Origin of the sequence: uncultured Thiodictyon sp. (assembly GCF_903828115.1) — a bacterium.
GTDB lineage: Bacteria > Pseudomonadota > Gammaproteobacteria > Chromatiales > Chromatiaceae > Thiodictyon.
In genome coordinates, this window is record NZ_CAIKKU010000386.1 from 1 (window position 1) to 47,543 (window position 47,543).

The 47,543-nt window shown below is 65.8% G+C and carries 35 protein-coding genes and 1 pseudogene; 14 read left to right on the forward strand and 22 right to left on the reverse strand.

Translation table 11 applies throughout. From position 1 onward, the window contains the following. Window positions 1-79 precede the first annotated feature (79 nt). Genes QZY48_RS14090 through QZY48_RS14115 form a run of 6 tightly spaced genes read right to left on the reverse strand, consistent with a single transcriptional unit; the run spans window position 80 to window position 7,579 of the window. Entirely contained in the window at window positions 80-1,048 is a 969-nt protein-coding gene (locus QZY48_RS14090) for a GDP-L-fucose synthase (RefSeq protein ID WP_295431711.1), read from the reverse strand. Between the two features lie 4 nt (window positions 1,049-1,052). After that, the gene (gene gmd / locus QZY48_RS14095) at window positions 1,053-2,135 is read right to left on the reverse strand and encodes a GDP-mannose 4,6-dehydratase (protein ID WP_295431714.1); all 1,083 of its coding nucleotides are present in this window, start codon (window positions 2,133-2,135) and stop codon (window positions 1,053-1,055) included. Next, a complete protein-coding gene (locus tag QZY48_RS14100) occupies window positions 2,132-3,280 on the reverse strand; it encodes a glycosyltransferase family 4 protein (RefSeq protein ID WP_295431717.1) in 1,149 nt (382 codons plus the stop codon). The genes gmd and QZY48_RS14100 overlap by 4 nt, the downstream gene beginning before the upstream one ends. Continuing rightward, a complete protein-coding gene (gene asnB / locus QZY48_RS14105; protein ID WP_295431720.1) occupies window positions 3,277-5,247 on the reverse strand; it encodes an asparagine synthase (glutamine-hydrolyzing) in 1,971 nt (656 codons plus the stop codon). The genes QZY48_RS14100 and asnB overlap by 4 nt, the downstream gene beginning before the upstream one ends. Further along, window positions 5,247-6,398: a glycosyltransferase gene (locus QZY48_RS14110; protein ID WP_295431722.1), complete on the reverse strand. Its 1,152-nt coding sequence runs from the start codon at window positions 6,396-6,398 to the stop codon at window positions 5,247-5,249. The genes asnB and QZY48_RS14110 overlap by 1 nt, the downstream gene beginning before the upstream one ends. Continuing rightward, complete coding sequence (locus tag QZY48_RS14115) at window positions 6,395-7,579, reverse strand: glycosyltransferase (RefSeq protein WP_295431725.1); 1,185 nt, start codon at window positions 7,577-7,579, stop codon at window positions 6,395-6,397. Before QZY48_RS14115 ends, QZY48_RS14110 begins: the two co-directional genes overlap by 4 nt. A gap of 241 nt (window positions 7,580-7,820) precedes the next feature. Between QZY48_RS14115 and QZY48_RS14120 the strand changes: the two genes are divergently transcribed. The 6 genes from QZY48_RS14120 (at window position 7,821) to QZY48_RS14145 (ending at window position 16,122) form a co-directional block, all read left to right on the forward strand. Continuing rightward, window positions 7,821-8,762 carry a glycosyltransferase family A protein gene (locus QZY48_RS14120; RefSeq protein WP_295431727.1) on the forward strand — a complete coding sequence of 314 codons (942 nt, stop codon included), beginning with the start codon at window positions 7,821-7,823 and terminating at the stop codon, window positions 8,760-8,762. Between the two features lie 303 nt (window positions 8,763-9,065). After that, on the forward strand, window positions 9,066-9,761 hold the full coding sequence (locus tag QZY48_RS14125) for a glycosyltransferase (RefSeq protein WP_295431729.1): 696 nt from the start codon (window positions 9,066-9,068) through the stop codon (window positions 9,759-9,761). Between the two features lie 126 nt (window positions 9,762-9,887). Then, complete coding sequence (locus QZY48_RS14130) at window positions 9,888-11,177, forward strand: class I SAM-dependent methyltransferase (RefSeq protein ID WP_295431732.1); 1,290 nt, start codon at window positions 9,888-9,890, stop codon at window positions 11,175-11,177. Between the two features lie 182 nt (window positions 11,178-11,359). Next, complete coding sequence (wecB, locus tag QZY48_RS14135; RefSeq protein WP_295431734.1) at window positions 11,360-12,433, forward strand: non-hydrolyzing UDP-N-acetylglucosamine 2-epimerase; 1,074 nt, start codon at window positions 11,360-11,362, stop codon at window positions 12,431-12,433. A gap of 12 nt (window positions 12,434-12,445) precedes the next feature. Beyond that, a complete protein-coding gene (locus QZY48_RS14140; RefSeq protein WP_295431736.1) occupies window positions 12,446-13,480 on the forward strand; it encodes a lysylphosphatidylglycerol synthase transmembrane domain-containing protein in 1,035 nt (344 codons plus the stop codon). Further along, window positions 13,477-16,122: a hypothetical protein gene (locus QZY48_RS14145; protein WP_295431738.1), complete on the forward strand. Its 2,646-nt coding sequence runs from the start codon at window positions 13,477-13,479 to the stop codon at window positions 16,120-16,122. Before QZY48_RS14140 ends, QZY48_RS14145 begins: the two co-directional genes overlap by 4 nt. 26 nt (window positions 16,123-16,148) lie before the next feature. On the opposite strand, the gene QZY48_RS14150 is transcribed toward QZY48_RS14145, so the two are convergent. From QZY48_RS14150 to QZY48_RS14160, 3 genes are read right to left on the reverse strand one after another with little or no spacing between them, the layout of a single operon-like run. Beyond that, the gene (locus QZY48_RS14150; protein WP_295431740.1) at window positions 16,149-17,141 is read right to left on the reverse strand and encodes a glycosyltransferase; all 993 of its coding nucleotides are present in this window, start codon (window positions 17,139-17,141) and stop codon (window positions 16,149-16,151) included. Between the two features lie 30 nt (window positions 17,142-17,171). Then, complete coding sequence (locus QZY48_RS14155; RefSeq protein ID WP_295431742.1) at window positions 17,172-18,242, reverse strand: polysaccharide biosynthesis protein; 1,071 nt, start codon at window positions 18,240-18,242, stop codon at window positions 17,172-17,174. Between the two features lie 26 nt (window positions 18,243-18,268). Further along, entirely contained in the window at window positions 18,269-19,129 is an 861-nt protein-coding gene (locus tag QZY48_RS14160; protein WP_295431744.1) for an SDR family oxidoreductase, read from the reverse strand. Between the two features lie 438 nt (window positions 19,130-19,567). On the opposite strand from QZY48_RS14160, the gene QZY48_RS14165 reads away from it, so the two are divergent. The 3 genes from QZY48_RS14165 to QZY48_RS14175 all read left to right on the forward strand — a co-directional run bounded on the left by QZY48_RS14165 (window position 19,568) and on the right by QZY48_RS14175 (window position 22,834). Further along, window positions 19,568-20,284 (forward strand): class I SAM-dependent methyltransferase, encoded by a 717-nt coding sequence (locus tag QZY48_RS14165; RefSeq protein WP_295431746.1) that lies wholly within the window; start codon window positions 19,568-19,570, stop codon window positions 20,282-20,284. Window positions 20,285-20,360: 76 nt separating this feature from the next. Then, a complete protein-coding gene (locus tag QZY48_RS14170; RefSeq protein ID WP_295431748.1) occupies window positions 20,361-21,575 on the forward strand; it encodes a glycosyltransferase in 1,215 nt (404 codons plus the stop codon). Continuing rightward, a complete protein-coding gene (locus tag QZY48_RS14175) occupies window positions 21,572-22,834 on the forward strand; it encodes a glycosyltransferase family 4 protein (RefSeq protein WP_295431749.1) in 1,263 nt (420 codons plus the stop codon). The genes QZY48_RS14170 and QZY48_RS14175 overlap by 4 nt, the downstream gene beginning before the upstream one ends. 49 nt (window positions 22,835-22,883) lie before the next feature. Here QZY48_RS14175 and QZY48_RS14180 read toward each other — a convergent pair whose 3' ends face one another. The 6 genes from QZY48_RS14180 to QZY48_RS14205 all read right to left on the reverse strand — a co-directional run bounded on the left by QZY48_RS14180 (window position 22,884) and on the right by QZY48_RS14205 (window position 29,984). Further along, window positions 22,884-24,140, reverse strand: a complete 1,257-nt coding sequence (locus tag QZY48_RS14180; RefSeq protein WP_295431752.1) for a DUF4915 domain-containing protein — start codon at window positions 24,138-24,140, stop codon at window positions 22,884-22,886. A 15-nt stretch (window positions 24,141-24,155) separates the two neighbouring features. Further along, the gene (locus QZY48_RS14185; RefSeq protein WP_295431755.1) at window positions 24,156-25,517 is read right to left on the reverse strand and encodes an ABC transporter ATP-binding protein; all 1,362 of its coding nucleotides are present in this window, start codon (window positions 25,515-25,517) and stop codon (window positions 24,156-24,158) included. Continuing rightward, window positions 25,507-26,400 (reverse strand): ABC transporter permease, encoded by an 894-nt coding sequence (locus tag QZY48_RS14190; RefSeq protein WP_295431757.1) that lies wholly within the window; start codon window positions 26,398-26,400, stop codon window positions 25,507-25,509. Before QZY48_RS14190 ends, QZY48_RS14185 begins: the two co-directional genes overlap by 11 nt. A 7-nt stretch (window positions 26,401-26,407) precedes the next feature. Beyond that, complete coding sequence (locus QZY48_RS14195; protein ID WP_295431759.1) at window positions 26,408-27,406, reverse strand: peptidylprolyl isomerase; 999 nt, start codon at window positions 27,404-27,406, stop codon at window positions 26,408-26,410. Between the two features lie 228 nt (window positions 27,407-27,634). Beyond that, on the reverse strand, window positions 27,635-29,353 hold the full coding sequence (locus tag QZY48_RS14200) for a hypothetical protein (protein WP_295431761.1): 1,719 nt from the start codon (window positions 29,351-29,353) through the stop codon (window positions 27,635-27,637). A 217-nt stretch (window positions 29,354-29,570) separates the two neighbouring features. Then, window positions 29,571-29,984 carry a hypothetical protein gene (locus tag QZY48_RS14205; RefSeq protein WP_295431764.1) on the reverse strand — a complete coding sequence of 138 codons (414 nt, stop codon included), beginning with the start codon at window positions 29,982-29,984 and terminating at the stop codon, window positions 29,571-29,573. A gap of 668 nt (window positions 29,985-30,652) precedes the next feature. Here QZY48_RS14205 and QZY48_RS14210 point away from each other — a divergent pair. The 3 genes and pseudogenes from QZY48_RS14210 (at window position 30,653) to QZY48_RS14220 (ending at window position 33,796) form a co-directional block, all read left to right on the forward strand. Next, window positions 30,653-31,600 (forward strand): NAD-dependent epimerase/dehydratase family protein, encoded by a 948-nt coding sequence (locus QZY48_RS14210; protein ID WP_295431767.1) that lies wholly within the window; start codon window positions 30,653-30,655, stop codon window positions 31,598-31,600. Between the two features lie 198 nt (window positions 31,601-31,798). Beyond that, window positions 31,799-31,981, forward strand: a pseudogene (locus QZY48_RS34820) (tetratricopeptide repeat protein); the annotation flags it as partial. Between the two features lie 27 nt (window positions 31,982-32,008). After that, window positions 32,009-33,796, forward strand: a complete 1,788-nt coding sequence (locus tag QZY48_RS14220; RefSeq protein WP_295431773.1) for a tetratricopeptide repeat protein — start codon at window positions 32,009-32,011, stop codon at window positions 33,794-33,796. 16 nt (window positions 33,797-33,812) lie between these two features. Here QZY48_RS14220 and wecB (QZY48_RS14225) read toward each other — a convergent pair whose 3' ends face one another. Together wecB (QZY48_RS14225) and QZY48_RS14230 are read right to left on the reverse strand one after the other, a co-directional pair. After that, window positions 33,813-34,931: a UDP-N-acetylglucosamine 2-epimerase (non-hydrolyzing) gene (gene wecB / locus QZY48_RS14225; protein ID WP_366929693.1), complete on the reverse strand. Its 1,119-nt coding sequence runs from the start codon at window positions 34,929-34,931 to the stop codon at window positions 33,813-33,815. 401 nt (window positions 34,932-35,332) lie between these two features. Beyond that, entirely contained in the window at window positions 35,333-37,684 is a 2,352-nt protein-coding gene (locus tag QZY48_RS14230) for a DUF1631 domain-containing protein (RefSeq protein WP_295431776.1), read from the reverse strand. A 725-nt stretch (window positions 37,685-38,409) separates the two neighbouring features. Between QZY48_RS14230 and QZY48_RS14235 the strand changes: the two genes are divergently transcribed. Both QZY48_RS14235 and QZY48_RS14240 read left to right on the forward strand, forming a co-directional pair. Then, entirely contained in the window at window positions 38,410-39,102 is a 693-nt protein-coding gene (locus tag QZY48_RS14235; RefSeq protein ID WP_295431778.1) for a class I SAM-dependent methyltransferase, read from the forward strand. An 8-nt stretch (window positions 39,103-39,110) separates the two neighbouring features. Continuing rightward, complete coding sequence (locus QZY48_RS14240) at window positions 39,111-40,970, forward strand: hypothetical protein (RefSeq protein WP_295431781.1); 1,860 nt, start codon at window positions 39,111-39,113, stop codon at window positions 40,968-40,970. 25 nt (window positions 40,971-40,995) lie between these two features. On the opposite strand, the gene QZY48_RS14245 is transcribed toward QZY48_RS14240, so the two are convergent. The 5 genes from QZY48_RS14245 to glmU form a co-directional block, all read right to left on the reverse strand. Further along, on the reverse strand, window positions 40,996-41,643 hold the full coding sequence (locus QZY48_RS14245; RefSeq protein WP_295431784.1) for a methyltransferase: 648 nt from the start codon (window positions 41,641-41,643) through the stop codon (window positions 40,996-40,998). 3 nt (window positions 41,644-41,646) lie between these two features. Beyond that, window positions 41,647-42,771, reverse strand: a complete 1,125-nt coding sequence (locus QZY48_RS14250; RefSeq protein WP_295431787.1) for a glycosyltransferase family 2 protein — start codon at window positions 42,769-42,771, stop codon at window positions 41,647-41,649. 102 nt (window positions 42,772-42,873) lie between these two features. Continuing rightward, window positions 42,874-43,761 carry a class I SAM-dependent methyltransferase gene (locus QZY48_RS14255; protein ID WP_295431789.1) on the reverse strand — a complete coding sequence of 296 codons (888 nt, stop codon included), beginning with the start codon at window positions 43,759-43,761 and terminating at the stop codon, window positions 42,874-42,876. A gap of 269 nt (window positions 43,762-44,030) precedes the next feature. Further along, window positions 44,031-45,863 carry a glutamine--fructose-6-phosphate transaminase (isomerizing) gene (gene glmS, locus QZY48_RS14260; protein ID WP_295431792.1) on the reverse strand — a complete coding sequence of 611 codons (1,833 nt, stop codon included), beginning with the start codon at window positions 45,861-45,863 and terminating at the stop codon, window positions 44,031-44,033. A 5-nt stretch (window positions 45,864-45,868) separates the two neighbouring features. After that, window positions 45,869-47,245 (reverse strand): bifunctional UDP-N-acetylglucosamine diphosphorylase/glucosamine-1-phosphate N-acetyltransferase GlmU, encoded by a 1,377-nt coding sequence (gene glmU, locus QZY48_RS14265; RefSeq protein WP_295431795.1) that lies wholly within the window; start codon window positions 47,243-47,245, stop codon window positions 45,869-45,871. Window positions 47,246-47,543 lie beyond the last annotated feature (298 nt).

Here is a 47,543-nt window from a genome sequence, read left to right on the forward strand (position 1 = left end):
ATTCTCTCGCAAGCCGATTTGCAGCACTTCGCCGACAACGACAACGACAACGACAACGACAACGATTGTGTTTGACTTGTTACCGATTATTCGCCGGCGGCTGCTGGTTTGCCAGGAAATCGCGATAGGCCAACGCCAGCCCCTCGCGCAGGGCCACCCGCGGCTGCCAACCCAGGGCGCGCAGGCGCTCGCTGTTGAGGAGTTTGCGCGGGGTACCGTCGGGCTTGCCGCTGTCATAGACGATGCGCCCGGTGTAGCCGACGGTCTCGCAGACCAGGGCCGCGAGGTCGGCGATGCTGAGATCCTCGCCGCAGCCGACGTTGAGGTGTGATGACCTGGGGCTGGTGTGGGCGTCATAGGCCGCCCGGTCCAGGCCCATGACATGCACACAGGCGGCGGCCAGGTCATCGACATAGAGAAATTCGCGCCGCGGGGTGCCGGTGCCCCAGATGACCAATGCGGGGCTGGCGTTGAGCTTGGCCTCATGGGCGCGGCGCAGCAGGGCGGGCAGCACATGGCTGTTCTCGGGATGGTAATTGTCGCCGGAGCCATAGAGGTTGGTCGGCATGACACTGCGATAATCGGTCGCGTATTGGCGGTTATAGGACTCGCAGAGCTTGATCCCGGCGATCTTGGCGATGGCATAGGGCTCATTGGTGCCTTCCAGGACCCCGCTCAGCAGGGCCTCTTCCGGGATCGGCTGGGGCGCCAGGCGGGGATAGATGCAGCTGGAGCCGAGAAACAGGAGACGCCCCACCCCGGCGCGCCAGGCCTCGTGGATGACGTTGGCCTCGATCATCAGGTTGTGATAGATGAACTCCGCGGGATAGGTGTCATTGGCATGGATGCCGCCGACCTTGGCCGCCGCCAGGTAGACCTGGGACGGGCGTTGCGCCTGGAAGAACTCACGCACCTGGGCTTGGTCGGTCAGGTCCAGTTCGGCGTGGGTCCGGGTGAGGGGCGGCTCATAGCCGCGGCGCCCCAGCTCCCGGCAGATAGCGGCGCCGACCATCCCGCGGTGCCCGGCCACATAGGTTGTTGCCGGCATCATCTCACTCGTTGTGCTCAAAGGTGCTGTAACCGTGCCGCTGCACCAGGTCATCGCGTTGCGCCTGCTTCAGATCCTCGCGCGCCATCTCGGCCACCAACTCGGCGAAACTGGTGGTCGGGACCCAGCCGAGCTTTTCGCGCGCCTTGGTGGCATCCCCGAGCAGGGTCTCGACCTCCGTCGGACGGAAATAGCGGGGGTCGACGGCGACGATGCAGCGCCCGGCGGCGTCGTAGCCCTTTTCATCCAGGCCGGCACCCTCCCAGCGCAGGCTGAGGTCCAACTCCCTGGCCGCCGCAGCCACGAAATCGCGGACGCTGTATTGCACCCCGGTGGCGATGACAAAGTCTTCCGGCTGCGCCTGCTGGAGCATCAGCCACTGCATCTGCACATAGTCCCGCGCGTGGCCCCAATCGCGCCTGGCGCTGAGATTGCCCAGGTAGACACAGTCCTGGATCCCGAGCTTGATCCGCGCCAGGGCGCGGGTGATCTTGCGCGTGACGAAGGTCTCACCGCGCACCGGGCTCTCGTGGTTGAAGAGAATCCCGTTGCAGGCGTAGATGCCGTAGGCCTCACGATAATTGACGGTAATCCAATAGGCATAGAGCTTGGCCACGGCATAGGGGCTGCGCGGGTAGAAGGGCGTGGTCTCGCACTGCGGGGTCTCCTGCACCAGGCCGTACAATTCCGAGGTGCTCGCCTGATAGAAGCGCGCCTGCTTCTCGAGCCCGAGGATGCGGATCGCCTCCAGGATCCGCAGCGCGCCCAGGGCGTCCGAGTTGGCGGTATACTCGGGCTCCTCGAAGGAGACGGCAACGTGACTCTGGGCGCCGAGGTTGTAAACCTCGTCCGGCTGCACCTGACCAATGATGCGGATCAGGCTCGAGGAGTCCGTCAGGTCGCCATGGTGCAGGATGAAGCGGCGGTCTCCGACGTGGGGGTCCTGATAGAGGTGGTCGATACGATCGGTATTGAACAGCGAGGCGCGGCGCTTGATGCCATGCACGCGGTAGCCCTTGGCGAGCAGGAATTCGGCCAGATAGGCCCCATCCTGCCCGGTAATGCCCGTAATCAGCGCCGTCTTCATTGGTGTACCTCACATCGCTTCAGTAGCTCGTCATAAACCGCCAGGGTCGCCCCATGGATGCGCGTCGCATCGAAGCGCTCCTGCGCCAGGACCCGGGAGCGGGCGCCGAAGCGGCGCCGCAGTTGCCCGTCATCCACGAGCCGCTCCAAGGCATCGGCCAGGGCGCCCGCATCCCGGGGCGGCACCAGGAGGCCATTCTTCCCGGGCTCCACCGCCTCCCGGCAACCGGTGGCGTCGGTGGTGACCAGGGGGAGCCCCGCCGCCGCCGCCTCGATCAGGAACTTCGGCAGGCCCTCGCGATAATAGGACGGCAGGCAGGCGATGTGCGCGGCGGCCATGACCGTCGGCATGTCGGCACGATAGCCCCACCACTCGATGCACCCCTCGCGGCCCCAGTCCCGGAGTTGGTCCGCGGCTACCGAGGCGGGGTTGCCGGGGTCCGGCTTGCCCACCAGGACCAGGCGCGCCGGGCTCCCCCGGTCCCGGAGCAGCCGGGCGGCCGCCACGAACTCCCCGATGCCCTTGTCCCACAGCATCCGCGAGGCGAGCACGACCACCGGCGGCCCCGGCGGCTCCGGACGGGGGACGAAGCGGGTCAGGTCCACCCCGGAGCCCGGGATCAGGACCGGCTCCACCCCGGTCAGGCGCCGGAGCTGCCGCTGGTCGTCCGGGTTCTGGACCAGCACCCGCACGTTGGGGGCGGCGAGCAGGGCGCGATAGGCGCGGCCGACCAGGGGGCGGAGCAGGCGCGCGCGGCCTGACCCGGAGGTGAAGAGGTAGCCCATCCCGGCGACGCCGTTGACCACCGCGGGCACGCCCGCCAGGCGCGCCGCCAGGGTGCCGTAGAGGACCGGTTTCTGGGCGATGTTGTGCAGCAGGGCGGGCCGCAAACGCCGCAGGATGCCCCTGAGCGCCAGGATGCTCTGGAGTTCCCGCAGTGGATTCATCCCCTTGCGGGAAACCGCGAGCGGGATCAGGTCGAGCCCGGCGTCGCGGATGAGGTCGCCGTGCTCGCTCACCCCGGTGATGACGGTGACCGCGAAGCCCGCGTCACGCACCGCGCGGGCCAGGGCCAGGTAGTGGTGGCAGAAGTACCAGTCGACCGTGGTACAGAAGGCGATCCGCCTGAGGCCAGGCGTGGTCATGGCCGCGCGCCCAGGGCCCCGCCGGAGCGCGCCAGGTCCAGCCAGGCCTGGAACATCAGCAGGTCCCACAGGTAATAGGACCAGTCGCGACGGCCCGCCAGGTGTTCCGCCCAGCGGGCGCGGATCGGCGCCGGGCGCAGGATGCCGTCGCGCGTCAGCCGCTCGGCGGCCAGCAGGTCCTCCGCCCAGTCGCGCAACGGCCCGCGCAGCCAGTGCGCCAGGGGCACCCCGAAGCCCATCTTGGGCCGCTCGAACAGGGCGGGCGGGACGTGTCGCGCCAGGATGCGGCGCAGCGGCAGCTTGCCGCGGCGCCCGCGGACCTTCCAGGCGAGCGGCAGCGACCAGGCAAACTCGTAGACCCGGTGGTCCAGGAGCGGCACGCGCGACTCCAGGCTGACCCCCATGCTGGCCCGATCGAGCTTCACCAGGATGTCGTCCGGCAGGTAGAGGACCGAATCCATGTACATCATGGACTCGGTGATGGACGGGGTGCGGGCGCGCCGGGCGGGGTCAGTGAGGACGCTCGCCGGCTCAGTGGCACCGATCACCAGAGCGGCCGGGTCCTTCCAGTGGGAGACCATGCGCAGATACAGGGACTCCGGTGAGTCGCCGGTGAGGATGTCGATCGCCTTGTGCACCCGGTCGCCGGGGTTGGCGATGGCGAGCGGGCCAGGCAGGAAGCGGGCGAAGGGGGCGAGCAGCCGATCCCAGGTCCCGGTGCCGATCCTGGTCACGGCGGCGGCGGCGGCCCGGCGCAGGCCCAGCGGCACCCAGCCGATCCGCCGCCAGGTGTCGCGCGTCCACAGGTACCGCGAATAGCCGCCGAAGAGCTCATCCCCGCCATCCCCGGACAGGCACACGGTCACCGCCCGCCGGGCCATCTCACTGACCAGCAGGGTCGGGATCTGCGAGGGGTCGGCGAAGGGTTCGTCCCAGAGACGCGCCAGGCTGGGGATGGTCGCCAGGCCATCCTGGGCCGTGACATAGAGCTCCGTATGGTCGGTGCCCAGGTGCGCGGCGACCCGCCGGGCGTCTTCGGCCTCGTTGAAGCCTGCCTCATGGAAGCCGATGGTGAAGGTACGCACCGGTCGTTGCGACTGGGCCTGCATCAGGGCGACCACAGTGCTGGAGTCGATGCCCCCGGACAGGAAGGCCCCCAGCGGCACATCGGCGCGCATCCGCAGGCCCACCGCGTCCATGAGCAGCCGCTCCAGGGCGCCCACGGCCTCGTCCTCGGGGCCCTCGAAGGGTGCGGCCAGGCCCCGCTCGGCCGCGGCCCGGGCGCTCCAGTAGGTGTGCAGGGTCGGCTCTTCCTGGCCCGGGGTCAGGGTGGCGTAGGTCCCGGGGGCGAGCTTGCGGATGCCCCGGTAGATGCAATGGGGCGCCGGGACATAGCTCAGGCGCAGATAGGCGGCGAGCGCGTCCCGGTCGAGTTCACCCTGCCAGCCGGGGTGGGCGGTGATCGCCTTGAGCTCGGAGCCGAACAGGAAGCGCCCGCGGTTGTAGCCATAATAGAGCGGCTTCTCGCCCAGCCGGTCGCGCGCCAGGGTCAGGCGGCGCGCCTGCCGGTCCCAGAGCGCGAAGGCAAACATGCCGTTGCATTCGGTCAGGGTGGCCGCCGGCCCGCGCCGGGAGAGCCAGGCGAGCAGGACCTCGGTGTCCGAATGCCCACGCCAGGGGTAGTCGTCGCCGATCGCCCGGCGCAGGGCTTGGTAGTTGTAGATCTCGCCGTTGTAGGCGAGGACGTAGCGCCCGTCGGGCGAGACCATGGGCTGGTGTCCCAGGGGCGAGAGGTCGAGGATGGCCAGGCGGCGGTGCCCCAGGCCGACCCCGGCCGCGGCATCCAGCCAGAGCCCGCCGTCGTCCGGCCCGCGGTGGAGCAGGGTCTGGTTCATCCGCTCAAGGGCTTGGCGCAGTGCCGGCTCCGCCGCCGCGCCGGGTTCTATGACCCCGCAAAAACCGCACATCAGTCAGTTCCCCGCCGCAGTGATTGGTAAAGGTCCGCGTAGCGGGCCGCGATGGACGCCAACGTATAGTGTGCCGCGATGCGGGCGCGGGCGGCCGCACCGCGGCGGACCAGGGACTGCGGACCCTCGTCCAGGAGGCGCAGGATGGCCCCGGCCAGAGCCGCCGGGTCACGGGGCGCCACAGTCGCCCCGGTGTCGCCCACGATCAGGCGTGAGTCTCCCACATCCGTGACCGCACAGGGTACGCCGCAGGCCATGGCCTCGCCGAGCACGTTCGGGAAGCCCTCCCCATAGGCCGAGGAGGAGACCAGGAGGTCCAGGGCGGCGAACACCCGCGGCGTGTCCGACCGGGGACCCAGCAGGCTGATCGCCCCGCCGAGCCCGGCCGCGGCGATCCAGCCCCCGAGCGCCTGGTTGCCGTCATCCATGCCCTGACCACACAGCAGGAAACGGGACTCGGGCCGGGCCGAGCGCACCAGGGCGGCCGTTCGCAGAAAGGTCGGCACGTCTTTTTGGGGGTCCAGGCGGGCGACCAGGCCCAGGAGCGGGGCCGCCGCCGGAATGCCCAACGCGCTGCGCAGCCCGGTGCGCGCCGCGGGGTCCGGACGAAAGCGCTCCAGGTCGAACCCGTTGGGGATGACGATGAGGGCGGGCGCGCGGTAACCGAGGGCGCGATGGACCTCCCGGGCGCGCTGCGAACAGCAGATGATGCGCTCCGGGGCCAGGTGGGAGAGCAGGCCATTGAAGCGCGCGACCAGCCGGGTGGCGCGGCGGCTCTGACGCGGGTCCAGGTCGCTCTGGCGGATGTTCCAGACCAGCGCCGGGCGACGGGCGCCGCTCCCGACCAGCGGCCGGACCAGGGCCCCGAGCAGGTCCGCGTGGTACATCCAGGTCTGGATCAGGTCGGGCCTGAACCCACGCAAGAGCCGGACCAGGCGCAGCAGCGCCCCCGGGGAGGGCAGACCGCGCCGCATCCGCAGCGTCTCCACCCGGATGCCCAGCGCGGCGATGCGCGCCCCCATGGGCCCGGGGGCGACCAGCGAGACCACCAGGGGCTCGCAGGCGTTCCGATCCAGGGTCGCCAGCAGCTTGTAAAGCATCATCTCGGCCCCGCCCAACTCCAGCCCGGTGATGACATGCGCCACCCTCATGAGCCGCCCCCGCTGCCGTCGCCAAGACCCAAGACCTCCAGGTAGCGGCGGGTCACCGGCGCGACCCCATAATCGGCCGCCCGCGCCCGCAGCAGGGCGGCGGCGGGGGGCCGGTCCAGGGTCCGCGCGATGGCCGCCGCCAGGGCCGCCGCGTCACCCACCGCGACCAGTGGACCCAGGCGACCCCCGTCCAGCACCTCCCGCGGCCCGCTCGGACAGTCCGTACTGACCACCGGGGTGCCGCAGGCCATGGCCTGGATCAGCACCCCGGGCAGCCCCTCCCAGGCGGAGGAGAGCACGAACAGCCGGGCGCGGGCCATGTAGGCGAAGGGGTTGGCCCGAAACCCGGGCAGGGCCACCCGCTCGCCCAGCCCCAGGTCCCGGATCAGGGACTCCAGGGCCGGGCGCTGCGGCCCCTCGCCCAGGATCAGCAGACGCAGGTCGTGCCGCTCGGCCAGCGCGGCGAAGGCACGGATCAGGGTCGGGAAGTCCTTCTGCGGGGTCAGGCGCCCGGCGGCAAGGATCACCGGCACCCTGACCGGTTCCAGCCCCGCGTCCGGCGCGGGTGGCAGCGCCGGTTGAAACCAGGCGTGGTCCGGCCGCTCGGCCGCTTGGGCGGCCAGCTCGGGGGTGACCACCGGGTTGGGGATGACCAGGACCCGCGCCCGCCCCGCGCCGATCAGGCGGGTCAGGTCATCGGCGACCCCCTGGGAGACGGCGATCACCGCGCACGCCTGGGGATAAAAGACGCGCGCCAGTCGCGGCAGGACGCGGCCGGCGAGGGAAGGTGCGTGCCGCGCCTCCTGGGACAGGGTGCTGCGCACGCTGACCGCGACCCGCGTGGGCACCCGCGCCAGGCTGCGCGCCCAGAGCGCGATCAGGTTGGCGTGGTCCATGGCCGCGAGCAGGACCGCCGGCCGGCGGCGGCGCAGATAGCGGACCAGCCCCGGCAGGGCCGTCAACACCCGCCCGGCCCCCAAGTCGACCAGTTCGCAGCCGGCCGGCACCAGGTCCCGATAGGGTCCCGCCGCGCTCCCGACCACCAGGTCCAGTTCGATCCCGGCCGCGACCAGTCCCTGCGCCAGGTTCAGCATCATGCGCTCGGCGCCGCCGCCGGCCAGGGAGGGGAGGAAAATCGCCAACCTGGGTCCGTGCCGACGCACGCCGGGGGCTTCACTCACCCGGTCCAAATCCGTGTCCTGCGGCCCCTTGTAGAGGCAACCCCGCGAATCGTTTTGGTAAAGTCAAGATCACCCCGGTAGAATCAGGTTCCGAGCGGGAACCAAGTATCTCAGTTCGCCCGGACCGCGCGCCAGTCCCGTTCCCGCCGACCCGCGCCCCGCGGCCCCGATCGCCACAGTTGGAATCATCGCGCCGTCAGCCCCAACCTGACCCCGGCGGCGCGCCCATCGGATGCCCCAGATGCCCAGTGACGCACCGCTGATCACCGTCATTATCCCCGCTTACAACCGGGCTGCAACGATCGGCCGGGCGCTCACGAGCGTTTTTCGGCAGACCTGCACGAACTACGAGATCCTGCTGGTGGACGACGGCTCCAGCGACGACACCGCGGCCCTCGCGCGGGCCTTCGCCCATCCGGCCCTGCGGATTATCCGGCATGAGCACAACCGCGGCGCCGCAGCCGGCCGCAATTCCGGGCTGCGCGCCGCGCGCGGGGCCTACATTGCGTTATTGGACTCCGACGACGAATGGGTACCGAGCAAGCTGGCTACGCAGCTCGCCCACCTGCAGCGGTGCCCACCCGACACGCCGGCGAACTGTACTGCCTATGCGATTTGGGAAGGTCCGATGCGGCGCGATTACTTCCCGCGGCCCGTCACTGCACAGACGCTCCTGATGGGCTGCGATCTGAGCCCCGGCTCCACCCTGATGATGAAGCGCGCGGTGGTGGACGAGGTCGGCTTGTTCGACGAGACCTTGGCCCGCTACGAGGATTGGGACTGGCTGCTTCGCTATACCCGCGTCTATCGCATCGGCGTGCTTGCCGAACCGCTGGCGATCGTCCACTACAGCCCCCACCGCGCGGCCGGCGTCATGGCGACAGCGGCCGCACGGCTATTGGAGAAATATGACGCAGAGTTGCGGGCGGCCGGGGCCGCAGGCCGCAAGGCGCGGGGGTTGCGTTGGATGGAGGTGGCCCGCTCCTACGCCATGGAGCGCGAACCACGGGCCTTTCTGAACTGCACCGCCCGCGCCTTGCGCGCCTATCCACTGCACCGTCCCGGGGCCCTGCTCCTCCTCGTGGACGCCTGGCTGGGGACCCGATTCGCCGCCAGGCTGCAAACCTGGCGGGCACGGCGTCGGCGCGCCCCCCCAAGCGACCCGGGCCACGATGCCCTTTGATGCCTGAGCATCAGCGATCAGAGCCAATATCTATCTGTTTTTATAGACTAATATCTTGGCAACCAGCACCTGCGCAGCCCCCCCGCGCACTGCTTTACCCGGCCTTCGCACCGGGACCCCGGCGGGCGCGGCGCGCCCGCTGACGGCTTGCCAACCGCACCGATAACACCTATACTCACAGTATTTTAGTGATTTGGAACGGCCCACCGGGCGGTCTTTGAATTCGCTCAACCTGACGGCTTTGACTCAATGACATCGCGACCGACCGCCCCCTCGCCACCGCCGCCGCCGCGTTTTTGCGTCGTGCTGCCGATGTACAATGAGGGCGCCAATGCCCGTGCGTGCATCGGCGCGATCGACACCCTGCTGTCTGCGCTGGACCTCGGCGCCGCGATTGTCGCCGTCGATGACGGCAGCTCCGATGACACCTGGTCGGTGCTGCAGGACCTCGCGACCGTCACGCCGTCCTTACGGCTCTGCCGCCACGGCACCAATCAGGGCTACGGCGCGGCAAACCGCACCGGATTTGCGGCGGCGATCGCGGGGGGCTTCGACTACGCGCTGGTGATGGATGCGGACGGCACGCAAGACCCGCAATTCATCCGCGGCTTCCTCCCGCACATGCGTCACGGGGTCGATTTCATCAAGGCGACCCGCTATGCCCGCGGTTCGCGCGTGGAGGGCGTGGATATCCGACGCAAAGCCATCTCCTGGCTCGGCAACCGGGTCGCGAAGGCGGCCCTGCGCATCCCCTTGACCGATTTCACCAACGGCTTCCGGGCAATCCGCGGCGAGCTGTTGAAAAAACTGACGACCCACGACAATGGGTTTTCGGTGCTGATGGAAGAAGTGGTACAGGCGCGGCGGTTGGGGGCATCCTTCGCCGAGGTTCCCTACACCCTCACCGTCCGCCGCGCACCGGGTTCCGCCTCCAAGTTCACCTATTCGTTCGCCGTTTACCGTAACTACCTCAGGTATCTCTTCCGGCCGCGAGGCTGACTGAACCCGAGCAGCAATCAGCATGGGCACAGACCGTGCACTCTCTGCCTATATTGCAAGCGCGGGCGGAGCACGCGGGCCCCTGCTCTCCCTGAACCATCGCCACAACCGATCGCCGATAACGCCATGCCGCAATCATCGCAATCCTGGACGAGCCGCAGTCAATGTGCATTCTGCGCAAGCCCCCACCTGGCGTTGGTTGAAGACTTCGGTCAGGTCGCGTTGGCGGGCGGCTTCCTGAAACCCGAGGAATTCGCCGAAGAAGAGCGCTTCCCGATGCGCTTGTATTTCTGTGAGGACTGCTTCGCCGTGCAACTGGTCGACGTCGTCGATCCGGCGGTGTTGTTCAAGCGCTATTTCTACTTCTCATCCGCGATCCGCACCCTGCGCGAGCATTTCGTCGACTACGCCACCGAGGTGGTCTCGCGTTTCCTGGTGCCCGAGCAGGCGACCGTCGTGGAGATCGGGTGTAACGACGGCATCCTGCTCAAACCCATCGCCGATCAGGGCGTCCGCACCGTCATCGGCGTCGATCCGGCCACCAACGTGGTGGCGCAGATCGATGACCCGCGGATCAGGATCGTCAACGATTTTTTTTCCGCGACCACCAGCCGACAGATCCTCGAAGAATACGGCGCGGCGGATTTGATCGTCGCCAACAATGTCTTCGCGCACATCGCCGACATCGCCGGCGTAGCGGGGGCCGTCAAGGCGCTCCTGAAAGACAACGGCGTTTTCGTGTTCGAGGTCCACTATCTCGGAAAGATCATTCTCGGCATGCAGTACGACATGGTCTACCATGAGCACCTGTATTACTACTCGCTGCTGGCGCTGGAGAATTTTTTCGCCCGCCTGGGGATGGTCATCTTCGATGTGAAATCGATCCAGATCCACGCGGGCTCCATGCGTTATTACGTGTGCAAGGAGGGCAGCGACCATGCCCGCGCGGTATCCTGCCGGGTCGGGAATCTCCGCGAAGAAGAGCGACGCCAAGGTTTCGACCGGCATGAGACATTCGTGCGCTTTGCCTCGGATATCTATTCGCGGAAACTGGCCCTGCTCGCGCTTCTCACCCGCTTGCGCAGTGAAGGCAAACGGGTCGTCGGGTACGGCGCGTCCGGCCGCGCGAATACCATCATCCAATACTGCGGCATCACCCATGAGCACATGGAATACATGGTGGATGATGCCGGCGCCAAACACGGCTTCTTCACGCCGGGTTCGCATTTCGAGATTCGTCCGAGCAGCAGCCTCCAGGACGACCCGCCTGATTACCTCCTGCTGTTCGCCTGGGGCTATTACAGCGAGATCGCCGAGAAACACCGCTCGTTTTTCGGGGCGGGCGGACGTATGATCCTGCCGCTCCCCGACGTGCGTGTCATCTACCAACCGGAGGTTGGCACCCCGGCGGCCTGATTCCGGCCACCCGCTACCGGGCAGACCCGGCATACCCAAGCAGGGCACGCAGTCGCCGGCTGCCGCCAAGCGACAGCGGCCGGCGGTCGCCCGGCGCCGCATTGTCCGGCTTCGGCAATCGTCGGACCTACCGACGCTACACCCATCGATCACAGTCGCCAGAGGGCCCTGTTATGAGAGTTATGAGTATCTTCGGGACCCGCCCCGAAATGATCAAGTTATGGTCGACGCTGAAACGACTCGATGAGCTCAACTTTGAGCACATCATGGTCCACACCGGCCAGAATTTCACCCCGGAGCTGAAGGACTTCTTTTTCCGCGATCTCAACCTGCGCGAGCCCGATCATTATCTGGAAATCGATACGTCCTCATACGGCAAAGAGGTCGCTGACGTTATCGCCAAGAGCGATGAACTGTTTGTTCGGACCAAACCCGACGCACTGCTGATCCTGGGCGACACCTACAGCGGATTAGCGGTGATGCCGGCCGCCCACCGCGGCATCAAGACCTTCCACATGGAGGCCGGATTACGCGCGTGGGACGCCCGCATGCCGGAGCAGCGCAACCGGATGCTCATCGACCACATGAGCGATATCCTGCTGCCGTTCAATCGCTATCATCGTGAGAACCTCATTCGTGAGGGCATTCACCCGTCAAAGGTTTTCGTGTCCGGCAACCCCAGTTTCGAGGTGATTCGGGCCTTCCTGCCGCAGATCAGCGAGAGCAGGATTCTGACCGAACTCGGCATCGGCGCCCAGGGCTACGTCCTGGTCACCGCTCATCGCAGCGAGAATGTCGACCAGCCGGCCTATCTCGCGGCAATTATCGAGGCATTAGGGGAGATTCATCGGAAATTCGGCCGCGACGTCGTCTATCCGATGCATCCCCGGACCCGCAGCAAAATCGGCAGTATCACGATACCCAAGGGCGTCAAGATCATCGCCCCGCTCGGTTTCTACGACTTCAATCATCTGTTGATGCACTCCTGGTGTATTCTGTCCGACTCCGGCACCGCGCCGGAAGAGGCGCTGTTTTACCGAGTGCCCTGCGTCAGTCTGCGCATGACGACCGAGCGCCCCGAGACCGTCGAGGGTGGGGCACACATCGTCGCCGGGCTGCGTCCGCAGGATATCGTGGCCTCGGTGGAGACCGCGGTGATGGCACCCTACGCCGCACGCTACGACCTTGAAGAGGACTTCTCGCCATCGTCCGTGGTCGTCAACTGCATCCGCTCGCGCATCACGAATTTCTTCTGATTCGCGTAAGCCATGGCGATCATCCCTAAGTCCAGGCGGCAGCGCGCGGTGCTGCTGATCGGGGCAAAGCTGGTCCTTGCGGCCCTGTTGCTGGTGTGGCTTGCCCACTCGGGCGCGATCGCGCCCAGTGTGCTATTGAGCAACGGCGCCTCCCTGTCCGCATCGCTGGTCGCAGCGCTGTGCGTGCTCGCCGCACTGGCCTTGGGGGTTTATCGCTGGCGGCTGGTCATGGGTGCGCTTGGCGTGCACCTGACCTACGCGCGATCACTGCAGGTTTATTGGATCGGGGCCTTCGCCAGCACCTTTCTGCCGGGGGCAGCGACCGGGGACGTCTTGCGCGCCTTCTACGTCGCGCGCGAAAGCCCGGATGCGCGCGCGCGTGCCGTGGTCTCGGTCGTTATCGACCGGGTGTTCGGGCTGCTGGGGTTTATGCTGTCCGGCCTGGCCCTGATCCTCATGCGATTCGATGCATTGCGGCAGTCGGCCGAGTTGCGGGGGCTCGCGATGAAATTCCTGCTGATCCTGGTCACGGCGTTACTGTCCCTGCTCGCCGCGGCATGGATCGGCAAGCGGCTCTTCCAGGAGGGCCGCATGGCGCGGGTATGGGGAAAAATGGGCGGCGCCCGCCGTGCGGCAATGAGGCGGGTTGCGGCCTTCAGCTACCCCGACCTGTGGGTGCTGTTCGCGGTGCTGGGCATCTCGCTGATGATCCCCACACTGCTCACGTGCGGCCTCTTGCCGTTTATCGCCGGCGTAACCCTCGACTACACGAATCTCATCGAGATTGGGATCTCATCCAATGCCGCCCAGGTCGCCAACACGATACCCCTGACACCAGGCGGCATCGGCGTCGGGGAGGGTGTTTTCGAGTATGTGCTGTCGCTGCTGCGCCAGCCCGCGCCGGTGGTTGGCTATGCCACCGCGTTCCTGTCGCTGCGCCTGGTAACGGCCGCGGTTAATGGCTTCGGTGGGGTCTTGTTTTTCCTGCCGGGGAATATTCTGGGGGCCCGCGCCCTGGCCGCGGGACCACCGGAGGGCGAGAGATGACAACAGCAGTGATGAGCGGATTTCGGGGCGCGGCGCAAGGCCTTTTTTCCAGTTTTTCTTTGCGGATGCGCGCGGGGCTTTTCGCCGTACTTCTGGTACTCGTGTCCTTTCCGGATGTGATCTTTTCCGGTGCCACGCTGGTCAATTCCGCCGGCTACTTCGCCGGCATTTACGGCACGCCCATGGCCGCCCTCTATCCAGAACGTGAGGGACGCAGCTACCATCACGGCCTCAACGATTCAGGCGGCGCCGTGTGGCAGTCCGATCCCATGCGGCAGTACATGGGGCGGGTGCTGCACGATCGCCAATCGCCCTACTGGAATCCATACTCCGCGACCGGCTCCCTCGGTCCGGAGACACTGGTGGACCAGAAGTTCTCGCCCATCACGCTGGTCGCGGCGGCCTTGGGCGGCAATCAACTGGCCGCAGATGCCGCACTGCTGCTGTTCTACGCCCTCTCCTTGTACTGTCTCTATCTTATCGTCGCGGTCAATCTCGGACTTGCCGAGGGGGCAGCGGTCGCTGCCGGCATCGTATACCTCCTGGGCGGTTTCAATATCGCCAACCTGGGCTCGAATGTGTCGCACGCCTTCGTGCTGTTTCCCGTGCTGCTGGGCGCACTCATGGCTTTCGTACGCACGCCGTCCGCCGCGCGTTTCCTTCTTGCAGTCGCAGCCAACGCCCTGATCCTGGCGACGACCTTTCTGCCGGTCGCCTTCCTGACGTTCGCGTCGGTCTATACGCTGGCAGCGGCCTATGCCCTTGGGGTGGTGGACACGCCAGGTTCAGCCTCGCTCGGGCGCCGGTTGCTGGTGATCGGACTGCTGGTGGTCAGCTTCTGCGCAGCAGCCCTGCTTATGACACCGCTGTATCTGCCGATCGTCGAGAGCCTGTCGCTCGTGGATTCGGTGGAGATGTATGCCAACCGGGTCTTTAGCCCCGTCAGCCTGCGCAACCTCATCGGCCTGATATCGCCCAAGCATTTTTGGGAGTCCTATTCGGCGATCGATGCGCAACTCCTCACCGCCGACCCCCGGGGACCGATCGGGCTCGGTAACGGCGCCTTTCATCTCGGCATCGTCCCGATCGTGATTGCCACCCTGGCGCTGACCAGCAACTGGTCGCGTAAGGGAGTGGTATTCGCCGCCGCCGCCTTATTGTTCGCAACGGCCCTCGGCAGGATGTACGACATCACGCCGATAGCGCAGGTAGCGGACCAAATCTATGGGGTGCGCAGTCTCGGTTGTCAATACTGGTGGGCGATGGTGGCGGTCGCCTTTCCGTTCCTGGTTGCATTCGGTTTCGATGCCCTGCTCGGCGAGGATCGCGGGGTTTTCGCACTGGTCGCGGTTTACGCTTTGATCCTTGGTTCGTTCGTCGTCGCCTACCGGGCATGGGGCTGGCACGAGGGGCGGTACCTATTGCAGATTTGGTATCTCACCTTTGCACTGGTCATCGCAGCGGCGGCCGCATTCTTGATCACGCGTGCCCGTCGCGACACGACCCGCGCATGGGCCTGGCGAGCCGGACTGCTCGTCCTGATGGCCCTGGAATTGAGCTTTTACATGAACCACCTGCGCCCGAAGCGCAATGATGCCGCCCAGGTCCCACCCGCGCTGCTGGAGTTTCTTAGGCAACATATCGGGGATTATCGCCTGGCGAATTTCGGGTTCAGCGGAATTCCGCCCGAATGGGGTTCGGCCCATGAGATCGCTGAGGTCGGCACCATGACCATGAGCATTCTGCCCTGGTATAAGCCGCTATTTGAACAGGCATTCGGGCTTCCCGCGGCACGGCCGTGGGGCAACTTCGCCTCGCTGCATTTTGCCGCTGACCCCGCCAAGATCAACGACCCGATCCTCGACCTGATGGCGGTGAAGTACCTCTTTATTCCCGCGCCCTGGAAACAACATCACGAACTGCTGTTGAGCAGGGGATACCTCGCTGCCTACAGTGATGTCAACGGAACACTTTATCTGAACACGAGCGTCTGTCGTCGGATCAATGTCGCGCGGACTTGGACCCAGCAGCAGGGCCTACCCGATGATATAGCCGGCTCACCCTGTCATCGGACGTTTACTGATGATTCCAAGCTGATTGCGGCGGCACGGCAACTCGGTATTCCGGAGAGCGTGGCGCAGGAGGGCAGGGCCGGCGACGACGACCTGCAGAACCGCGGGGGCGAGGGTCTGGCCGTGTCGCCATGCCGCACCCTGTTTACTGATGAGCCCAAACTGATCGCGGCCGCTCAACTACTTGGAATCGCTGTCGCTCCCATCGGCGGCGACTTGCAGGTCCAGGGGTTAAAGACGCGTAATGACCTGGTGCGCTTCGGCGTATTCCTGGAGGCGCCTGGGGTGGTCGTGGTAGCGGATGCCTGGCACCCCGGTTGGCGCACGACGGTGGATAAGCAGCCGGTCTACACGGGTCTGGTCAACGGCAGCTTCCGCGGTATCGCGCTGGCGGCGGGCGAACACCTGGTAGAGATGAGGTATCGGCCCCGCTCATTGCCCGCCGCGTTCGCTATCGCGGGGCTGACCTTGATGTTCCTCGTCGCCCTGATTCCCTTCGGAGGGCGCGTGAGAAAACGGCTTTTCCCCAGCCGTGCCGAGGAGGCGGTTCCAACTCACCGGGGCACCTGACCGAATCTGCCGTGCGCAACTGCCGATCAAGGCCCCGACCATGCACTGTAATGATCGCCGGGAGTCGGCACCGCGAATCGCTCAGGGCGCAGGCCGCGGTAGAGTGACAGCAGCGGGCGGGTCCATGGCATACCCAGCGCGAATAGCACCAAACGGAGGCTGCGGTGCCGCTGCGCTATCACCGGACCAGGCCACCAAGGCTTGGCCTTCAGCGACTCCCACATGTAGCGGCGGGCGGGGATGCCCGGATTGTGCAGGGCGAGTATAGCGGCGAAGAAATAGGCCGCGCTCATTGCCTCGTCACGCAGTGGGACCAGGGACAAGGGCAGGTCGGGGCGGGCGAACAGGTCGCGGATGATGGCGACCTTATCCGCGGCCAATTCGGCGTTGAGGAGGGCCTGGGAGGTACCGCCCGGATGGAAACGCCAGGTGGCGGAGACGGTTGGAATATGGCGCAAAGGGCGTTGCAGGCCGATGCGCAGCCACTGGTGATAGTCGCCGGAATAACGAAAGCGCGGGTCGCGCGGTGGCTCGTCGCCGAGTGCACTGCGGCGGAACAGGCCGCCGGGACCAATCAGGCACAGGTGGCGGCGCAACATCAGCGAGTAGTCGTAATCCGGCAGTCGCATGACCTCCAACACCCGGCCGGTGGAATCGATCTTGAGCCAGTCCGGATAGACCCCGGCCAGATCCGGATCGCCGCACAGGGTGTCGACCGCGGTCTCGATCAGACCGGACAAGACGGGGTCGTCGGCATTGACGACCCCCAGGATTTCACCGCCGGCACAGGCGTAACCCCGGTTGACCGCGGCCCCCTCGCCCGCATTTTTCTGTACCACGACGCGGATCGCATCGCCGAAGGCGCGCAATTGCGCCAGGGTGTCGTCGCTCGACCCATCATCGACCACGATGTATTCGAGGGGACGGTAGCCCTGACGCAATACGCTTGCGACGGTCTCGGTGATATAGGCACCCGCGTTGTACGCGGGGGTGATGATGGAGACGAGCGGACGGTCCATGAGGCGCCCCGGTGTCGGCCGTATCCGGTCTCAGACCAGGACCTCGTCTTCAAATCGCAGGTCCTGATCGGGCATGAGTCCACGTCGGCGCAGCAGGTCACTCACCTGCTGCGCCGACATCAGGTCATCGGCCGAGGTGTATTCGCGCCGCAGGCAAGCGCCTAGCTCCTGACTGGACTCTTCACGCAGTTCGGGCAGGATCGGGGCCACCACATAGTCCCCATCACGCTCGAAGGTGCGCCAACCTTCTTCCTCGGAGACCAACGACTCGTGGAGTTTCTCGCCCGGGCGCACCCCGGTGACGACCGTCTGAATAGGCCGATCGCCGATCAGGGCGGACGCCACGTCGGTCATACGCGCGGCCGGCACTCGCGGGATGTAGGTCTCGCCCCGTTTGCCGGTGGCGACCGCGCGCAGGATCAGGTCCACCGCCTCCTCCAGACTCAGCAGAAAGCGCGTCATCTCCGGGCTGGTGATAGTAAGAGGCCCGCCATTGCGGATTTGGTCGTGGAACAGCGGGATCACCGACCCACGGGACGCCAGGACGTTCCCGTAACGCGACAAGACGAAGCGGGTATCCGGCGCCTCCAGATTGCCCTGCGCATAGATGCGCTCCTGCAGCGACTTCGTCATGCCCATGACGTTGACCGGCTTCACCGCCTTATCGGTCGAGATGCCCATCACGCACTCCACCGGCAGGCGCAGATCGCGGATCGCCCGGACCAGGTTGGCGGGGCCGATCACATTGGTCTGCACGGCCTCGGTCGGGAAGTATTCGCAGGTCGGAACCTGTTTGAGCGCGGCGGCCGCGAACACGATGTCGATGTCGTGCAGCGCACCGCACAGCGAGCCGTAATCACGCACGTCACCGATCCGAAATTCCAATTTTTCACGGAAATTTCGGTAGATGATCTCGTCCGTGGCGGCGCGCCGGTGCAGATAATAGACACGGATGTCGTGCTGCTTGGCCTCATCACGGGAAAAGATGACGATCCGTGCCGGGTCCCCATGCCGACCGCCCAACAACCGCCGCAACAGCACCTTGCCCAGCGAACCGGTGCCGCCGGTGATCAGTATCCGCTTACCGTCGAGTAACGCCATCTTTCTGTTTCCTCAATACCGTCCGCCTACAGAAGCGGGTCAGCGTGCATGGTTTCGATCATTGACTGCCAGGTCGGGGCCACCCAGCCGGTCGCCTCCCGGAAGCGGCTGCCGTCGAGCCTGCGGTCACACAGGAAAGTCTCGTCCGGCACGATCTGCACCCCGAGCCCATAGACCTGATTGACCAGTTCCAACAGGCTGCACTTATCGATTGGTGCGCTGGCGACATGCCACACCCCGGACAGACCTGGATGGGATTCGAGCAGGAACCGAACGACGTCGGCCATGGCCAGCGTCGTAAGCCCCGTGTAGAGGGCGTGCCGATAACCCCGAACCTGGGCGCCGCGCTGGGAAAAGAACCAGTCGAACAGCCCGGTCCCCCGCCGCAGTTCCCGCCCCACGATGGACGAGCGCAGCGTGAAACACCCGGGCCGATCCACCTCGCCTAAGAGCTTGCTGCGCCCGTAGAGGTCGGTGGGGTCCGTCGGGTCTGACTCCCGGTAAGGACCACCCCGACCGGCGAACACGCAGTCGGTGCTGAAGTGGATCAGACGCGCACCGAGGTCCGCGCAGATCCGGGCCAGTTGGTGGGGCAACAGGGCATTGATGGCAATCGACGCAATGGCGTCGTTTGCCGCATCGATCTGTTTGACGATGCCGATACAGTTGATGACCGCATCGGCCCCCACCGACTCGATGGCGCGACGGATCGACCCAAGGTCCGAGACCGTGACCCCCCCGATCAGCCGGCCCGGTTCGACTCCCGCAATGTTCGGCGCCCCGCTCAGTTCGCCGCGCACCGTGCCCCAAGCCTCGTGCCCCTGGGACAGTTGCTGCAAGAGCTTATGCCCCAGCATTCCGGTGGCACCGAGTACGACTAACTTCATCTAATTGATCCTCGGCCCGAGTCGGCCATCGTGCCTACCGGCGGGGTAATCTCCACCGAACGCGAGGGATTCTGGGGTCATCGATCGACGAAGCCGACCCGGTGGTTTCGCGTTGCGCGCCCGGCATCGCGGTTCTCTGCGCCGCCGCCTCGCCGCTCCAGGTTTGCTCCCAAGGGTCCCGTCGGGCGACCTGAGTGGGCTCCGCGTCTCGTGACAATCCGCGCGCCCCCCGTTGGGGTTGCAGCAGCGCGTCCCGGCGGGCGCCCGGCCGCCGAAGGAAGGCGCCGGGAGCGCGAGCTGGGTCATTTTGCTTGATTTCAGGGAGCGCCGCAAGGTAAAGTTACGCGCTGGTACACTGACTATCGTCGGCGGCGAGTCAAGGGAGGTCACGGTACCGTCCTCAATCTTAAGCTTTCACCGAGGCAGACGACTCTGAACATGCTCGACCAAATGCGCCGGTGGCTTCTCAAAATGGGACTCCCCCAGCCGGCAAAGGCAACGCACGCGGCAACCGATATCAAGGAAATCTTCTCGTCGATCTATCACAATAACTATTGGGGCAATGCCGACTCCCGATCTGGTGCGGGCTCGGATTTGACGCAGACGCAGGCGATCCGGCAGCGGCTCCCCGGTCTGCTGCAGCAGTGGCAGGTCAGATCCATGATCGATGTCCCCTGCGGCGATTTTCACTGGATGGCGCAGGTCGACCTCGAGGTGGACTACGTGGGCGCCGACGTGGTTCCCGATTTGGTCAAGCGCAATACTGAGGTGTTCGGCAGGCCGCGGCGCGATTTCGTCGTCCTCGACGTCGTGGCGGACCAACTTCCTCGCGCGGACCTGATCTTTTCGCGCGACCTCCTGGTGCATTTCTCATTCCAGGACATCGCACGGGCCTTGCGGCGGATGCAGGACAGCGGCGCCACCTACCTGCTGACGACCACCTTCACGAATAGAGAGCAGAATCTCGACATTGCAACGGGTCTCTGGCGTCCGCTCAATCTTGTCAAGGCGCCGTTTCTCTTCCCGGAGCCGCTGGCGCTGCTCAACGAGAATTGCACGGAGGGGGATGGCTCGTGGGGCGATAAATCGCTCGCCTTGTGGCGATTCGCCGACCTTCCGGTGAGCGATTTCGCCGCACGCTGTGACTCGCCATAGCATCCCTCACGAAGACGATAATTACCGGCCGCGGCGCGATCAGTCGCAGCCTCGGCGTGAGAGTATCCCCATTGCCATGAGCGACCTTCTCGTCTTCAGCTACGCCTTCCCACCCATGCGGGTGCAGATGGCACCGGTCGTGGCCAAGCCAATGGCGGGGCTTGCCCGGCGGGGACACCGCATCGACGTGGTGACGGCGCACGCCTTCGGCCCGCATTTGGGAGAAGACGATTCGCTGTCGGATTACACGGCACAGCACTTCCACTCGATCCAGCGGCTGAGTCCGGACGACCGCCTCCTGACCCGCAGGTGGCGCTACTCACCCCGGTGGGCGGCGACCCCGGACCTGATGGGGCTGTTGCATCGCCAGGCCCTCGAGTATCTGTTGTCCCTGGATCTCAGGCACTACGCGGCGGTGATCACCTGGTCGCCATTTCACTCGGTGAATACCGTAATGGCGCGCGTGAAGGCGCAGCGGCCGCGGGTCAAATGGATTGCGCAGTTCAGCGATCCCTGGGCCGGCAATCCCCTGGAGCATTCGTGGGTGACCCGCCTTTGGAATACGCTGCGCCAGCCGCAGACGGTGCGCCGCGCCGACTTCATCGTTCATTCGTCGGCGTACTCGCGCGACCTGATGTTCGCGGGCGCCGGCCGGAACCGCGGCGCGAGATCCGCGGTGATACCGCATGCCTACGACCCGTCGCTCTATCCGTCACCCCCGCGTCAGGGGAATGACAGGATCGTGCTTCGATACGTTGGAGTGCTGTTCGGGCGACGCTCCCCAGAATATCTCTTCCAGGCGCTGCGCGTGCTCTTCTGCGAGCATCCGCTATGGAGAGACAGGGTCCGCTTGGAGATCGTAGGTACGGTGCCTCCCGAGATGCTGCAAACGACGGCCGCGCGGGCACTTGAGCCGGATGTGCTGGTGATCCGTACCAGTGTTTCTTACCTCGAGTCCCTGCGCCTGATGCGCGACGCCGATTTGTTGGTGTTGATCGAGGCGGACACCCGGCTGAATCTCTTCGTACCGAGTAAGCTCTCCGATTATATCGGCGCCCGCCGGCCTATTCTTGGTCTGGCGCCCCCCGGGGGGTCCTACGATTTGCTCTCCCAAGTCGGGGCTGCCATCAGGGCGCCGACGGATGTCAGCGGCATCGCCGCCGCGCTGCACGAGATGCTGTCGGCCATCGCCGGCGGCGCGGACCTGCCTGAAAACCCGGCACGGGAAGATCTGTCGACCGAAGCGGTTGCCATGAAATTCGAAGCCGTTCTCGACGAGGTGGCGAGTTGAAGCGCAAGAAAATTCTCTTCGTTGCGATGCATAACAGCCCGCACACGGCACGCTGGATCAACCTCTTGGCGGGCTTCGACTGGGATTTACACCTGTTCGCCATCAACGAGGCCGCGACTATCCCGCTGCTGTCCGGCGTCACGGTCCATCGCCCGGTCTGGAGGGTGTCGCCGCGCCACCTGTTGGCACGGCTGCGCGGACGCAGGCACGACGTGCCGGGCTGTCCGGAAGTTGGGATTTATCCCCTGCGGATGCCCGCAAAACTCGAATTTCTATTGGCGCGCAAGCAAGTCAGCCTCGGGGCTGACGGGGCAACCCGCCCCTTCCTCTACGGCCCGCGCACGCTGCTGCGACTGATCGAGGACCTGCAACCCGACCTGATTCATTCAATGGAATTTCAGCATTGCGGATATCTGGTGGCACAGGCAAAGGCCGCGGCCGGTACCCGCGGATTCCCGCCGTGGCTCGTGACCAACTGGGGCAGCGACATCTATTACTACCGACAATTCAGCGACCATTTGCAGCGTATTCGCGAGGTCTTGAGCGGGGCCGATTTTTATTCCTGCGAATGCGAACGCGATGTCGGTTTGGCGCGGGGTCTGGGCTTCGACAAGAAGGTGCTGCCGGTGCTGCCGAACACCGGCGGTTTCGATATCACCTTCGTGGATCGATGGCGGGAGGTCCATCCCCCGGCGCAGCGCCGCCTCATCATGGTCAAGGGCTACCAGCATTTTGCCGGACGGGCGCTGACGGCCTTGGATGCGCTGGAGCGCTGCGCGCAAGACCTGAAGGGCTACCGCATCGTCATTTTTTCCCCGTCGGAGCCGATCTACGCGCGGGTCAATGAGCTTCAGCAGTGGCTCGGTCTCGATATCATCGTGCTGCCGCACGCCACTCACGACGCCATGCTCCGGCTGTTCGCCAGGGCGCGCCTTTATATCGGCATCAGCATCTCGGACGCAATCAGCACCTCGATGCTGGAGGCGATGGCACTGGGGTGTTTTCCCATCCAGACCGGCACCGCCTGTGCCGACGAATGGATCGAAGACGGGGTGTCCGGATTCATCGTCGATCCCGATGCGCCCCAGGTCATTGCGCAGGCAATACGCAGGGCCCTGCGCGACGACGCGCTGGTGGAGCAAGCCGCCGTGGTCAATTGCGCAACGGTGCGCTCGCGGCTGGATCAGGACCAACTGCGCAAGCAGGTGCGGCTGTTCTACGACTCGGCACTCGGCGATAGTTCCCCAGCGCCGGATTAGGAACGGTTTACGAAGAAGTTAAACACTTCTCGTTACTTTGGCCCCCGACTCAGCGGGCACGTCGAAACAACCCGCTGACATAACGCAGGGGCGCAGTCACCCGCCAGGAGTGTGATTGGTGCAGGGAGTCGAGCGCCTCGCGGACGCTCAGAAGTTGTGCCTCCAGCGCCGCCCGAGTCAGCCGCAGGTCGGCAATTTCGCTCAATTGGCGCCCGATCTCCGTTACCCGCCGGTCCAGTTCGGCCGTGAGATTAGCGCTTTGCGTCAAGAGGTTATCGATGTCGGTCAGGAGCCGCTGCGTCGTTGCCGCATGGTCGCCACGCAGTCGGGCGGCGACCCGGTGCATGTTCAGAATGCGGCGGCTCAATGCGTCGGCAGGGTCGCCGAGTGGACCGGGCTGCTCCAGAATCAGTAGGTCGTAGACTTCTTCACCGAAGCCGCCCACCTCGGTTCTGCCGGTGACGCTCTGCCTTGCCAGGTCGATACAGATGAGCGCCGCACCTGAGCTTGCCGCGGCGACGCCTTGATTGGGCGTCCCCTTGCTGCGGGAGATCAGACGCGGGGCGCTGACGCCCACCCATAGCCTGTCCTCTGCGACGGCAAGACCACGGGTGTATCCGCCGACGTCGATCCGGCCTTGGGCGCGCCAGACGCCGTCCTCGTCGCGGCGCAGCGAGTGCACCAGATGCGCCTGGGATTCGGCGAAGTATAGCCGGCCGCCGTGACAAAGCGGGGTATGCGGTTGGGCCAGCCCACCCTGAATGACCGCAAAGGGCTCGAGCTGAAAGACGGCCCCCATCCTGCCCCAGGAACCATCCGCTCCGCGCGGGCCGAAACAGGAGGCGATCAGGCCGTCCGCCGATGCGGTCAGACCGTTGAGATGGACCAGGTCCCGATCGTTTGGGACCTCCGGATACCGCCAATGCAGGCGCGGCGCACCGAACCCGGCGGCACCCAGACTCACCTCATAAATCTCATTCGTTCCAGTGCTGACGACATACAGCGAACCCGCGTGGTAGATCAGCGAATGCGGGTCGAGGCAGGGCGACAGTTCCCGGCACGCCTTGATCCGTCGCTCAAGCGGGTCATAGAGGATGATCATGGGCGAGGCCGACTGGGTCGTCAGCACCAGGTCGCGGCCGACCGGGCACACGCCGGTGAGCCCGGCCAGGCCAGCATCCGCTATGCCAGGCTCCGGCGGCAGCAACCAGTCACGGCCGTTACCGCCGATCTGCAGGAGCAGGGCGGCGTATTGCGGGGACGTGAGCTGATTACAGAATGTGACAAGGAGACAGGGTCCGCTCATGTTGGCCCCCAGGCCCTAGGCATCGGTGTGCGACGACCGGATCTCGACCTGGATCTTCAGATCGACGGTGCCCATGGCAGGCCGCACCGGACCCCGCGCGACGCGGAAGGCCAGCACGTCCAGGACGCGATGGAGAAGCTCGCCGCGCGAGGCCACCCCACAATTGAAAAAATAGGTACCCCAGGCAAAGGCGCAGTCGAACTCGAAACAGATATCGATGACCTCGCCGGCGCCCACCATGGGAATCGTCTGCTGACCGGGCGGAAACATGCCGCCGCCGAGGTGTACGCCGTTTATCACCTTGGTCATGCAGTAGAATTTGACTGCACGCACGGCCTGCGTAAAGCTGACACGATAACAGAATTTATAGCGCTCGCCGGGGACGAGGCAATTGACCCGCTCGCCGGTCAGCGTGAGCAGGCGCGCGTCTGAGATCTCGGCGCCAAGCGGGTCAAAGGCCAGGGTGCTGACCGACACCAGGTTGGGGTCCAGGCTCGCGATCTCGGTTTCGTCTGCCTCATCCCGTGCCTCCACGAAGCCCAGGTCCCGGAGCGCGTCCGTGCTGGTCGGGGCCTCCCTGCCGCCACTGGACGCGGCGGCCGTGCGAATCTCGCCCAGGATCTCCGGGATACGCTCGTCCGGGGCCGCCATCAGCTTCTGGTACCAGGCGACGGTGCCTTTGGGCCGTCCGGTATACAGGTGTTCGCCCTGGTGCAGGAGAATCGCGTGGTCGCACAGGTCGACCACGGTGGCGGTGGCGTGCGAGACGAACAGGATGGTCGCCCCGTCACCCTTGATCCGCTCCATCCGCGCGAAGCACTTGCGCTGGAAGGCCTCGTCCCCGACGGCGAGGGCCTCATCGACGATCAGGAGGTCGGGGTCGACGCTGATTGCGACGGCGAAGGCGAGGCGGGCGAACATGCCGCTCGAATAGGTCTTGACGGCCTGGTCGATGAAGGGGCCGATGTCGGCGAAGGCGAGAATGCCGTCCATCCGCTCGTCGACCGCGGCGCGGTCATAACCCGCGATGATGCCGTTGGTGTAGACGTTCTCGCGCCCGGTGAATTCCGGGTTGAAGCCCGCGCCCAGTTCCAGCAGGGCCGCAATGCGCCCGCTGACCGTTACTGTACCCACCGTCGGGTTGAGGTTGCCGCAGATCATCTGGAGCAGGGTCGACTTGCCGGAGCCGTTGCGGCCGATGATCCCCCAGGTCTCACCCTGCCGGATCTCCAGGTCGATTGCCTTGAGCGCCCAGAATTGCTCGTAGTAGGTCCGCCAGCGGCCGAACAGCATCTGCTTGAGCCGGTGCTCCGGCCGCTGGAACATCGCATAGGCTTTGCCGGCGGATTCGGCACGGACGACGACTTCAGACGACATCGGCGAACCCCCGCTTGGTCACCCTGAACCAGACGACTCCGGCCCAGGCGACGGCCATGGAGAGCACCAGGGATAACGCGAGCACCCCAAGGCCCGGCGCCTTGGCGAACAGCAGGACATCGCGCACCTGCTCCATCGCCACCGCCAGGGGATTGATCTGCATGTAGCCCCTGACCCGCTCCGGCAGGGCCGAGACCGGGTAGAACAGGGGGCTCGCGAACATCAACACCGGTACGACGATACCGACGAACTGGCGGATATCGCGGATGAAAAGTCCGGTCGACGACAGGAACCAGACCAGCCCCAGCGTCATGAGGACCAAGGGCATGAGGACCACGGGCAACCAGAGCACGGTCAGCGGCGGCAGGCCGGCGATGAGGACATAGGCGACGAGCAGGATCCCGAAGCTGACGGCGGCGTTGAACAGCGCACTCGCCAGCGAGACCCAGGCCAGGGCCTCGAGCGGGAAGACGATGCGTTTGATGTAGGATGGGTTCTCGGCCATCAGCGTGGGTGCGCGGGAAACGCATTCCGAGAACAAGGCGAACACGATCAAGCCGGCGAACAGCACCAAGGCGAACTCGAAGCGGCTGTTCATCGGCGTCGCCCAGCGGGTTTGGAATACGACACTGAAGACGAAGGTATAGATCGCAAGCATCAGCATCGGCGTGACGAACGACCAGGCGACGCCGAGTACCGAGCCGCGATAGCGCGCGGCGATCTCGCGCCGCGCGAGTTGGACGATCAGGCCCGCGTTGTCCGTCAGGGAGGTAAAGACGTGCTGCGGGCCGTACTCGGCGAGGGAAAGCCGCGGGCGGGCCGCCGTGTGCACTGCAACCGGGCGGCGGACCGCGGCGCCCGTCGACTGATGGTGATCGATCATCGTTCGCCTAGCGGCCCTGGGCGGCCGGTGTCACAGTGGCGCCCGGGGCTGGCGGCCCTGCGGCGATAATCTCGGCCACCAGGGCGTCTAAGGCCGGCTGATCGATCGTCATCTTGCTCGGATCGACGAGCCCCTTCACCCAGGCTTGGCGGGCCTCGGCGACCCAGTCGTTACCCAGTTTGGCGATGATCGACTCCTTGACCTCATCGAAGGTGCGCTGCCGCCCGGGCTGGACCTCTTCGAGCCGGATGAGGTGCAGACCGAACTTGGACCGGACGATCGGGCTCAGGTCCCCGGGTTGCTGGAGGGCAAAGGCGGCGTCCTCGAATGGCTTGACCATGTCACCCCGCTTGAAGGCCGGCAGCGCCCCGCCCTCCTGCGCATTGGCCGTGTCCTGCGAGGACTTGGCGGCGAGCTCGGCGAAGTCCGCACCCGCTTGCAACTGTTTCAACAGGTCCTCGGCCTCGGGGCGGCGGGCCGCGGCGGCATCATCGGTGTCCGCCTTCAGGAGTATGTGCCGGACGCGCACCAGCGTCGGGGTCAGGTAGCGGTCGGGGTGGGCCTGATAGAGCTCCGCGGCCCGGGCGGTCATATTGGGGATCCGTGCACTCAGGTCCTGCTCCTCCTTCTGGGTGAGCGCGGTGGCATAGATCTGTTCGCGCGCCCGCTCCACCCGCGCCTGGACCTCCGGCAACCGCTCGAGGCCCGCGGCCTTGGCGGCCGCGACCATGGCCTTGCGCTGATAAAGGGCGGTGATGGCCCGCATCAGGACGTCGCGGTCCGAGGTCAGTTGGCTGCGCACCGAATCCGGTGCCGTGGTGAGTTCGGTCCGGACGTCCGCCGCGGTAACGGCGACCTCCGGGAGCGGACCCTGGATCAAGGCCGCGTCGGCCCGCGCGGCGGCGGCCAGGGGCAGGAGGGACAGCCCCAGGGCGTAGCGCAGACAGATGGCAAGGGGGGATGGGCGACACCGCGCGGCGCCGGGGGACAGTTGGTCATTTGTCACGTTCTTCACCAGGTGGCCTGAGACAGCCGACGGCCCGGCAGGGTCCCGCGGTGGTGCTTGCGGTGGGTGCCGAGGGCATGGCCCGTGCTGGAGGTCCGGACGCGAGCGGTCCGAAACTCGGGGTATTTAGATGAAAACACCCGGGGACGATGCCCCGGGTGTAGCCCGGCGGTCGCGGGCGGCTAGGCCGCCCGCGAGACGCATTGGTGGGCGAAGGTCAGCTCGCCGTCAAGGCGCGATCGACCGCTGATACGCGTGCGGCGTATTGTAGGATGCGTTGATGGCGCCATTGGCGATGGTCGTGGCCGAGAACCCGATCGTGGGCAGGCCGCTGAACGTGTAGCTTACCGGCGTGGCTATAGTGATGGAAGACACGATGCTGCCGGCGCTGGTAAAGCCCAGTGCTGCCCAACCCGAGCTGAATCCCAACTGTATCGCGAAGGTGTTGGGGTTCTGCGAGCTGAAATAGTTGGTGCCGGTCCGGAAACTGATCGTGGAGACCTCGAGGGGGAGGCAACGGCCACTGGGCGGCGAGGGTTCCACGATGCCGACAACCTCCTTCTCTTCACGATCCCAATAGGTCAGCCCGACCGGTTGGCAACTGCCCTGGTTGGTGCCGACCGCGAAGGGGCCGTAGTAAACATAGGAACGCGGGTACACACCGAAGAAGGGGTCGTCGGTCGTGGCGCTGGGTTGGACTCCATAGTGGTGCTTGGTCGGGAAGTTGACGACCCAGCCCGTCGCAGGCAGGACGCCATTGTTTGCCCACCACTCGTTGTCCACCTCGTACGTCGTGATCAGGCTGCCGACCGCGTCGACTGTCGGGATCGGAGAGGCACTGCTGTAGGTGAATCCCGCGGTGCGAGGCACACCGTTGAAGACTTGGCTGGACAGGGCGGGGTTGGTCGGGTCGCCAACGATGCCACCAGTCAACGGCGAGCGCGTGGCGCCTGCGGGACTGCCGTCCACGAGATTTGGCCGCACCTGCTGCGGTGTCCAACCCATCAGGTCGTTGGCATTCGGAGCCAATTGATTTTCCGAACCAGCAGTGGGACTGAAGAAATTCGCAAAGGTGGTCACCGGCGCATCAAACACGATGCCGGTGTTCGTCCGCACGATATTGCTGGCCACCTTCAACACATTGAGGGGCTCACAAAACTCGGCCTGAAACGCCGTCGTCCCGGAAGCGGCCGCGCCGCGCGAGGGGATAAAAGGCCATTGATACAAACTGGTTGGGCCGGTGTTTGTGTCAGCGTTGCAGGTAGCGGTGATGCCCGGAGGAGCCTGACGGGCCTGTGACCCGGTGACCAAAATCGGACGCAGGGTCGGGGGATAGACACTGGCCAGGTTGGCGCAATTCCGCGACGTGCTCACGGCCCAGCTCGCCAGCAGACTGGCATCCGGGTAGATATCACTCTTCGGCACGGCGACGCCCATCTCGACGATCTCGATGTAGCCCTCCGTGGACAAGGGGTTGCTGCCGGTGACGAAGTCCACCTGCTTGATCTGCGCACCGTTCGCATTGCTCCCGACCACCACGAAGCCGAGCTGCCGGTTAGCCGGTGTATTGGCGGTACCCTTCGGCATGACGGTCGGGGTCGTGCAGGAGAGGTCAGTGGTCTGCACCCAGGGCAGCCCGGTGCCGGCGTTGAGCCCGACCGTTGCGGTCCAGACGTCGTTCGGGGAGAGGAAGACGTTGAAGTCGAGCACGTCCCTGCTGTCCGCGGCCTGGCGGAAGCGGACCTTGACGGCGACCACGTAATCACCGGAGGTATTGACGAGGCTGATGTTGGTCTGCTGGCCGGCTCGCACCGTGTAATAAGACGTCTCGGCGACATCGCCAAGCCCGTTGCCGGCGAGTTCCACGGCGTTGGCGGGGGCCAGGGCCATGCCCGCTAAGAGCGCGGAGACGGCAGCGGCGGTTTTCGTTCGGTTAAAAGTGGTCATGGTATTCCCCTGGGTTGATGTTCGTTCGTGAGGACCAGCAAAGGCTATCACTGCGTGGTGGTCCCGCTCAACAATCGCACGAAAAATTTCCCTATCAGCCTACTCCAATTGCGAAGTCAGTGTCAAGCTGGCTTCACGCTTTGCCCCGATGCCAGGTCGGCGCCGGACCCCTGCCGACGCCCCCGTGCGTCTGCCTGGCCTCCTGAGGAACTCTCTATCAGTCGTCGTCACGCACCACCCACCAGTCCCCCTGGGTGAGGATCCAGCGCTCGCGCAGCGGCTGAATGCGGTCGACGAGCCCAGCCCCGAGCGGCGCCAGCGACTGCATCTGCAGTGTGACATCGACCTCGGCCCGGTCACCGGCCGGGTCGACCCTGACCTGATCGACGGTCGCCCTGACCCAGTTCACGCCGACGCCAAACTGGGCCCCGTACTGTTTGCGGTCGACCGTCGCCCGGTAAGCCGGGGTTTCAAAGGTGTAGGCCCCGGCGAAATCGCGTTCGATCAAACGCGCCCAGCGCGCCTCCACCCGCTGCTTGAGGGCCTCCTGGGGTTGCAGTGCGGCAGCCGCCTTAGGCGCCGAGGTAGCCGACGGCGGGGTTGCCGGGCCGCAGCCCGCCAAGAGCAACATACTTAAGACCCCAAGGCCGACGCTGACACGCGTCGAAGGCCGATGAAACCGCACACCCATAGCTGACTCCTGACACATTACCGGCCTTGACAGTGTTACGACATCACCCGAGCGGCCGCGGACGGGTGATCCGCGGCGGCGGGCAACGCGGCAAGGGCGCGCTGGCGCTGCCTGTGTCATGACGGCGTGACGCTGTTTTGACGTGAAGTCTAGATTAGCAGACACGTGATCATATTACAACTGTATGCATTTCCCAACAACACGCATTTAACACCCTGATTTTCCTTGTAGCACACCCCAGCGGCTGGTTCGCACCGGGCGCGGGTGAAGGGGACATCGTGTGGAGAAACTACATGTGGTCACATGCTGGTACAACCCTTTGGCCTGCCGGATCGGCGGGCCGGACGCCCCACAGTCAGACCCCGGGGCGGGACGATCCGCGGCCGCGGGGCTCGTTGAAGGACACCGGCAAAGACCACGGAGACACCCGGCCGACGACGCGAAGGCGCTCGCCAAGGCCCCCTTGACGAGTCCTTATGATATCTTTCTAGCCTGGGTAACGGCAACTTGGGTGCCTGGTTAGACGATAAAGGTGCAGCAATGTCCGATGGCGGGCGCGGGCCTGCGGCGAGCGCCGCGGCACTGTTGCTTCAGGATGGGGGTGCGACATGAAGGGGATGGTCCTGGTCACCGGCGCCTCCGGATTCATCGGCCCCGGCCTGTGTCGGCGCCTGCAAGCGGACGGTTGGCGGGTGCGGGCGGTTATGCGGCGGCGCACCGCGGGCCCCTGGGACGAGGCGGTCCACCTTGACCTGGGCCGCGAGGCCCTGCCGCCGCACCTGCTGGCCGACATCGACTGCATCTTCCACCTGGCGGGCAAGGCCCATGCCCTCGCGGCGGGGCCGGGGGCGGAGGAAGAGTACCGGCTCGCCAATTGCCGCAGCACCCTGGATCTGCTCGCGGCGGCCCGCAGTGAAGGCGTGCGCGGGTTCGTCTATTTCAGCAGCGTCAAGGCCATGGGGGGGGGCGCCGCGGACGCGCCCGCACCCGAGGGCCCTTACGGACGCTCGAAACTGGCCGCCGAGCGGGCGGTGCTGACCAGCGGGGCCGCCCCGCACCCGGTGGTCCTGCGCCCGTCCCTGGTCTACGGCCCGCACCCCAAGGGCTATCTGGAGCTGCTGATCAGGGCCGTGCGGGCCGGCTGGTTTCCGCCCCTGCCTGAGCTGGGCAACGGCCGCTCCATGATCCATCGCGACGACCTGGCGCAGGCGGCGATACTCTGCGCCGCGCTCCCCCGGGCGCGCGGACGGACCTATGTCGTCACCGACGACACCCCCTACAGCACCCGCCGGATCTACGAGTGCATCCTGGAGGCGCTTGGCCGGCGGACGCCCCGCTGGAACCTGCCGATCGGCCTGCTGCGGCTGGCCGCGCTGGGCGGCGACGGGATCGGGCGGCTGCGGGGCCGACGCCTGCCCTTCGACTCCGAGGTCCTGGAGAAGCTGATCGGCGCCGCCTGCTATGACGGCACCCCGATTCGACAGGAGCTCGGGTTCCAGTCGCGGCGGACCCTGCCGGACAGCATGGCTGAGATGGTGGCGACCACGCGGCGCTGAGGGGGGACCACGGATACAGAATGATTTGCCGTGAAAGTCGCGCCGGGAGCGCCCTCCGGGTGCGATCAGAACTGATGTGGTAACCGAGATCCCGGGTTCGTTGTCGTAATCGAATAATCCGACAACGATTACGACAACGACAACGACGCCCGGTCCGTGAGAACGTCCGGTAGCTTTAGCACCCATGGGAGATAGTCGATGAAAGCAAGACCCTCAGCGACCACACCGCAGGCCCTGCTGAATCAGGCGCTGGCCTTTCATCAGGCGGGACAGCTCGGGCAAGCAACCGCGCTCTATCGCCAACTCTTGCAGGCGCAGCCGCGCAACGCCGATGTACTCTGGTTGCTGGGCAGCCTGGAGTGCCAAACGGGTCACCTGGAGCAGGGTGCCGCGTTGTTGAGCCGCTTGGTGGACATTGCGCCCGACCATGCCTACGCACATTACAATCTGGGGCTGGCCCTGAACAAGCTCGGTCGTTTGGAGGAGGCGATCTCCAGTTACGCCAAGGCACTGGCGATCAAGCCAGACTATGCCGAGGCGCACATCAACCGCGGCACTGCCCTGCGCGACCTCAATCGTTGGGGGGAGGCACTCGCCAATTACGACCAGGCGCTGGCGGTCAGGCCAAACTATGCGGAGGCCTTTTACAACCGTGGGCTGGCCCTGGGTCAACTCGAGCGACCGGGGGAGGCGCTGGCCAGTTACGCGCAGGCCCTGGCGATCAATCCAGGCTATGCCGAGGCGCACGCGCAGCGCGGCGAAATCCTCTTTGCAGCGAGTCGTTTCGAGGAGGCGCTGGCCGGTTTTGAGCAGGCCTTGGCGATCACGCCGACACTTGATTTTCTGCGCGGACAAGCGCTCTACGCCCGCCTGTACCTGTGCGATTGGCGTCTGTTTGATACTGAATGCGAGCGACTCGCAGAGCAGCTGGCGCAGAATGAAACGGTTTCCTCACCCTTTCCCCTCCTGGCGGTGATCGACGCGCCGCAAGTCCATCGCCGGGCCGCGGAGCTTTACGCTGCAGTAAGGTATCCGGCGGGACATGGCGTGCCTGAGATCGCAAAACGCGGCCGCCGGGAGAGAATCCGCATCGGCTATTTTTCTGCTGATTTCCGTCATCATCCGATGATGCATCTGATGGCGGAGATGCTTGAGTTACATGATCGACAGCGGTTCGAGCTGATCGCCTTCTCGTTCGGACCGGACACCGGCGACAGTTGGCGTGAACGGGCCGCCCGGGCCTTCGATCAATTCATCGATATCCGCTCGCTGTCGGATCGGGAGGCCGCCGCGCTGGCCCGCAACCTGGAACTCGACCTCGCGATCGACTTGAATGGCTTTACGCTCGGCTGCAGGCCCGGCATCTTTGCCGACCGGGCGGCCCCCATCCAGGTGAACTACATGGGTTACCCGGGCACCATGGGCGCGCCTTACATCGACTATTTGCTTGCCGACCGGGCCCTGATCCCAGCCGATGCGCGGCAGCACTATTGCGAAAAGATCGTTTATCTTCCGGATACTTATCAGGCGAACTGCCGGGAGCGGGAGATCTCGGACCAGGCGCTCAGTCGGTCGGATCTGGGGCTGCCGGCGTCCGGCTTTGTTTTCTGTTCGTTCAACACCCACTACAAGATCACCCCGGACGTATTTGACTCATGGCTGCGCATCATCACGCGCGTGCCTGACAGCGTCCTGTGGTTGCTGGTCGGCAATCAGACCGCACGACTGAACCTGGGTAAGCGTGCAGCACAGGCCGGGGTCGACCCCCGGCGTCTCATCTTTGCGGCCAGCCTGCCCGTCGCCGAGCATTTGAACCGATTGCGATCGGCACACTTGTTTCTCGATACCTTTCCATACACTGCCCACACGACTGCCAGTGATGCCTTGCGGATGGGGTTGCCGATCGTGACGCGCAGCGGTCAGTCGTTTGCCAGCCGGGTGGCGGCGAGCCTGCTCAAGGTGGTCGGTGTGCCTGACCTGATCACGACGACCCCGCAGGAATATGAGGCACTGGCCGTGACGCTGGCAACCCAGCCGGAGCAGTTGGCAGCCGTCAGGCAGAGACTACTCGCCAACCTGCCGACCTGTGCGCTCTTCGGCGCTGAGCGCTTTACCCGCGCGATCGAGTCCGCCTATATCGCAATGTACGAGCGGTATCAGGACGACTTATCGCCGGATCATATTGTCGTGACTTGAGGGACCCTGACGTTGGCTACCCGGCCACGCGGTGCCCGCGCAACACCGCGACGATGCGCCCTGCCGCGTGCCCGTCGCCGTAGGGCGAGACGCCGCGGGCCATGGAACGGTAATAGCCGGGGTCATCGAGCAGGCGCTGGGCCTGCGCCACAATCTGTTCATACACCGGGCCGACCAGCTTGACCACACCGGCCGCGACCGCCTCGGGGCGCTCCGTCTCCCGGCGCAGCACCAGGACCGGTTTGCCCAGGGCCGGGGCCTCTTCCTGGACGCCGCCGGAGTCGCTCAGGATCAGGTAGGCGCGCTGCATGGCCCCGACGAACGGCAGGTAGTCGAGCGGCGGGCACAGGGTGATGCCCGGACAGTCGCCGAGCAGTTCCTCGGCGACGCCCTTCACATTCGGGTTGGGATGCACCGGATAGAGCACCGTGACCTCCGGGTTGGTCTCGGCCAGGTGACGGATGGCGCGGCAGATCTCGCGCAAGGGTTCGCCGAAGTTCTCGCGCCGATGGGCGGTGACCAGGATCAGCCGTTTGGCCGGGTCGATGGGGACCCCGATCGCCGGTCGGCGCTCCGCCACGCTCAACAGGGCGTCGATGACGGTGTTGCCGGTGACATGGATGGCCGCGGGGGCGACGCCTTCGCGCAACAGGTTGTCCCGGGCGCTGGCCGTCGGGGCAAAGTGCCAACGCGCCAGACGCCCGGCGACGACCCGATTCATCTCCTCCGGGAAGGGATTGTCGAGATCGCCCGTGCGCAGCCCCGCCTCGACGTGACCGAAGGGGATCTTGCGATAGAAGCAGGCCAAGGCCGCCGTCATCACGGTGGTGGCGTCGCCCTGGGCCAGGACCAGGTCCGGGTTCTCCGTACCGAGCGCCTCGTCCAGGGCCAGGAGCAGCCGGGCGGTCAGGGCGGTGAGTGCCTGGTTGGGCCGCATGATGTCGAGGTCCAGATCGGGCCGGATACCGAAGAGCGCGAGGACCTGGTCGAGCAGTTGCCGATGCTGCGCGGTCGCGAGCACGCGGGACTCGAAGGCCGGGTCGCCCGCGAGGGCCTGGATGACCGGTGCCATCTTGATGGCCTCCGGGCGGGTGCCGACGATGGACAGGACGCGCAGCGGGGGAAGGTCGCTCATGGCTGGCCTGAAGTAGGTAAGGTCTAGGTCGGCAGTGTAGGCGATTTGCCCGCACCGCGGCAGGGTGGCTAATGCCGCTCGATGGATAAGGCTCGGACCATTGACCGCACCGCGGCCGTAGGGTGCGCCGTGCGCACCGTGGCGCCAACCGAAACCCTGGCCGCGGCGATCAACCGCAGCCTCTTGAGGTGCGCACGGCGCACCCTACGCCAATGACCAAGGCTAACGGTCATGGCACCCGCGCCACCCCGGAACATGAAAGTCCTCTCGACCGCTAGCTCGATGGCCAGCGTGCGGGGCAGCGTAGTCAGGGCTTCCAGCCCTGACTGTTCCAGCCCCGACACCGTCAGGCCAGGATGGCCTGACTACGCACTTTCACGGTAAAGCCTTGGACTCCCGGACTACAGAGTGGCCGCTGCCGACGCAGTACGGGCCAGCAGGTGCGCGACTGCACGCTCGGTCAGGGGCGCCTGATTCAGCACCCGGGCCGTGCCCTTGCGCAGGTGCTCCGCGAGACTGGCGGGGGCGAGCGTCATGGCGTTCTCACCCTGGCGGTTGGTGAACAGGTAGACCCCGCGCAACTGGCTGATCCAGCTCAGACGCAGGGTTTTGCGAGTGCCCAGGAAACTCTCGAACTCGACCCAGGTGCCGAGCTCCAGGGACCGGGCGAGCCGCAGCTCGCGGTCGGCGAGAGGCTCCGAGTTGGTCGGCGCGCCGCCCTGGGCCGCCGGGTGATACTCGATGCAGTGGGCGGCCTCGACCAGGTCGACGGCCCGCAATCCAGGGCGTTCGGCAGTGGCGGGGGGCGGCGGGGCCGTCACGGGCTCCGGATTCGGGGGCTCCCGATAGGTCGCGTCGGCACTGTCCTTATGCAGGGCCCCCATGTGCAGCCTGATCAGTTGGCCGAAGAAGGGGTCCCACACCTCCTGCAGACCGGCGGCCTCGAGCGGGACGCGCAGTCGGCTCAGCAGATCGGGCAGCGAGGTGAGCAGGCGATTGCGCTCCGCCGCCCCGTGCTTGGGGGCCACGCTCCACAGCAGGTCGTCCATGGCCGCCAGGGCCTGCTGCCAGGGTTGCGCTTCATCGCCATGGCGGACGTAGGTCTGCTCCAGCACCGAGCGCCAGTGACGATCGAGGAATTCCCCGATCAGGGCCGGCATCCCCGGGACCTTGAGGCGCGCCCCGATCTCGGTCGTCACCCGGGCCTGGGCCAGGTCCCGCCGGTCGCGTTGGGCAAGCTTGTCGACCACCACCGTGGTCCGCGTCCGGGCACGCGCCTCCTCGTCCGCCAGGAAGTCCTCCAACTGCTGCGCCTGGGCGGCAAAGATGTCGATGCTGGTCTCGAAGCCCGCCACCACCTCGCTGACGATGGCCTGGATACTGGTCATCAGGCGCGGCGCGTCGGCCTCGTGGCGCCCGAGCCCGGCACTGGCGATCAGGTCAAGCAGACGCCGCGCCGGGTGCCGCTTGTTGGAGAAGAAGGCCTTGTCCAGCAGGGCCGCCTTGAGGACCGGGATCTGGAGCCTGGCGACCTCCGCGCGCAGGGTCGCCGGGAGGTCCGGGTCCGCGAAGATGGCGTCGAAGAGCAGTGCCACGATATCGATGGTCAGGGCATCGACCGGGTGCGAGCCAGCCGCCAGCGCCGTGGCGCGCAACTGCTGCAGCACCGTGCCCGGTCCCGCGGCGAGTGCTGCCGTCCCCAGCCCCGGCAGGTGCTGCGGGTCGCTACGCCCCCGTTGCAGGGCGGTCAGGACCGCCATCAGTTGGGCCAGGCCGAGGGTCGGCGCGGGCTTCGGATCAGACCCCGGCGGCGCCGCCCGGCGCCCGCGCGGGGTCCGCGTCGCCGCCGCGATGGCGCGGGCGAGCTGATCAAAGACCAGGTCCTCGAAGCGGGCCGGCGCGGGCAGGCCCGCGAGACCGGCGGCCGCCGGGTCGAGCGCGGGGGCGTCGGGTCGCTGGTCGGCCAGCCCGCCGGTCCCCGGCTGTCCGAGTACCCCCGCCGCCGGACCGGTCAGGCGGTCGCCCGGCTCGCCGCACGGCACGCGGCGCGACCCGTTGGGCAGCGCGGGCGCACTGCCATCGTCGACCAGGTGCCGGTTGAGTCCCGCGTAGATGGCCGGAAGGGCCGCCTGGGTCTGGCGCTCGAACGCCTCGAGGATCGTCAGGGCCAAGGGCTGGGCCACCCCCAGCGCGTCGAACGCACGCAGCACGGCCGCGAACAGTGCATGGGGGTACAGCGGGTTATCGTCTTCGTCGATGCGCGCCGAGGCCAGCAGGGCGGCAAGACGGCGGTCGAGCGCGGTGAGTTGCTCCGCACAATGGCAGACGGCGCGGGCCGCCAGCTTGCCGAGCACCAGATCGCGCTTGAAGGCATCCGCGGTGACGGGGTGCAGATCGCACGCGTTGCCCGGGGCGTCGGAAGGACGGTCGCGCCGCAGGGCGGCGAGGCCGACGTCGAAGTGCGCGCACAAGCCGTCGCGAAACCGCTCCACAAAATCCTGACCGCGGCTGGTCAGGACCTCCATCGCGGCAAAATAGCGCTGCTGCTGCTCGAGGCTGGTGGCGCGGTCGGCCATGCCGAGCAGGTCGTCTGCGACTGCGCCCAGGTTCTCGGCCAAGGCCTTGGCGACGCCATGGGCGAGTCGGTCGCGGCACCCCGCCAGTAACAGCAGCGCGTCCGCGGGAATGGTCCCGTCGGGGCCCGCATCACGGGCGGCGAAGGGCAGCGTGTTGGGAGAATTTTGATCCGGCATGAGCTGGGTCTCGGTGTACGGAAGCACTCTGCACCCGCCGGCGCAGAGACAACCCAAGCTGGTAGCGGCATCAGATCCGCGGCGGGCTCAGGGCCCAGGTCCGCCGATCCTTGAGAGATTCTCGTTCTAGGAAGCGTCTTACAGGTGAGAGTATAGGGCAAGGGCCGGCGCCGAGTGCCAACCGGATCGCTAATTCTTGATAAGTTGCCGCGGGCCTCAAGGATCAGGGACAGGCCCCGGACACGGGGGGACCAGGCCCTGAGCCGGCCCGTCGTGCCGAACAGCCGCCGATCTCAAGTCCCCGAGAGAACGCCGGCGCGCGACCGCGGCCAGCGTCGGCCGGGACCACAACCACGCCAATCCTTCGATTACGCCCGGATTCCCCGCTGGAAAACCGACCAGCAAACCACCGCGGTCGCACGCTGCGATGGCCCGAGCGGGCCCGTCGGCGGCCCGCTGGCGCAAGCGGGCGGCGCTGCACGCGCATCTCGCCACGAACCGGACCGCCGCTCGGTTGCTTTATGATCGCGCCTGCCAGGTCTTGTCGGCTGTTTGCACGCAGGTCCCGGCCCGCGACCGCCTCCTTGCATTGCAATGATCTGGTTGCTATTATGAATAATTAGGTAGTCATCGCGCGATCCGTTCTGCATTGACCCATCCGCGCGCCGCGCAACCTGGCGCCAGACGCCCCACTTCATTCATTACGCGCCGACCTGCCGACCATTATGACAACGCATAACTATTTCGCCCGCTGGTCCACTGATCTGTATGGCAGCGGAATTGAATTCCAGCGCACGATCCACGTCCTCACCGCAGGGATAGTGCGGGGCGATACCCTGGATTTAGGCTGTGGTTCGCGCGTCCATTATTACACCGCAAATGCGCAGCGGTGGGTGGGAATGGACCTGTCCCAGGCGATGCTCGATGACCTGCGGTTCTTCGGCCAACCGCCGCGCCAGCCCCCTGAAAAGATCGCGGCCAGTTGTTTTGAGCCACCGTTCGAGGACCAGAGCTTCGACACCGTGTGCGCGATGTTTTTGTTGCACCACTTAGGTCAATATTCGGCACGTTGCAGCCGGCGCCGCGTCGTACAGGTGCTCGCAACTGCACATCGCCTGCTGCGGCCCGGCGGACGGTTACTGATCGCCGAGAGCGCCCGCCGCGCTTTGGAACTACCCTACCACGCCGTGTTTCCCGCGCTCTATCGCATCTTCCGTCTCGCAGACATCGAGTTACCCTATTTCTGGACCCTCAGGCAACTGCTGGCGATGTCGCGCACCGCGGGATTCGATGATTCCTTGGTGGCTCAAATCCCGATCCGTGAGCGGATTGTGAACCCAGTCAGCGGCATCGCCTTGCCGCCGCTGATCACCAATCTGCTGCAGCACATGACGTTGATCGTCCTGACCAAACACTGAGCCACCGCATGCCTTATCCCTTCGCCTTGGCCCTGGTATACGCCCACATTTTCTTCCTGCCCGGCGCCCTGGTTCTTTACGCCATACGCGAACGGGGGCAGGCGTTTGCGCCAATATTGCTCGCGATCCCGCTGAGCGTCGCCATCAATTTCTATCTCATCGTGCTGCTCGTTGCAACCGGCACCCTGGGCCAGCCGCTCCTGCTTTCGATCATCGCCGTGGAGCTCTGCCTGTTCCTGGCGGTGGCCCGCGGCGTCCCACCGATCGGTGCCGGAAGCGGTGCCGACACGGGCGCTGCTTATCTGCAATTCCTCTTCGTCGCAGCGGCAGCCGCCGTATTCGCACCAAGCCTGGTCGCCGCCTTTGGGCAGGTCTTTCAACAGAACGATGCGGTCCTCTCCTGGAACCGCTGGGCGACCAGTTGGGCAACGGGGCAATTCCCTACCTTTACGATGACCTATCCCCAGCTCGTGCCGGTGACCTGGGCCACCGTCTACACCGCGGTGGGGGAGCCGCTGGAATTCTTCGCCCGCGGTCTGGGGCCGGTCTTCGCGGTGTTGTCCGCCGTCTTCATCATGTCCTTGGGGGTGATCCGCGCCCGGCCCGCGTTTGCGGTCGCGGCAGCGGTGAATATCTATCTCACCTTCTTATTCCTGGGCACCTGGCTCGATGACGGATACGCGGAAACCGCGACGATGTTCATGTCCATCGCCGCGTTGTACCCCTTGCTGCTGCTGACGCCCGAATCCGGCGACGCCGTCGTGCGCCGGGCGGCAATGGTCTCGCTGTTTCTCGCCACGGCGGTCGCCCACACCAAACAGGCCGGGGTGTACCTGTTGGTTTGTCATCCGCTGGCATTCGGGCTGATATTGCGTGAACTGGGTCTGTGGCGGCGGAACATCTTCACCGGCTATCTGGTCTGGTTTGCCCTGGCAAGCAGCGCGCTGGTGTTGCCCTGGTATGGGCTCAAACAGTGGCAGATTGCCCAGGGCAGCGAACGGGACATCGCCAGCTATCTGGTCGGCGCCGGCGGCCTGCATGGCGATATGTCCATCTACCGGCGACTGGCAAAGGGCCTGGCACTGCTCTGGGGCACCCTTGGCAGCCTGGGCTCCTGGCTGATCATCATCGGTCTGGCGGCCGCTGCCTTCCTCAATGTCAATCGTTGGCTGATCGTTGTGGTCATTTGCCCTTTCATACTCCAGTGGGCGATCAGTTTCAATTATGACACACGCAACCTCGCCCTGATCATTCCCGCACTCTCGATCGCTTCGGTCCAGGGCTATGCCGCGGTCCTCCAGTATCTGTTTGCGCACTCCGGGGCATCACGCTGGAAGCCGCGCCGACGCCTGTTTCAGCCTTGGCGGCCCAGCGCTCGCCCGGCACTGTATGCGACATTGGCGGTGCTGGTGTTCACCCCGTTGGCATTGGCTCCGAGCCGGGCGACGTTGCGTGACATCCAGCTGTCACAGATGAAAGAAAGAGGCTTCGCTGGGGCCAACGCCGTCGCCTGCGAGTTGAGCGATCACGGCCTGCTGGCCGAACGGTTTCTTACCAATAACCGTTGGCTTGAGGCGCTGCCCTGCGTCAGCGAACGATTCGACCCATTCTACCGGCATACGGACTATCATCATTTCAGCGAGCCGGCGGCGATCTTTGCCGATCTCAATCATCTTGAAGCCTACCTTCGCACCCGCCGCGGGGACCTGAAGCAGATACTGCTCGTGCGTAAGGCAACGCCTTACGCCATTTCAGATTCGCTCTTTGCGGAACTCGCGGAGGCCGCCGCCGGGGGCCATTATCGAATGCTTGCCGCGGGCGCGGACTATCTCCTGGTGGAATCGGTTCAGCCGCAAGACACCAAATAACCCCGGCGCGCGCGCTGCCCGAACATCAGCGCACCGGCACACGTTGTGCGACGACGATGCCCTGCGTCAGCACCACCGGCCAATTGATGAGGCGACACACCATCCTGCCCCGGCGGCTGACTGCGCCGGCGACCTCTTCAAAGCCAAGCGGGCGCTCATCCGGGAAGGTCCAGTTGCCCGTTATCTCAAGGCCCCGCCGCACGACGCGGTAGAGCCAGGTCGGGGTGGGGAATGTCAATAATACGACACCGCCGGCGCGGGCAAAGGCGAAGTGGGTATCGATGCTGCGCCGCGTGTCCGCGGCGGAAAAGTGTTCGATCAGGCCGACGCTGAATACCAGATCGTAACGCTCGAAATGGATCGGGTCCGGCAGCAACACATCGCCCCGCTCCCAGGACAGCCGCGGGTCGCGCGCCACACGCTTACTCAGCAGCGCCAGACCGCGCGCGTTGGTATCGATGATGTGATAGGAGCGCACCGGCAGGGCACGCAGAATCGGCTCCGCAAAGACGCTGTTGGCGCCGCCCAGTTCACAGATGGCGAGGTCGGGGTGCGCGTGACAATGCCGGGCCATCAGGGAGATCAAGGTTCGCTGCGTGAACTGTCGGGTCACCCGTGCGGTCAGCGCCGGGCGCGCGTAGTAGGCATCCCAGTCGGTCTGCTCGGTACCCATGGCCTACTCCTCGCGCGAAAACACAAAGACTCTCTGGAGCGCGAAATTTGCAAAGAACAACATAAGGTCGGCGACCACCTTGGCGAGCGGCACCGGTAATAAAAATACCAGTACCAGGACCGTCACGAGACCATAGCTCGCAATGGCGCTGGCGGCCAGCAGCGCGACGAACAACGGCACTTGTCGCCGCAAATCGCCGTGAGATAAAAACACGCGCCGACGCGCGATGATGAAATAGATCCAACCAATCAGCAGGCGCCCACCGATGACGGATAACAAGAGCAGCCCGGTGCTGCGATAGAGAAGGAAAAAAAGCAGGTAATCGGCCGCCGCGGAGACCAGCGACAGCGCGGAGTAGCGCAAGAAAACAAAATAGATTCGGAGGGAATCGAACAGCGGATCAAAATGGGAGCTGGGATTGCCCGGCTCGTAGACGGTGGTGATCGGGATCTGCCTGATGGCCGTACCGCGGCGGGTCTCGGCATAAAGGGACGCGAGCTCCAATTCATAGCCGGAGTCTGCCATTCGCAGCAGTCGCTGCGCGACGGCAATGGGTAAGCCGCGCAGTCCCGTTTGCGTATCGACCAGCCGCCGATGGGTGAAGGCGCGGAACACCGTGCGCGTGACGACATTCCCGAGACGGCTGCGTAACGGCGTACCGCCATCGAAGTGCCGCACCCCCAGGATAAGCTCCTGCGGCGCGTCACAGAGGGCGCGGGCCACGGCTGCCACGTCTTTCGCCAGGTGTTGTCCGTCAGCGTCGGCGGTGATGAGCCCAAGCAGCGCCGGAAAACGGACCAGCGCGAAGTTGATCCCTGTTTTCAGCGCGCTGCCTTTACCGAGATTGATCGCGTGCCGCACGACGATCACGTCCGGATCGCGGCGGATCTGCGCGAAGATCGGCCCGCGGTCATGCGCGGAGCCGTCGTCCACGATCACGACAGCAGCGCGAAGACCACGCCGCTGTAATTCGGTTTGCAGTTGGGCGACGAGCTCGACCAGGGCTTGCGCCGGCTGGTAGGCAGGGATAATCAGACAGACCTGCACGGGCAACGCCGCCGGGTCGGTCCCGGGCTGCGCAGTCGCCGTTTGACGGTCGTTCAGCACGGCGTCGGCAGGGGTCGGCATGATCGTCGGGCGCAGGCCGACGGCGCTAACCTGCCGAGACACCGCGACCGTCGGCGCAAACCAGGGCGCGTACCTGTCATGGCCGGCAAGTCGGGCAGCTTGTCATTCGGGCCGCAGTTCGTGGTCGCCCGCCAGGGGGGACGCCAACACGGTGATGGAACTATTGATTGCCATTACCGGCAAGAAGGACAACGGGGCGTATTTTTTCATCCGGATATCAAAATAGAAACGCGCGAATTGCAGGACCCGCCTGGCATCGTTGATGTGCTCGATGGCCATCACCTCATGGACGTTGAGCCGGTAATTGCGGCGCAGGCGCGGGCCGGTGACGAGCAGGCGTCCCAATTCCCATCCCCAGCCACCCTCGGTGGGGATCGAGAAAATAAAGGCCCCCGCCGGGGCGAGCACGCGCCGGACCTCCTCGAGCCCCTCGGCGAGATGGTACAGATGCTCCAGTACATGCGCGCTCGTGCAGCAGGCGATACTGCCCGGCGCGAAGGGTAGGTTGTTGAAATCCGCTTGAACGGCAAGGACGTCGGGATACCGGTGTTTCACGCGGGTCAGAAACGCGGCATTGCGGTCGATACCGATACAGCGGCGCTGATCCAGCAGATCGAAGAGTTGTCCGTCGCCACAACCGATATCGACGATGACCTCCGGGGGGTGCGGCAGCCCGGCAATCAGGGACCGCATTTTCCGATGCCCACTCATCGAGAAAAACCGATAGAAAGGCCGTTCGTAGATGACCCACCCTTTTTGTACCATGTCCTCCCAGGCGCTCATCCATCGCCGATAGAAACGCGACTGATAAAACGCCGGTACGCGCAACTCGCTGGTGCGCGGCAGGGCGCGGAGCACGCCATCGTCACTGAACTCGTAGCGGTAGCCGCAGGCGCCGCAGACGAGCGCGTCGGCGCCTGGCGTCATGGTGTTGCCGGCGCACTCCACACAACGCGTGACGAGAGACAATAACTTGTGGTCTTGGCGCATGCCTTAGGTGTTCCACTGCCGAACCTTGGGCCAGGGCACTCACGGTCACTCGATGAAGCGAATGAGCGGGCGCTTGCTGTGGCGGGCTCCCGGCTGAGCGCCCGCTCGCACTGGTAACGCCGTTTAAGTCGCGCCCTGCTTTTGCGAACTAACGGTGTCCCGGCAGTTTACCATGTGATTCGGCCCGATGTCGTGGTGTCGGGCCTAGCGCCGCGGCGCAAGGCCGGGGCCATCTGCACGATCGGACCGGCCCGTCCGACCTGGGCGCCTCACTCCACGGTCACTGACTTCGCCAAATTGCGCGGCTGGTCCACATCGGTGCCCTTCAGGACCGCCACATGGTAGGCCAGCAGTTGCATGGGGATGGTGAAGATCAGGGGGTCGATCAGGTCGTCGGTCTCCGGCAGGCGGATGACCGTGATCCCGGCCGCCTCTTGCAGCGGGACCTGGAAGTCGGCGAAGACAAAGAGCTGACCGCCGCGGGCGCGAACCTCTTCCAGATTGGATTTCAGCTTCTCCAGCAGTGCGTTGTTGGCCGCCACCGCCACCACCGGCATGTCCTCGTCGATCAGGGCCAGCGGGCCATGCTTGAGCTCGCCCGCCGGGTAGGCCTCGGCGTGGATGTAGGAGATCTCCTTGAGTTTCAGCGCCCCCTCCATGGCGATCGGATAGAGCTCCCCACGCCCCAGGAACAGGGTGTGCTGCTTGTCGACGAACTGCTCGGCCAGCGTCGCGATGGGCGCGTCCAGGGCCAGGACCTGCTCCATCTTGGCCGGGACCGTGCGCATCAGGGCGACCAGGCGCTCCTCCTGCGCCTGGTCCAGCCGGTGGAAGCGGCCCAGCGTCACGGTCAAGAGCAAGAGCGCCATGAGCTGGGTGGTGAAGGCCTTGGTGGAGGCGACGCCGATCTCGGGGCCGGCGCGGGTCAGGAGCACCAGGTCGGATTCGCGCACCAGCGAACTCTCGGGCACATTGCAGATGGCAAGCGTGGCGGCGTAACCGGTCTCCTTGGCGATGCGCAGGGCCGCCAGGGTGTCCGCGGTCTCCCCGGACTGGGAGATGGTGACGAAGAGGGCCGACTGCGGCACCACATGGCGGCGATAGCGGTACTCGCTCGCCACCTCGACGTTGCAGGGGAGCCCGGCCAGGGACTCCATCCAGTAGCGCGCGACCAGGCCCGCGTGGTAGCTGGTCCCGCAGGCGACGATGGTCACCGCCTGGATACTCGCAAAGAGGTCCGGCGCGGCGTTGCCGAAGGCCTCCGGCACCACCCGATTGCCCAGCAGGCGCCCGTCCAGGGTGTCGGCGATGGCGCGGGGCTGCTCGAAGATCTCCTTCAGCATGAAGTGCCGGTACGCGCCGCGCTCGGCGGAGTCGCTGGCGACCGAGGATTCCTTGACCGGGCGCGTGACCGGTTCACCCTTGCGGTCCCAGATGCGGACGGACTCCCGGGTGATTTCAGCGATGTCACCCTCTTCCAGGAACATGAAGCGGTGGGTCACCGGCAGCAGGGCGAAGACGTCGGAGGCGACAAAGTGCTCACCGAAGCCCACGCCGATCACGAGCGGGCTGCCCTGGCGCGCGACCACCAGGTGCTCCGGGTCCTGGAAATCGAGCACGGCCAGGGCATAGGCGCCGGTCATACGGGCGGTGGCGCGGCGTACCGCCTCGATCAGGGGGTGCCCGCCGACCAGTTCATCATAAACGGCGTGGACCACGACCTCGGTGTCGGTCTCGGAGGTGAAGTGGTGGCCGGCGGCGCGTTGCTCCCGGCGCAGTTCCTCGTGGTTCTCGATGATACCGTTGTGGACCAGGGCGCAGCGGTCCCGACAGATGTGGGGGTGGGCGTTGCGCACCGCGGGCTCACCGTGGGTGGCCCAGCGGGTGTGGGCGATGCCCAGAGTCCCGGGGAGCGGATGGGCGGCGACCTCTTCCGCCAGGCGCGCGACCTTACCCAGGGTGCGGGCGCGATTGAGCTTGCCGGTCGACTCCAGGACGGCGATACCGGCGGAGTCGTAGCCGCGGTATTCGAGCCGACGCAGCCCCTCGAGCAGGATGGCCGCGACCGGACGTTGGGCGATGGCGCCGACGATACCGCACATAGTGATTACTCTACTGGTTTGGGTTGTTTCCGGGGCCGCTGCCAACCGGGGATGGTCGTCTGGCGGGCACGGGTGACGGTCAGTTCGCCGGGGGGGGCGTCCTGGTTGATGACGGACCCGGCGCCGATGGTGGCGCCGACGCCGATGGTCACCGGGGCGACCAGGGAGGCGTTGGAGCCGATGAAGGCCCCGTCCCCGATCACGGTGCGGAACTTGTTGGCCCCGTCATAGTTGCAGGTGATGGTCCCGGCGCCGACATTGACCCCGGCGCCGATGTCCGTGTCCCCGATATAGGTCAGGTGGTTGACCTTGCTGCCCTCACCCACGTTCGCCTTCTTGATCTCTACGAAGTTGCCGATGTGGGTGTCGGGGGCCAGCCGCGCCTGCGGGCGCAGGCGGGCGTAGGGGCCGATGCGCGCCCCGCTGCCGACCTGCGCGCCCTCGATCACACAGTTGGCGAAGATGTGCGTACCGTCCCCGATGATACTGTCGCGGATCAGGCAGTTGGGGCCGATGCGCACCCCATCCCCCAGGGTCACATCGCCCTCGCAGATCAGGTTGACGTCGATGAACAGGTCCCGCCCCGTGGTCAGGCGTCCGCGGATGTCGAGGCGCGCCGGGTCGGCCAGGGTGACGCCGTTGCGCATCAGGCCCTCGGCGAGGCGGCGCTGGTGGAAACGCTCCAGGGCCGCGAGTTGGACGCGATCATTGACGCCCGAGACCTCCTCCAGCGTCACCGGGTGCACACTCGCCACCCGCTCCCCTTGCGCCACCGCCAGGCCGATCACGTCGGTCAGGTAGTATTCACCCTGGGCGTTGGCATTGGTGAGCCCCTGGAGCCAGCCGTCCAGCCGGGCGCGATCCGCCACCAGGAAGCCGGTGTTGGCCTCGCGCACCGCCAGTTCTTCCGGGGTCCCGTCCTTCTGCTCGACGCTGCGCAGGATGCGCCCGCCAGCGTCGCGGATGATGCGGCCGTAGCCGGTGGGGTCGTCCATGAGCACGGTCAGGATGCCGAGACCGCTGTCGCGGCTGGCCTCGATCAGGCGGTTCAGGGTGTCCGCGTCCACCAGCGGCACATCGCCATAGAGCACCAGGACCCGGTCCATTGCCTGGACCAGCGGCATTGCCTGCAGCACCGCGTGCCCGGTGCCGAGCTGCTGCGCCTGCTCCACCCAGGCACAGTCCTCGTCGGCCAGCGCGGCGCGCACCTCTGCGCCCCCGTGACCATAGACCACCACGGTGCGCGCCGCGCCGATGCGCGTGGCCGCCGCCACCACATGGGCCAGCATGGGCCTGCCGGCCAGCGGGTGCAGCACCTTGGGCAGGTCGGAACGCATCCGCTTGCCCATCCCCGCGGCCAGGATTACGACGCCGAGCTTCATCTGGGTTGTTTGCTCCTGGAGAAAGGTGGGTGTTGGCAGGGGCGCGCGCGACACGGGCCGTTGTCGGCCAAGCGGCCAGATTAGCGCAAGCGCGCCGGGCCGATCCAAGGACCGGTCACACTATCGCCGCGTCGTGCTAAAGTCATGTTGGAAAGTCGACCACATCATGATGCCACATGAAAGCCTTACAGTTCACCATCGACAAGGGTTTGCTGACTGAACTCGACGTGGGCCCTGGTCACAATCTCGCCCTGTCAGCCAACGGCGAGGTCTGTGGTCCGCACAGCGGACCCTACGG

Bases quoted from the DNA above. Each gene is read 5' to 3' on its own strand.
- QZY48_RS14090 (WP_295431711.1), bottom strand. From the start codon at position 1,048: ATGCCGGCAACAACCTATGTGGCCGGGCACCGCGGGATGGTCGGCGCC.
- gmd (WP_295431714.1), bottom strand. From the start codon at position 2,135: ATGAAGACGGCGCTGATTACGGGCATTACCGGGCAGGATGGGGCCTAT.
- QZY48_RS14100 (WP_295431717.1), bottom strand. From the start codon at position 3,280: ATGACCACGCCTGGCCTCAGGCGGATCGCCTTCTGTACCACGGTCGAC.
- asnB (WP_295431720.1), bottom strand. From the start codon at position 5,247: ATGTGCGGTTTTTGCGGGGTCATAGAACCCGGCGCGGCGGCGGAGCCG.
- QZY48_RS14110 (WP_295431722.1), bottom strand. From the start codon at position 6,398: ATGAGGGTGGCGCATGTCATCACCGGGCTGGAGTTGGGCGGGGCCGAG.
- QZY48_RS14120 (WP_295431727.1), top strand. From the start codon at position 7,821: ATGCCCAGTGACGCACCGCTGATCACCGTCATTATCCCCGCTTACAAC.
- QZY48_RS14130 (WP_295431732.1), top strand. From the start codon at position 9,888: ATGCCGCAATCATCGCAATCCTGGACGAGCCGCAGTCAATGTGCATTC.
- wecB (WP_295431734.1), top strand. From the start codon at position 11,360: ATGAGTATCTTCGGGACCCGCCCCGAAATGATCAAGTTATGGTCGACG.
- QZY48_RS14140 (WP_295431736.1), top strand. From the start codon at position 12,446: ATGGCGATCATCCCTAAGTCCAGGCGGCAGCGCGCGGTGCTGCTGATC.
- QZY48_RS14145 (WP_295431738.1), top strand. From the start codon at position 13,477: ATGACAACAGCAGTGATGAGCGGATTTCGGGGCGCGGCGCAAGGCCTT.
- QZY48_RS14150 (WP_295431740.1), bottom strand. From the start codon at position 17,141: ATGGACCGTCCGCTCGTCTCCATCATCACCCCCGCGTACAACGCGGGT.
- QZY48_RS14155 (WP_295431742.1), bottom strand. From the start codon at position 18,242: ATGGCGTTACTCGACGGTAAGCGGATACTGATCACCGGCGGCACCGGT.
- QZY48_RS14160 (WP_295431744.1), bottom strand. From the start codon at position 19,129: ATGAAGTTAGTCGTACTCGGTGCCACCGGAATGCTGGGGCATAAGCTC.
- QZY48_RS14165 (WP_295431746.1), top strand. From the start codon at position 19,568: ATGCTCGACCAAATGCGCCGGTGGCTTCTCAAAATGGGACTCCCCCAG.
- QZY48_RS14170 (WP_295431748.1), top strand. From the start codon at position 20,361: ATGAGCGACCTTCTCGTCTTCAGCTACGCCTTCCCACCCATGCGGGTG.
- QZY48_RS14180 (WP_295431752.1), bottom strand. From the start codon at position 24,140: ATGAGCGGACCCTGTCTCCTTGTCACATTCTGTAATCAGCTCACGTCC.
- QZY48_RS14185 (WP_295431755.1), bottom strand. From the start codon at position 25,517: ATGTCGTCTGAAGTCGTCGTCCGTGCCGAATCCGCCGGCAAAGCCTAT.
- QZY48_RS14190 (WP_295431757.1), bottom strand. From the start codon at position 26,400: ATGATCGATCACCATCAGTCGACGGGCGCCGCGGTCCGCCGCCCGGTT.
- QZY48_RS14200 (WP_295431761.1), bottom strand. From the start codon at position 29,353: ATGACCACTTTTAACCGAACGAAAACCGCCGCTGCCGTCTCCGCGCTC.
- QZY48_RS14205 (WP_295431764.1), bottom strand. From the start codon at position 29,984: ATGTTGCTCTTGGCGGGCTGCGGCCCGGCAACCCCGCCGTCGGCTACC.
- QZY48_RS14210 (WP_295431767.1), top strand. From the start codon at position 30,653: ATGAAGGGGATGGTCCTGGTCACCGGCGCCTCCGGATTCATCGGCCCC.
- wecB (WP_366929693.1), bottom strand. From the start codon at position 34,931: ATGAGCGACCTTCCCCCGCTGCGCGTCCTGTCCATCGTCGGCACCCGC.
- QZY48_RS14230 (WP_295431776.1), bottom strand. From the start codon at position 37,684: ATGCCGGATCAAAATTCTCCCAACACGCTGCCCTTCGCCGCCCGTGAT.
- QZY48_RS14235 (WP_295431778.1), top strand. From the start codon at position 38,410: ATGACAACGCATAACTATTTCGCCCGCTGGTCCACTGATCTGTATGGC.
- QZY48_RS14240 (WP_295431781.1), top strand. From the start codon at position 39,111: ATGCCTTATCCCTTCGCCTTGGCCCTGGTATACGCCCACATTTTCTTC.
- QZY48_RS14245 (WP_295431784.1), bottom strand. From the start codon at position 41,643: ATGGGTACCGAGCAGACCGACTGGGATGCCTACTACGCGCGCCCGGCG.
- QZY48_RS14250 (WP_295431787.1), bottom strand. From the start codon at position 42,771: ATGCCGACCCCTGCCGACGCCGTGCTGAACGACCGTCAAACGGCGACT.
- QZY48_RS14255 (WP_295431789.1), bottom strand. From the start codon at position 43,761: ATGCGCCAAGACCACAAGTTATTGTCTCTCGTCACGCGTTGTGTGGAG.
- glmS (WP_295431792.1), bottom strand. From the start codon at position 45,863: ATGTGCGGTATCGTCGGCGCCATCGCCCAACGTCCGGTCGCGGCCATC.
- glmU (WP_295431795.1), bottom strand. From the start codon at position 47,245: ATGAAGCTCGGCGTCGTAATCCTGGCCGCGGGGATGGGCAAGCGGATG.